The 57,671-nt window shown below is 45.1% G+C and carries 43 protein-coding genes and 2 pseudogenes (2 of these 45 cut by a window edge); 34 read left to right on the top strand and 11 right to left on the bottom strand.

Annotation, left to right across the window (positions count from 1 at the left end):
* The 5 genes in view from yycF to AC58UX_RS21625 are tightly spaced (at most 48 nt apart) and all read left to right on the top strand, a layout consistent with a single transcriptional unit that may run on beyond the window.
* A protein-coding gene (yycF, locus tag AC58UX_RS21645) for a response regulator YycF (RefSeq protein ID WP_056622616.1) crosses the window boundary here: on the top strand, window positions 1-496 show its 3' portion. The gene continues 224 nt to the left of window position 1, outside the view; the window shows 496 of its 720 coding nt (coding positions 225-720); its start codon lies beyond the left edge, outside the window; it ends in the stop codon at window positions 494-496.
* Window positions 497-498: 2 nt separating this feature from the next.
* Entirely contained in the window at window positions 499-2,334 is a 1,836-nt protein-coding gene (gene walK / locus AC58UX_RS21640; RefSeq protein WP_497256511.1) for a cell wall metabolism sensor histidine kinase WalK, read from the top strand.
* A complete protein-coding gene (locus tag AC58UX_RS21635) occupies window positions 2,331-3,620 on the top strand; it encodes a YycH family regulatory protein (protein WP_497256509.1) in 1,290 nt (429 codons plus the stop codon). The genes walK and AC58UX_RS21635 overlap by 4 nt, the downstream gene beginning before the upstream one ends.
* Window positions 3,621-3,650: 30 nt before the next feature.
* On the top strand, window positions 3,651-4,472 hold the full coding sequence (yycI, locus tag AC58UX_RS21630; protein WP_497256507.1) for a two-component system regulatory protein YycI: 822 nt from the start codon (window positions 3,651-3,653) through the stop codon (window positions 4,470-4,472).
* Between the two features lie 48 nt (window positions 4,473-4,520).
* Window positions 4,521-5,333: an MBL fold metallo-hydrolase gene (locus AC58UX_RS21625; RefSeq protein ID WP_497256505.1), complete on the top strand. Its 813-nt coding sequence runs from the start codon at window positions 4,521-4,523 to the stop codon at window positions 5,331-5,333.
* Here the strand turns inward: AC58UX_RS21625 and AC58UX_RS21620 are convergent.
* A complete protein-coding gene (locus AC58UX_RS21620; RefSeq protein WP_497256503.1) occupies window positions 5,290-5,511 on the bottom strand; it encodes a hypothetical protein in 222 nt (73 codons plus the stop codon). The genes AC58UX_RS21625 and AC58UX_RS21620 overlap by 44 nt on opposite strands.
* Before the next feature lie 236 nt (window positions 5,512-5,747).
* On the opposite strand from AC58UX_RS21620, the gene AC58UX_RS21615 reads away from it, so the two are divergent.
* The 5 genes from AC58UX_RS21615 (at window position 5,748) to AC58UX_RS21595 (ending at window position 10,828) form a co-directional block, all read left to right on the top strand.
* Entirely contained in the window at window positions 5,748-6,977 is a 1,230-nt protein-coding gene (locus AC58UX_RS21615) for a S1C family serine protease (RefSeq protein WP_497256501.1), read from the top strand.
* Window positions 6,978-7,046: 69 nt separating this feature from the next.
* Window positions 7,047-7,214: a CxxH/CxxC protein gene (locus tag AC58UX_RS21610; protein WP_063795715.1), complete on the top strand. Its 168-nt coding sequence runs from the start codon at window positions 7,047-7,049 to the stop codon at window positions 7,212-7,214.
* Window positions 7,215-7,297: 83 nt separating this feature from the next.
* Entirely contained in the window at window positions 7,298-7,777 is a 480-nt protein-coding gene (gene rlmH / locus AC58UX_RS21605) for a 23S rRNA (pseudouridine(1915)-N(3))-methyltransferase RlmH (protein WP_497256499.1), read from the top strand.
* A 164-nt stretch (window positions 7,778-7,941) separates the two neighbouring features.
* Window positions 7,942-9,681: an ABC-F family ATP-binding cassette domain-containing protein gene (locus AC58UX_RS21600; RefSeq protein ID WP_497256497.1), complete on the top strand. Its 1,740-nt coding sequence runs from the start codon at window positions 7,942-7,944 to the stop codon at window positions 9,679-9,681.
* Window positions 9,682-9,994: 313 nt separating this feature from the next.
* On the top strand, window positions 9,995-10,828 hold the full coding sequence (locus AC58UX_RS21595) for a LamG-like jellyroll fold domain-containing protein (RefSeq protein WP_497256495.1): 834 nt from the start codon (window positions 9,995-9,997) through the stop codon (window positions 10,826-10,828).
* Window positions 10,829-10,904: 76 nt separating this feature from the next.
* Here AC58UX_RS21595 and AC58UX_RS21590 read toward each other — a convergent pair whose 3' ends face one another.
* Window positions 10,905-13,172, bottom strand: coding sequence for a helix-turn-helix domain-containing protein (locus tag AC58UX_RS21590; RefSeq protein WP_497256493.1), 2,268 nt, complete (start codon window positions 13,170-13,172; stop codon window positions 10,905-10,907).
* A 374-nt stretch (window positions 13,173-13,546) separates the two neighbouring features.
* Between AC58UX_RS21590 and AC58UX_RS21585 the strand changes: the two genes are divergently transcribed.
* The 4 genes from AC58UX_RS21585 to AC58UX_RS21570 all read left to right on the top strand — a co-directional run bounded on the left by AC58UX_RS21585 (window position 13,547) and on the right by AC58UX_RS21570 (window position 17,771).
* The gene (locus AC58UX_RS21585; RefSeq protein WP_497256605.1) at window positions 13,547-14,398 is read left to right on the top strand and encodes an ABC transporter permease; all 852 of its coding nucleotides are present in this window, start codon (window positions 13,547-13,549) and stop codon (window positions 14,396-14,398) included.
* Between the two features lie 16 nt (window positions 14,399-14,414).
* Window positions 14,415-15,281, top strand: coding sequence for a carbohydrate ABC transporter permease (locus tag AC58UX_RS21580; protein ID WP_497256491.1), 867 nt, complete (start codon window positions 14,415-14,417; stop codon window positions 15,279-15,281).
* A 58-nt stretch (window positions 15,282-15,339) separates the two neighbouring features.
* A complete protein-coding gene (locus AC58UX_RS21575) occupies window positions 15,340-16,884 on the top strand; it encodes an extracellular solute-binding protein (protein ID WP_497256489.1) in 1,545 nt (514 codons plus the stop codon).
* Between the two features lie 425 nt (window positions 16,885-17,309).
* Window positions 17,310-17,771: a DUF8821 family protein gene (locus tag AC58UX_RS21570; protein WP_497256487.1), complete on the top strand. Its 462-nt coding sequence runs from the start codon at window positions 17,310-17,312 to the stop codon at window positions 17,769-17,771.
* A 60-nt stretch (window positions 17,772-17,831) separates the two neighbouring features.
* Here the strand turns inward: AC58UX_RS21570 and AC58UX_RS21565 are convergent, their stop codons facing one another.
* Window positions 17,832-18,740 (bottom strand): LysR family transcriptional regulator, encoded by a 909-nt coding sequence (locus AC58UX_RS21565; protein WP_497256485.1) that lies wholly within the window; start codon window positions 18,738-18,740, stop codon window positions 17,832-17,834.
* Window positions 18,741-18,865: 125 nt separating this feature from the next.
* Here AC58UX_RS21565 and AC58UX_RS21560 point away from each other — a divergent pair, with 125 nt between their 5' ends.
* The 8 genes from AC58UX_RS21560 (at window position 18,866) to AC58UX_RS21525 (ending at window position 30,283) form a co-directional block, all read left to right on the top strand.
* Window positions 18,866-19,618: an SDR family NAD(P)-dependent oxidoreductase gene (locus AC58UX_RS21560; RefSeq protein WP_497256483.1), complete on the top strand. Its 753-nt coding sequence runs from the start codon at window positions 18,866-18,868 to the stop codon at window positions 19,616-19,618.
* Between the two features lie 27 nt (window positions 19,619-19,645).
* Window positions 19,646-20,392, top strand: a complete 747-nt coding sequence (locus AC58UX_RS21555) for an SDR family NAD(P)-dependent oxidoreductase (RefSeq protein WP_497256481.1) — start codon at window positions 19,646-19,648, stop codon at window positions 20,390-20,392.
* A gap of 245 nt (window positions 20,393-20,637) precedes the next feature.
* Window positions 20,638-23,232, top strand: coding sequence for a phosphoenolpyruvate synthase (gene ppsA, locus AC58UX_RS21550; RefSeq protein ID WP_497256479.1), 2,595 nt, complete (start codon window positions 20,638-20,640; stop codon window positions 23,230-23,232).
* A 66-nt stretch (window positions 23,233-23,298) separates the two neighbouring features.
* Window positions 23,299-23,655 carry a VOC family protein gene (locus AC58UX_RS21545; protein WP_497256477.1) on the top strand — a complete coding sequence of 119 codons (357 nt, stop codon included), beginning with the start codon at window positions 23,299-23,301 and terminating at the stop codon, window positions 23,653-23,655.
* 29 nt (window positions 23,656-23,684) lie between these two features.
* Window positions 23,685-24,278 (top strand): YdeI/OmpD-associated family protein, encoded by a 594-nt coding sequence (locus tag AC58UX_RS21540; RefSeq protein ID WP_497256475.1) that lies wholly within the window; start codon window positions 23,685-23,687, stop codon window positions 24,276-24,278.
* Window positions 24,279-24,424: 146 nt separating this feature from the next.
* Complete coding sequence (locus AC58UX_RS21535) at window positions 24,425-26,005, top strand: CotH kinase family protein (protein ID WP_497256473.1); 1,581 nt, start codon at window positions 24,425-24,427, stop codon at window positions 26,003-26,005.
* Window positions 26,006-26,334: 329 nt separating this feature from the next.
* Window positions 26,335-29,499 (top strand): ATP-binding cassette domain-containing protein, encoded by a 3,165-nt coding sequence (locus AC58UX_RS21530; protein ID WP_497256471.1) that lies wholly within the window; start codon window positions 26,335-26,337, stop codon window positions 29,497-29,499.
* A 19-nt stretch (window positions 29,500-29,518) separates the two neighbouring features.
* Window positions 29,519-30,283: an AAC(3) family N-acetyltransferase gene (locus AC58UX_RS21525; RefSeq protein WP_497256469.1), complete on the top strand. Its 765-nt coding sequence runs from the start codon at window positions 29,519-29,521 to the stop codon at window positions 30,281-30,283.
* A 52-nt stretch (window positions 30,284-30,335) separates the two neighbouring features.
* Here the strand turns inward: AC58UX_RS21525 and AC58UX_RS21520 are convergent, their stop codons facing one another.
* The 6 genes from AC58UX_RS21520 to AC58UX_RS21495 form a co-directional block, all read right to left on the bottom strand.
* Window positions 30,336-31,166, bottom strand: coding sequence for an ABC transporter ATP-binding protein (locus AC58UX_RS21520; protein ID WP_497256467.1), 831 nt, complete (start codon window positions 31,164-31,166; stop codon window positions 30,336-30,338).
* Window positions 31,166-32,197: a FecCD family ABC transporter permease gene (locus AC58UX_RS21515; protein ID WP_497256465.1), complete on the bottom strand. Its 1,032-nt coding sequence runs from the start codon at window positions 32,195-32,197 to the stop codon at window positions 31,166-31,168. Before AC58UX_RS21515 ends, AC58UX_RS21520 begins: the two co-directional genes overlap by 1 nt.
* Window positions 32,194-33,234: a FecCD family ABC transporter permease gene (locus AC58UX_RS21510; protein ID WP_497256463.1), complete on the bottom strand. Its 1,041-nt coding sequence runs from the start codon at window positions 33,232-33,234 to the stop codon at window positions 32,194-32,196. The genes AC58UX_RS21515 and AC58UX_RS21510 overlap by 4 nt, the downstream gene beginning before the upstream one ends.
* Before the next feature lie 4 nt (window positions 33,235-33,238).
* Complete coding sequence (locus AC58UX_RS21505) at window positions 33,239-34,318, bottom strand: iron-siderophore ABC transporter substrate-binding protein (protein WP_497256461.1); 1,080 nt, start codon at window positions 34,316-34,318, stop codon at window positions 33,239-33,241.
* A 386-nt stretch (window positions 34,319-34,704) separates the two neighbouring features.
* Window positions 34,705-35,715: a glycosyltransferase gene (locus AC58UX_RS21500; RefSeq protein WP_497256459.1), complete on the bottom strand. Its 1,011-nt coding sequence runs from the start codon at window positions 35,713-35,715 to the stop codon at window positions 34,705-34,707.
* Between the two features lie 17 nt (window positions 35,716-35,732).
* Window positions 35,733-36,692, bottom strand: a complete 960-nt coding sequence (locus AC58UX_RS21495; RefSeq protein WP_497256457.1) for a phosphodiester glycosidase family protein — start codon at window positions 36,690-36,692, stop codon at window positions 35,733-35,735.
* A 209-nt stretch (window positions 36,693-36,901) separates the two neighbouring features.
* Here AC58UX_RS21495 and AC58UX_RS21490 point away from each other — a divergent pair, with 209 nt between their 5' ends.
* From AC58UX_RS21490 to AC58UX_RS21470, 5 genes are all read left to right on the top strand, one after another.
* Complete coding sequence (locus AC58UX_RS21490) at window positions 36,902-38,098, top strand: Alp7A family actin-like protein (protein ID WP_497256455.1); 1,197 nt, start codon at window positions 36,902-36,904, stop codon at window positions 38,096-38,098.
* Complete coding sequence (locus AC58UX_RS21485; RefSeq protein ID WP_497256453.1) at window positions 38,095-38,457, top strand: hypothetical protein; 363 nt, start codon at window positions 38,095-38,097, stop codon at window positions 38,455-38,457. The genes AC58UX_RS21490 and AC58UX_RS21485 overlap by 4 nt, the downstream gene beginning before the upstream one ends.
* A gap of 52 nt (window positions 38,458-38,509) precedes the next feature.
* Complete coding sequence (locus AC58UX_RS21480; RefSeq protein ID WP_497256451.1) at window positions 38,510-38,968, top strand: hypothetical protein; 459 nt, start codon at window positions 38,510-38,512, stop codon at window positions 38,966-38,968.
* Window positions 38,969-39,064: 96 nt separating this feature from the next.
* Window positions 39,065-39,217, top strand: coding sequence for a hypothetical protein (locus tag AC58UX_RS21475; protein WP_497256449.1), 153 nt, complete (start codon window positions 39,065-39,067; stop codon window positions 39,215-39,217).
* Window positions 39,218-39,666: 449 nt separating this feature from the next.
* Window positions 39,667-44,046, top strand: coding sequence for an AAA family ATPase (locus AC58UX_RS21470; protein WP_497256447.1), 4,380 nt, complete (start codon window positions 39,667-39,669; stop codon window positions 44,044-44,046).
* Here the strand turns inward: AC58UX_RS21470 and AC58UX_RS21465 are convergent.
* Window positions 44,035-44,208, bottom strand: a complete 174-nt coding sequence (locus tag AC58UX_RS21465; protein WP_497256445.1) for a carbon storage regulator — start codon at window positions 44,206-44,208, stop codon at window positions 44,035-44,037. The genes AC58UX_RS21470 and AC58UX_RS21465 overlap by 12 nt on opposite strands.
* A gap of 605 nt (window positions 44,209-44,813) precedes the next feature.
* Between AC58UX_RS21465 and AC58UX_RS21460 the strand changes: the two genes are divergently transcribed.
* From AC58UX_RS21460 to AC58UX_RS21430, 7 genes and pseudogenes are all read left to right on the top strand, one after another.
* The gene (locus tag AC58UX_RS21460; protein ID WP_497256443.1) at window positions 44,814-44,996 is read left to right on the top strand and encodes a carbon storage regulator; all 183 of its coding nucleotides are present in this window, start codon (window positions 44,814-44,816) and stop codon (window positions 44,994-44,996) included.
* 177 nt (window positions 44,997-45,173) lie between these two features.
* Window positions 45,174-45,609, top strand: a pseudogene (locus AC58UX_RS21455) (flagellin N-terminal helical domain-containing protein); the annotation flags it as partial.
* Between the two features lie 2,675 nt (window positions 45,610-48,284).
* Window positions 48,285-48,563, top strand: a pseudogene (locus AC58UX_RS21450) (flagellin); the annotation flags it as partial.
* Window positions 48,564-48,771: 208 nt separating this feature from the next.
* Window positions 48,772-50,709, top strand: coding sequence for a methyl-accepting chemotaxis protein (locus AC58UX_RS21445; protein WP_497256441.1), 1,938 nt, complete (start codon window positions 48,772-48,774; stop codon window positions 50,707-50,709).
* A gap of 122 nt (window positions 50,710-50,831) precedes the next feature.
* A complete protein-coding gene (locus AC58UX_RS21440) occupies window positions 50,832-52,670 on the top strand; it encodes a diguanylate cyclase domain-containing protein (RefSeq protein ID WP_497256439.1) in 1,839 nt (612 codons plus the stop codon).
* A 166-nt stretch (window positions 52,671-52,836) separates the two neighbouring features.
* Window positions 52,837-56,019: a hypothetical protein gene (locus AC58UX_RS21435; RefSeq protein WP_497256437.1), complete on the top strand. Its 3,183-nt coding sequence runs from the start codon at window positions 52,837-52,839 to the stop codon at window positions 56,017-56,019.
* A 47-nt stretch (window positions 56,020-56,066) separates the two neighbouring features.
* A complete protein-coding gene (locus tag AC58UX_RS21430; RefSeq protein WP_497256435.1) occupies window positions 56,067-56,996 on the top strand; it encodes a YbjN domain-containing protein in 930 nt (309 codons plus the stop codon).
* A gap of 234 nt (window positions 56,997-57,230) precedes the next feature.
* On the opposite strand, the gene AC58UX_RS21425 is transcribed toward AC58UX_RS21430, so the two are convergent.
* Window positions 57,231-57,671 carry the final stretch of a methyl-accepting chemotaxis protein gene (locus tag AC58UX_RS21425; RefSeq protein ID WP_497256433.1) on the bottom strand. 1,026 nt of this gene lie beyond the right edge of the window, so only the last 441 of its 1,467 coding nucleotides appear in the window; its start codon lies beyond the right edge, outside the window; the stop codon is at window positions 57,231-57,233.

Here is a 57,671-nt window from a genome sequence, read left to right as displayed (position 1 = left end):
GATTATTATGCTGACAGCGAAGGATACGGAGCTGGACAAGGTCTTGGGCTTAGAGATGGGCGCAGACGACTATGTGACGAAGCCATTCGGCACCAGGGAGCTGCTGGCCCGTGTGAAGGCGCATCTGCGCAGACAGACGAAGGTGCAAACAGCACCGAACGAGCCGGAAGCACAGCGGAATGGGATGCGCATTCATGCGCTTTTTATCGATAACGACATGTACATGGTGTACAAGGATGGGACCCCCCTTGATCTGACACATCGGGAGTTTGAGCTCATTCAATATTTGGCCAAAAATTCAGGCAAAGTAATGACCCGTGAGCACCTGCTGCAAGCGGTGTGGGGGTTTGAATATTTCGGCGACGTACGGACCGTCGATGTGACGATTAGACGCCTGCGCGAGAAGCTGGAGACGGATCCAAGCCGTCCAGAGTATATCATGACGCGCAGGGGCCTCGGTTATTTGATGCGCAGTCCGAAAGCCGGAGGCTTCTAAACATGAAGGGCATCCGCTTCTTTCAATCGATTCAAGCGAAGCTAATTATTATTTATGTCCTGCTGATCCTGATTGCGATGCAGTTGATTGGCGTGTATTTCTATAAGACGGTAGAGACATATTTTAAAAATGATTTCTTAGCATCCCGCAATAGTCAGGTTACGCTGCTTGCTGGCTTCGTTGAATCGTATTTGACGGGGGATCAGGAGAGCAAGAATGCAACTGAGGGTAAGAAAACGTATGCGGATTTAAATGAATTTGTTAGCAATCTTTTCTCTATTAATAATGCTGAGATTCAAATCATTGATGCGAACGGGAACGTCATCAGTACTTCGGTTCCGAGCCATTTGAAGCAAAAGAATACACAACCGGAAGTCATTCGGGCTTTGCAAGGGATTAAGGATAATCAGCGGATTTTTACCGATGAGGACGGGTATCGGAAGGTTATTATTGCGAAGCCGGTCGGCAGCGGGGCACGTGTTTTAGGGGCGGTATACATTATTGCCTCGATGGAGGACGTCTATAAGACGATCCGCTCGATCAACCGTATCCTCATTTCGGCGACGTTGATTGCCTTGGGATTGACTGCCTTATTAGGTGTCCTCTTAACGAGTACTATTACGAACCCGATTAAAGAGATTACGAAGCAAGCGACGGCTGTAGCTGAGGGAAATTTCGATCAACAGGTCGTCATTCAAGGGACCGATGAGATCGGGCAGCTGGGACAGACGTTTAATTTTATGATGAATCGGCTGAAAGAGGCGCTCTCCCTCAACGAAGAGGAGAAGGAGAAGCTGGCTTCGATTCTGACGAACATGAATGACGGGGTTATCGCGACGGACGATAGAGGTCAGGTTATCGTTTTGAATCGCCGTGCGAAACAGATTTTGCAAGTGGAAGAGGAAACGACATTAGGTTTGGATATTTCCGATGTCATCGGCATTCCCATAGATACGATACGTGGTTTAGTGACAGGGCAAGTGAACACGACGCTGCTGGACATTCAACTGCCTGACGATGAGGACGAGCAGTTGTCCGTTCGGATCACCTTCACACCGATTCACCGTCGGGGTGAAGGCCAGCATGGGATTATCGCCGTGCTGCAGGACGTCACGGATCAAGAGAAGCTGGAGCAAGCGAGACGAGAGTTCGTAGCGAACGTCTCTCATGAGCTGCGCACGCCGCTGACGACGATCAAGAGCTATCTCGAAGCGCTTGATGATGGCGCGATCGAAGAGCCGCAGCTTGCCTCGCGCTTCATCAGCGTGACGCGCAGTGAAACCGAGCGGATGATCCGCTTGGTAACGGATCTGCTGCATCTATCGCGGCTGGACTCGAAGCAGTCCATGATGAGCAAGTCCTCGACCCTCGTCAGCGAGATGCTGGAGGAGGTAGCGGACCGGTTTTCTTTTCAGCTGCAGCAACGGAAAATTCAAATAATGTTACACGTGGAACATGGCGTAACGAGTCTTATGCTGGATCGAGACAAAATCGATCAGGTTCTCGACAACTTAGTATCTAATGCGATTAAATATACCGGTGATGAGGGCACAATTCGGTTGGAAGCACGCAAGATTGACAAAGAGATGCTGGAAATTACCGTGCAGGATAACGGAATGGGGATTCCGAAGAAGGATCTTTCCCGCATTTTTGATCGCTTCTATCGGGTAGATAAAGCACGCTCGCGCAATATGGGAGGCACAGGTCTTGGTCTGTCCATTGCCCGGGAAATAGTGAAAGCGCATGGTGGAACGATTGCGTTAGAGTCTGAACTGGGTCAAGGAACACGCGTCCTATTTACATTGCCAATCGTGCAAGAAGAGGAGGGGGAAGTATGATTGAGAGCTTGAAATCGATCCTGCTAGTTCTGTTGATTGGAACGAGCTTGTATCAGAGCTTTATCCTTGCTTCCTATAGCCCTCCGAAGATTGAACCTATTCAACAAAGCAATTATGTGCAGACCGAGACACTGGGTAAGCAATCAGAGCTGGCGGATATGCTTTTTCCAGATCAGCTCATTATTCATTTGGGAAATCAGCAGCATTCTGTGCTATATCCGAACAATTATTACTACACCAGATTGCTGGACAATATTAAGCAGCGCAGCTTCAAAGGTTTCCGCAAGACGTCAATGTATCTCGTCAATGTGAACTGGGAAGATGTTCGAACGAAGCAGCTTGGCGTAGAGATTCGGTTCCGAGAGGGAATTCCTTTCACGATCCTGCAGCAGCTGTTCCGAATTGAAGGGGAAATCCCCGTCGAGAATGACAAAATCACGAAGATTTGGATTTACTCCAAGGGGACTAATGACGAGGTTCGGGCCTTCTTTTTCACGGATTCGCCGGGCGTTGGCTATGAGGTCATTGGGGCGGATTTCACGAGTAAGGACGTTGAGAATTTCGTAGCTTATGGCGAGCCAACCAACTTATATAAGACAACCAACAGCGGTGACTATTACTTACCGTTGAAACCACTGCATCTACCCAGCTATACGTTCACGTATACGCAGCTTACCGCGGACCAGCTGAAGCAAAGCTTATTCGTCGATCCAGGCATTACTCGGTATCTCAGAGAACGTGATGGATCAGAGATTTACACCGACAGTAAGCGCGGCTTTCAGCTCAACCGGGATCAACGGTGGGTTACTTATTCCGATCCCGTTGCGCCTGCGGCAAGCAAAACCGAGGTGTTGGACGATCTGCTAGCAGGCATCAAATTTATCAATCAGCATATTGGTTGGGATGGGAAATACATGGTTGCCAAAACACCTGAGAAGCAACTAATGGACAACCAGACGTTCACATTCCGTGAGTATTATGAATCGCTGCCTATTATAACTGCACAGCCTGAGGGCTTTGGCACGATGAAAATGCAGGTGCAAAAAGGTGTTATCTCCGGCTTCGAGCGATCCATGGTCATTCCTGATCTGAAATCGGCACAGCGCCGCGATAACGAGTTGATGTCGGGTGAGGCGGTGGAGCTGCGATTACAGTATTATCAACGTCGATCCAGCATCGTATCGATATTCCCAGCCTATCGTCCGGTTATCTCCGATAAGACGTTGACCTTAACGAGTGCATGGGCGCTGGAGCTGCGCGATGGTACGTATGATTTTATTGAGTAGGCGGGACGTCAGGGAAAGGTTGGTGAGATTATGAATTGGAGTAGGGCCAAGACGATTTTGATTGCTTCTTTTTTACTGTTGAATATGATTCTCGGCTTCCAGCTGTGGTCCGCCAATCGTTCCAATGATACGGAAATTTCTTTGGATCCATCCAGTACCGTGGAGGACTTGAATCGCGCGCTGCGCAACAAAAATATTCGTCTCACCGACGAGCTGCCGACAGATCCGCCTAAGCTGAAGGTCATCACGGTGAAATATGACGATAGCATCAAGCCAGGCGAGGAGAAAACGCTCAAAACGCCAATTTACATGAGCACGCTGCTCGGTAAAGGGGCTAGCAAAGAAGCTCAGGCGCTGTCCGAAATTCCAAACTTCGCGATGTATCAGCTGGATTCGGTCATGAGCCGAAATGGTATCTATGTATTTTCCCAATTGTATGGGAAGATTCCACTCTTTGATGTGACTGTAGAGCTCAATGAGAAAAATGGAGAAATTACCAGTTACCGTCAAGCTTTCGTTGAAGTAGAATCAGAAGTAGAACAGACGGAACAGAAGTTAATCTCGGCCCAATTAGCGGTTCGCAGCTTGGTAGACAATTACTTAAGCGATGGATCAATCATTACCGAGGTTCGCTTGGGGTATCACGGACAACCTTATAATTCGCAAACACAACCAATGTTTCCACAGTGGCGAATTACGATCGATAACGGCTATGTATATTATGTGCAAGCGTTAAATGGGGCAGTGGAGTCATTGCAAAAAGGCAATGAGCCTGTACCATTTACAACCGATGGAGGCGGAGGAGCTTCGGCTTCTCCAGCATCAGGGGATAAGAGCACGCCTAAGAAATAACAATGAATAACCAACTGGCACACAGGTAGGCATAGAGGAGTAGGGAAGATGGGAATTCGATTTACGGTGTTATCAAGTGGTTCTACGGGGAATGCAACGGTCGTCGACAACGGTGAGGTGAAGCTGCTGATCGATGTAGGCTTTAGTGCGAAGAAGATGGAGCTATTAATGAAGGAGCGGGAGCTCGCGGCGAGCAGCATTGATGGCATTCTGGTCACACACGAGCATTCCGATCATATCAAGGGACTAGGCGCGTTCGCCCGGAAGTATGATGTGCCCATTTATGCGAATGAGAAGACCTGGGTCGAGTTGGATCGCCAAATTGGCGTCATCGCCGAAGGCAACAAGCGTGTGATGGACACAGGCGGCGTAGAGGAGTTTGGAACGCTAAAAGTGGAATCCTTCGGGATTTCGCATGATGCGGCGGAGCCGGTGGGTTACGTTTTTTATGAAGGGGAACAGAAGTTAAGTGTCGTGACAGATCTCGGGTACATGAGCGAAAAGGTGAAGGAAAAGATCTCGGACTCCGACGCCTTGGTCTTGGAAACGAACCATGATGTCGACATGCTGCGCGTAGGCCATTATCCGTGGAGCATTAAGCGACGCATTCTCGGAGACAAAGGGCATTTATCCAACGAAGCCGCAGGGGAAGCGCTCTGTGATATCATGACGAATAAGACGAAATCTGTCTATATGGCGCACTTGAGCCGTGATCATAACTTAATGGATTTGGCCAGGCTGACCGTGAATAATATAGTACAAGAGCGAGCGCCAGAGTCGAAACAGCTGCGGCTGATGGATACGTATTTTGATCGTTCTACGAAATGGGATGTATTGGATTCGAATTCGGATTCGGAGTAAGCGCAGCGTCGAGTTCCTGTGACTTGAGCTGAATTTCTTGTGCGGTAATGAGACCTTTATCAATAAGGACCTGAATGAGAGATGAGAGGACGAGCGACTGATGATAGTGGCTTTCCTTAAGGTCAGCGAGCTTACCGATCATATTAATTTCTTCAAAATGGGAAGGAATACGGTTCATCGTGGCATTCTCCTTTAAATTAGGTCTATTAAGTTTTCTAAAACTCTAGTAATTCGGTAAGAGATTTGGTTTACTATTATTGTAGGCAAGAAGCGAGCGAAACATTCCTAATTTTTGCAAATAAACAATGCAGGATGACTTGAACATGAACGTATGACTTGACTTGATCACATCCATGGATTGAAATAAAGCAAGGCGAGTGCAGCGTAAGCCCTGTCAGCGAGGAGGTACCCGAAATGAGTTTGTTTGATGATGATTTTTATTCGACCAAAAGGTCCAGAAGGCGCGAGCCGGTCTGGCGTCCCAAAGGGACAGGAAATTTCACAAGTTTCACGAGTTTTGCTGGTCGGAGACGGTATGTTGCTCTTATCGCAGGGATCATTGGGGCTTTAGGCATGCTCATCGTGGTAGGGATTGTTCAAGCGATTGGGGGAAGTGACTCGTCAGCGAACGCCCTTGCCATTCCTGTCGTAGCCAAGGCGGATGTGCATCCGATGAATGGTAATGACTCAGTTGTTGCGGCAACGGACAAAATAAAACCAGCCGTAGTCAGTGTCATCTCCTCGAAAAAGGACGAAGCTGGCCAAGAATCGGGCATTGGTATCGGATCAGGCGTTATCTTCGCGAAGAACGGGGATAAAGTTCGCATTGTAACGAATAGTCATGTCGTGGAAAATGGGAATCAATTCGAAATCGTGAATTTCGAAGGCGAGCATCGCAAAGCTACATTGGTAGGCCGCGATCGGATTACCGATTTGGCTGTCTTAGAAGCCGATGGCAAGGACATTAAAGTACTTGCGGAGTTCGGAGACTCCGATACGCTGCGGGCAGGTGAAATGGCCATTGCCGTGGGCAATCCGCTAGGACTGGGCTTCTCACCGACGGTGACACAAGGTATCGTTTCTTCACCGAAGCGCACGATCCCGGTCTCACTTTCCCGTGAAGGCACCGACTATGATTGGGAAATGGACGTCATCCAAACGGATGCCGCGATTAACCAAGGCAACAGCGGCGGACCGCTGGTTAATATCGAGGGCAAAGTGATCGGCATTAATTCGATGAAGATTTCGGACGCTGGAGTTGAAGGCTTAGGCTTTGCGATCCCGATTAACAGTGCAAAACCCGTTATTGATAGTCTTATCAAAGATCACAAGGTCAAACGACCGTTGATTGGTGTGTCGACGCAGGAGCTGCAAGCTTTTAAAGGGACGGATGTATTAAAGCTGCCTGCAGATGTGAAAACTGGAGTTATCGTCTTCGACGTTTCGGGACCAGCGAAGGAAGCGGGTCTGAAAGCGCAGGATGTTATCGTACAGTTGGATGATCGCAAGATTGAGAGTACGATAGGGTTGCGGAAGTATTTGTACAACGAGAAGAAAATCGGCGATAAGATTAACGTGGTGTACTATCGCGGCGGGAAGAAGCTGACGACGGTGCTGACGTTGGTTGAGGCGACGGATAAGTAAAAAGGAACAAGATCAAGAACGAGTGAAAAAAGAAATCTACAGAACCGTTGCGGATGAGAGGTACTAAACATGCATGTCGTTTGTAAAGATCATGTGGAAATAGCCATAGATGAATTTGTTGATGAGTACGAGGAAGCTCCAGACGTTGTGGATTTGCAGAAAACCCACTTCGCCCACTGGGCACCTCCTGAGCATTGCGAGCATTGCCAGTCATTATCACGTTTTCTCATTGTTTAAGGAGGCCTTGGGGCCTCTTTTTTCTTTGAAAGTGGAAAATAGGAAAAGAGATTAAAAGATAAAAGATAAGGATTGGGGTCACTATGCAGATACAGATATTGAGTGTTGGAAAATTGAAAGAGCGCTACCTCGTGGATGGGATTGCGGAGTACGTGAAGCGTCTTGGCCCGTATGCCAAGATGCAAATGATTGAGGTGCCGGATGAGAAGGCACCCGAGAACATGAGCCCTGCTGAGGAGCAGCAGGTGCGCGATCGTGAGGGCGCGCGGCTGTTGGCTGCGCTGCGCCAGGATGTATACGTCGTGGCGTTGGCCATCGACGGCGAGATGTGGACGAGCGAGCAGCTGGCGAGCTCGCTCGATAAGTTGGCCACCTATGGGCGGAGCCAGGTGGCTTTTGTTATTGGCGGCTCGCTCGGGCTGTCGAGCGAGCTGCTGCGCCGTGCGGATATGCGGCTGAGTTTTGGCCGCATGACGCTGCCGCACCAGCTGATGCGGCTGGTGCTGGTGGAGCAGATTTATCGCGCGATGCGGATAAATCGGGGGGAACCTTATCATAAGTAGTGGTAGCGAGGTAGCACGGAACTTTGACCCTCAAGCGATGGAAATACTATTAGATTGTAGTTGTTTGTAAACAGTGTTACTCTTACAACGGTAAACTCAAAATCTATATTCTGCAATACATCTAAATAATAGTCACCATCTTAGTTATACAGAAAGGTAATACTATGATAAAAGTTGATAACTTATCCTTCTCATTTCCGCAAAAAGAACTATATACAAACGTTTCATTTACGCTTGAAGAGGGGCAGCATTGCGCTTTTATAGGAACAAGCGGCAGTGGGAAAAGTACATTGATCGATATACTGATGGATTCAGAAAGATATTTGTTCGAGGGCAAGTTAGAAATAGACCCGACTTGCAAAATTAGGCATGTAAGCCAATTCCCACAATTCGACAAAACGAAAGAAACAACCGTTTTTGAATATATAGGGGAAGAATTTATCAAGATACAAAATGAAATAACAGCTATTTGTACGGAAATGGAAACGTCATCGGATATGGATGCGTTATTAGAAAAGTATCAATTAGCTTTAGACACATTTGATTCAATCGGTGGGGCTGATTTTGAAAGCAACATTAATAAGAAACTAAATCTAGCAAACCTCATGAAGTTAAAAGATCTTAGGGTATCCGACCTGAGTGGCGGGGAATTCAAACTTATTCAAGTAATGAAGGAAATGCTTAGTAGTCCAGATTTAATGATTATGGATGAACCCGATGTATTTTTAGACTTTGAAAATCTAAATGCGCTTAAAAATCTGATTAATTCTCACAAAGGAATGCTGCTAGTCGTTACGCACAACCGATATCTATTGAATCATTGTTTCAACAAAATTCTACACCTTGAAAACATGGAGATTCAAGAGTTTGATGGGCGTTATATTGAATACAACTTCTCATTACTTCAGACAAAAATTGAGTTGCAAGAAATCGCAGTCGCTGAACAAGAAGAAATTGAGAGATACGATAGCATTATTGATAATCTTAGAGCTATCGCAACGTATAATTCAGAAGCATCTAGAGGGAGAGCATTAAAAGCTAGAGTTAGGTTTCAAGAAAGATTGGAAGCGCGTAGAATTAAAGCGCCTTTTGTTGATATTAAGCAACCGAATATTAGTTTTGGTATTGATAATGAGATTGAAGACACCATTGTTGTAAATGTTAATAACTATCGTGTTACGTTTGATGAGTTGTTATTAGACAATGTTAACTTTGAGATAAAATCTACGGATAAAGTAGCCATTATTGGTCCAAACGGTACCGGGAAAACGACTTTACTCCGAGATATTTTTATAAATAATCATACTTCTATTGAAATAAATGCTGATGTGAAAGTGGCTTATTTATCTCAGATTCAAGGCGAAGTGCTAAAGGATTCTAATACAATTCTAGAAGAATTCATCGATGCTGGGTTTAAAACGTATGATGAGGTTAGATCGTATATCTCAAACTATGGCTTTGAAGGAGAAATCGTTAATCAAAAGATAGCATCTTTATCTGGTGGAGAAAAGAACATGCTTCAATTAGCTAAGGTTTCTGCCAGTAAAGCAAACGTATTGCTTCTTGATGAACCGACAAGCCATTTAGACACCTACACACAAATAGCACTTGAGAAAGCCATTGAAGACTATAAAGGTGCGATTCTCATGATTTCTCATGATTTCTATTCTGTCGTAAATGGTATGGATTATGTTTTAATCATTGACGATAAGACGATTAGAAAAATGAGTATGCGAAAATTCAGACAGATGATTTATGCTAGTCATTTTGATAGAGACTATTTAGAAACGGAACAAAACAAAAAATCGCTGGAAATGAAAATAGAATTGGCTTTAAAAAATACTGATTTTGAACTTGCAAAAGTATTAGTTGATGAGCTAGAAGAGCTGATTAAATTGCTTTAAATTTCAAAAAGTCTGAATGAACTCCCACAGCTGTATTGCGGAGATTCAATCAGACTTTTTTCTTTATGTTTAGACTAGAGCATCCATGCTTCGCATTTTTATCGATTATGACGAATTGTTTGGCTGGATTAAGATTTCATCATCATCCCAAAACGAAGCCATTTTGAAGTAAGTCCCTTCCCGATAAGATGAAAATAACGAGGGTGAAGGGAGGGAAGTGGAACGGTTGACGACCGAGTTAAGCGAAACGGGTATAACTAGCGCAAGTGCAACCGTGCAAGTGAATTGCCAATAGGAGAGGAGACGATTGACAATGAGTAACGCTTTTTCAATTCGTATGTCCAAGCTTGGGATTTCTTTAATGACAGCTTTCCTACTTTCTGCCTGTTTCAATTTATCTTCATTCGTACATGCAACCTCCACCTACGACACGGCAGTACTGGCTAACAACCCCGTTGGATATTGGCCTTTATCCTCCGCGGTAACGGCAGATCAATCCGGTAATGGTATGAACGGCACGTTCACCGGAAGTCCGACGAACACGACGATGCCAAATGGGGATGCAGCTCCGGTATTCAATGGAACGAATCAATATTTTACAATTCCTGATAACGACTATCTGGAGGTTACGCGCACAGGAGTCTTGACCGTCGAAGCCTGGATGCGGCCAGATACATTGCAATTTACGAATTATGAGAGCAGCGGCTATGTGCATTGGATGGGCAAAGGGACGTCTGGACAGCATTCTTGGGTGGCGAGAATGTATAATCAAACAAATACCGAAAACCGTCCAAATCGTATCAGTGGCTATTCGTTTAATTTAAGCGGCGGCTTAGGCGCAGGCTCCTACTTCCAGGATACGGTGACCGCCGGTCAATGGATAAACTATACATTGGTTATCAACACCGTGAATACTAGCACGACGTACCCGACAGGCTACACGAAGGTGTTTAAAAACGGTGTCTTGCGTGACCAAGACACATTATCCGATTACAGCATCGTACCCGGAAACGGAACGGCTCCGATGCGAATTGCGACGCGAGATCTTGCATCGTACTTCCAAGGCGCAATAGGCAAAGTTGCCGTGTACGATTATGAGCTGACGCCTACCCAGCTGGCTGTGCATTACAGTGCAATGACCAATTAAGTGATAGATGCGCACAGGACAGCTTAACAGCCCAAAGGACGATCCTCCGAAGCAGCTCGGTAGGATCGTCCTTTTTTTAGTTGAAGCGGGCTCGTCTGAACTCGCTCGGCGTAATGCCTGTATGCTTTTTAAACATGCGGTTGAAGGAAGCAATCGTGTAATAGCCGACAAGCGTAGAGACGTCCTGAATTTTGAGATCCGTCTTCTCCAGCAGCTCCATCGCTTTATTCATGCGCACCGTATTGACGTAATCGCTGAAATTGGTATCTGTTTTTTCTTTGAAATAGGTTGATAAGTAAGCGCCTGTAATGTTCAATTTATCGGCTAGCAAGTCCAGTGACAAATCGCTGCCGAAATGCTCATTGACGTAGTTCGTTACGAATCTAGTAATGTGGTCGGTCGCTTCTTTCTTCTGACGAATATCGGAGGCGGACTGTGTCAGGATTTCCTTGAAGAACTGCTGAAATTGTTCAAGTGTGCGGCAATTCTTGAGAATATCCACCGGGCTCCTCTTGTCATCCAACAAAGAGATCGGATTATGGCTGGAATAGAGCGTTTTAATAATCAAGTTGACAATTTCTTTCGCAAGGTCATGGACTTGCGCGTAGGAAGCGCCTCGTTTGACGGCAAGCTCTAACGTTTTTGAAACGATAGGAATTGTGATCGCCGGGTTACCGGAAGTCAAATTGGCCGTAAATTCTTTCATATTGGCTGGTGTGAACCAGAGATCCGGAGGTAGCGTTTCCTTTTCCCGAATGATTTGGACACCTTCCCCAAGCTTCCGTTGTTTGGCTAGCAGCAGCGTGTTTTCAAAAGCTTCGTTGAAAATGAACGCATTGTCATGGACAGGGCTCACGGCAATGGTGACGGAACAATAGGAAGCATCCAGCTCAAATATTTTTTTAATATCGATCAATAGATTGTCTAATACAGAAAGCTCGGAATCATTCGTAAAAATAATCGTCAGAATTTGATCTTTCTCAATTTGGAAGGTCAAGGCATCTTTATAGGCCTGAATAAACTGCGATTGAACGAATTCCTTGATGTAATACGAAGCGCGGTTAGGATCCATGTCCATGGCGGCTAACTGGCTGTCGATGTACATGAGCTGGTATAGAACGATAACATAGGGTTTTTCGGAATCAATGGATATTTTCGCGTCCTCAATATCCGTATGAATCATTTTCACCTTATTTAAGTAGGCGTAATGCTTGAGCAGGGAATTTTTACTTAGTAAGTCTCGGTTAATCGTTTCATTGGTCAGAAATAAATCATGCAGCTTCTGGCTAATGACGTTGAACTCACGAATCGGACTTACAAAGGGAGCGCTTTGGTGACGATCCATCTGTTGAATGGAACTGATGATGGTAGTGAGTGGGTTGTTAAACCGTTTAGCAAAGAGAATCGAAATGCCGACTCCGAGGATAATGGAAACGAGTATCAGTCCAACCATAAATACATTCAGCTTAAAGAACTGTTCGGAAATCGTAGCGAACGGAACGATCAGCACATAGGTGTTCCCGGTCACTGCACCTTGCTTGTAGAAATAATAATTAGTGCCTTCCAAATAGTAGCCGGAGCTGCCGGTATGCGGCTTCAAATGCAGTGGATCCTTTCGACTGGTTACCGCGTACGTTTCACCCCCAGTGTCATCCAGAATGTAGAAGTTGGAATCTGCTTGAAAATGGCTAAAGGCCTCGAACATCTGATTACTGTCTAGCAGGGCTATAATGGCGAAGCCATCCGTTGCGGCGCTTTTGAAAAGAACGGGATTAAACTTCCCAAAGCTTCTAGTAGAGAAGCTTGTACTTTCCTGAAATTCCGCAGTAGGGTACACCCGGAAGGAGAGCGAAGATTTTCCGGTTTCCGTTGACCAGAACTGCTCTGGATAAGTGGGGGACGTGTAAAATTTGCTGAACATCATTTGCGCATCTCGGGACCCATCTTTATCAATAACAAAGTCGCGGTTCGGAAAGTAATAGATGATGTTATATAAATATAGCTGATTGTTCGCTAGCACATTTTGCAGCTCGCGTTGAACCTGACTTGAAACAATAAAGTCGAGCTTCTCCGGATTATTTTTGAGCGCTTCGGTATGAGTGTTGAAGTATAGGCTGACCAGCAGGCTTTTAATTAACGAAATGTTTTTCTCATAGCTGGCTACGGTGGTCTCGAGATTCAGACTGCTGTTCTTAATAATTTCTTCGCGAATGCTGCTTCGGAAGAATGTAAAGGAGGCTACATTAAAGGATACGAGCAGCAAAATGATGATAATGAAACTGATCAATAGTCGGTAGAACAAGGAACTGCTGTATCTTTTTCTAGGGACATAAGTGGTTTGCATTGTCGTCTCCTTTCGCTAGCCAGTAGTATGTGGAAATTATAGCATGGTGAAATTTATGGTGTAAGAAAAATTTTACAATTCCTTATATGAATTTTTACGATTCTTATTATAATTCTCGATTTTGAGAAATTTGCGAATGAGTCGATGAGGAAGTGGATAGTCGGCATGGCATTTTTCAGATACGATGGGCTTGTCGATACAGAACCTCAGTAAGCATAGGGGCAACGCACATTGAGAAAAAGGAGAGATGACTATTGCGTACGAACCCATCGGCCGCCACGACACAGACGTCTGTTTCGCAAGCGAATCTCCGGTCGAAAAGAAGTACCTATTTAAAGCAATGGAAACGAGGGAGATACTTATTTCTTCTCTTTCTGCCTACCTTGCTGTTTTATTTACTTTTCAAGTACGTTCCTATGTTCGGCTTGGTCATTTCATTTAAAAATTACAATTTGTTTAAGGGTGTCTGGGCAAGTGAATGGGTCGGATTCAAGTATTATAAGCTGTTTTGGGAAAATCCCGATTTCTTTAAGCTTATCTACAATACGTTTATGCTCGGAATCTACAGGTTAATCTTTGGCTTTCTTGCACCGATTCTACTGGCGTTGCTTCTAAATGAAGCGAGGCACGCGTTCTTTAAACGATTCGTACAAACGGTCAGTTATTTGCCCCATTTTATATCCAATGTGGTCGCGGCGAGCATGGTGCTCATGTTCCTTTCGCCTTCCAGCGGTATCGTCAACCATCTGATTCAAGTCTTTGGCTTTGAACCGATTAACTTCATGGTGATGCCTGGGATGTTCCGTTCGGTCTATGTCATTTCGGAAATCTGGCAGCATGTGGGCTGGGAGACGATCATTTATCTTGCGGCATTGACGTCGATTGATCCTCAACTGTATGAGGCGGCGGAAATGGATGGTGCGAGCAGATGGAGGAAAATAGCGAATGTCACACTCCCGGGTATTGCGCCGGCCATCGTTATCGTCTTTATTCTGAATGTTGGGCATGTCCTCGATATTGGTTTTGAAAAAGTGTTTCTGCTCTATAATCCCGCCATTTATGAAACGGCCGATATTATTAGCACCTATGTGTACCGCACAGGGATCGGACAGGGCAATTACAGCTATGCGACGGCCATTGATTTGTTTACAGGGATCGTCAGTTTAGTGTTTATATACTCGGCCAACTGGATCAGCCGTCGAGTCGGCGAGACCAGTTTGTGGTAGAAAGGAGGTACGCTTTATGAAAACCAGATTTGGTGTGTCTGACCTACTGATCATCCTTGTGCTGCTAGGTGTTGTCGCCGCAACGTTGTACCCCTTTGTTTATATGATGGCGGTCTCGTTCAGTGATAGCACGCACATTTTAAAAGGCGAGGTTACGCTTTGGCCCAAAGGATTTAACGTGGAAATGTATAAAATTGTCTTACACGATCCGCGTATTTCTTCCGCCTATATCAATACCATTCAATATGTGCTAGTCGGCACCTTGGTCTCGCTCATTATGACAGCCATGGGTGCGTTCGCGATCTCCAAGAAAGAGCTGCCGCATCACAAGCTGTTTACACTGCTTATTGTGTTTACGATGTTTTTCAGCGGTGGTATGATTCCGACCTTTCTGGTCGTCAAAAGCTACGGCTTGGTAGATAGCCTATGGTCTATGGTGCTGCCTACGGCCGTCAGTACGTGGAATCTCATCGTGATGCGAACTTTTTTCTCTGCAATGCCCAAAGAACTGGAGGAATCGGGTAAAATTGACGGGTTGACTGATCTCGGTATTTTCTTTCGGCTCGTGCTGCCGCTTTCAAAAGCGGTGCTTGCTACCATCGGACTTTTCTATGCCGTTGGCATCTGGAATAACTTTTATTCCGCATTACTCTACCTGAGAAACCAGGATATGTTCCCACTGCAAGTTGTTCTACGCAATATCGTCTTGCAAGGGCAGATCAACTCAGCTAACGTATCCAGCGTAGGCGGCGATAATTTAGTCGTTGATGATGCTTTGAAATTTACAACGATCCTTGTTTCCACCGTACCTATCCTCCTTGTATATCCGTTTCTGCAGAAATACTTCGTCAAGGGGGTGATGATCGGTTCGGTGAAAGGTTAGTTCATGTTCAGTAATAAAAAGCTGCGGGTCTAAACAAATGAAAAGGGAGATGGGTTCTATGAATAAAACAGTAAAAGGGTTGTCAATTTGTTTAGCTTTGGGACTATCTATGACGGCAATCGCCGGTTGTTCGACGAGTACGAACGAGACATCAACTGCAGCGCCCTCTGCCAGCGCGGGGACAACAACTTCAGCTCCTGCGCAAGTAGTCAAACAAACCTTTAATGTGCTCAATTATTCGAATCCAAGCTGGCCTTACAATAAAGATAATATTTCCTGGAAATTAATCGAAGAGAAAACAGGTGTCTCCCTGAATGTGCAGCTGCCGTCTGGGAAGCTGGATGACGCGCTAAGTGTTACAATTGCCTCGGGTAATTTGCCGGATATGATGATGACGCAGGACAAAAAGCTGGCAGATAAGTACGGACAGCAAGGTGCGCTGATTAATATTTTGGATTATGTAAACGAGATGCCGAACTTGAAAAAATGGATGGAAAAGTATCCGGTTGATACGCAAAACACGATTTCGTCGGATGGCAAAATGTATATGTTCCCGAATGCGGGAATCGGTGAAACGAATCGCATGATTTGGATGTATCGCGATGATATATTTAAGAAGCTAGGGCTTTCTGAGCCGAAAACGTGGGATGAATTGTATGCAGCACTTAAGAAAATAAAAGAAGCTTACCCGAAGAGCTATCCGCTTTCCTTCCGTAACGGCTTGCAGCGTCTCTTGAATTTTGCTCCAGCCTTTGGCACCGGTTCTGATGTGTACTATGATTTTGATAAAAAAGAATGGCGCTATGGTCCACTAGAAGATAATTACAAGCAAATGATTGTGTATTTAAATAAATTTTATAAAGAAGGACTCATTCCTCCTGATTTCTTGTCTGCAGATACGAAGCTATGGCAGGACCTGATGTCTACGGAGCGAGGGTTTGTTACAGTCGATTACATCGGACGGATTGATTTCTTCAATTCGGCTTTGCGCAAGGATAAAGCGGACTTTAATCTGGCTTTCATGGGAGCGCCGACCGGATTTGCAGGTGCGCCTGCCAAAAATGCGTACACACAATATTTGGACGAAGGCTTCATGATCGCGACATCTTCGAAAAAAATCAAAGAGATTATGAAGTTCATGGATTTCTTCTACAGTGAGGAAGGTAAAACACTGGCCAGCTGGGGAAAAGAAGGCGTCACGTATAAAATGGAAAATGGCAAGAAGCAGTTCATTGAGAAATTTGCGGATGTAGCGGACATGAGAAAGAAAACCGGTATTTCTACGGATGGCACCTATGCGTGGTTTGATTATGATGCTCATCTTTCCCTCTCATCGCCTGAGCTGCAGAAGGCTTATCAGGAAGCGCCAAAATATGATAGTCAGCAGCAGCCTCGCCCCGCGTTCACAAGCGCTGAGATGGAAACCCTCTCTCTGAGCGGGGATACGATTATGAAGAAGCGCGATGAGAATATTTCCAAGTTCATTGTTGGTGAACGCAGTCTAGAAGATTGGCCGAAATATGTGAGCGACATGAAAGCGTTAGGCGTTGATAAAATTGTGGACATTTACAAAAAAGCGTATGATCGTGCTTTGAAAAAATAATGTTGGAGTTCATAAACGCCCTTCATTCGGTCAAATAAGACCGGGTGAAAGGCGCTTTTTTATGTTGGGGACCCCCTATAATGGAAAATAGGGGCTGTTTATAGCCGCAACTTTGGGTTGCGAGAGGACGCAACTAATGCGTTCTTTTCATTTACATAGGGTTAGACTAATATTGGTCTTATATCGTGCAGGAAGGCTGGGCTGCTATGACCTTTAGTGAGAAGTATTGGTAATGGTCGTCGCGGGAATGGGATCGGGTATACTTAAGGAAAAATATAAAGAAGACTAGGCACACTAAGCTGACTGAGCATTTTCTTAATTCATCATTGAAATACACCTTACGGTGTCCTATAATGACACCAAAGGGTAACCTATTACGGATTAGAAATTTGCCATTAAACTAAGATTTTAAAGGAGAAATAGACATGTCCTATATCGTTGATTTTAAAAATGTATCTACAGTTGGTCTAGAGTCTTCGCCTGTGGTAGATGCGCTTGCTGGTTTACGCGCGAATGAAGCTCGTTATTTTATGACAAAATACAATCATGAATTTACGGTTGTACCTGCTAGCGAAAGTCAGGAGAACCTGGATTATGTGAACCGAATTTTGCAAGAGCGTAATATTGAGTTTGCGGCTAAACCGTTAGAGACATCGCGTTTTCAAGTGGAAAATATTCAATTTACCTATGTTTTTTATGAGGACGGGCTTTCGGTAAATGTGATGTATACGGTGGATGATGCTAAGAAGCGGGCTGTTGGTTTTAAGCTTTCTGAGGGGATGGAGATACCCAAGGAGCTAGCAGAGAAGTTTAAGTTTGCTAGGCAGAAGTCGAAATTAGCTGGAACGATTCGGGGTTCGTTTTTTGTAATTAAAGGACAATACTAAATTTCTGTAAATGAGCGTATGTAAGCTAAGGCCATCCTACAAAGGATGGCCTTTCCTATATTACAAAGAACCCGCCTGCATTTCATATAGAAAACGGTTGATAAAGTGTTTGGACAGCAGCGATGCTTTCGTATTTTCTGACCGAACCCATCCTAGTGTAATCGACTTTTGCTCCAAACGCTCAATTTCGATCATAACAAGATCACCGCTCTGAACATGAGGATTATCGATAAAAGTAAAATTATATCCAATCGAGATTGCTAGCTCTTCTTTTAGAGCATTTGCAATCGCTACTACATTGTTGCTTGAAAATAAAATGTTCAAGGGTCCGATTTCTTTCGTAAATTGATCTATAAACTCATGTAAGTTTTCTTCTTCATATAAAACAAAAGAATGCTTTAACAACTCCTCGGGTGTCACGGTTTTCTTGGCGGCCAGAGGAGAATGCTTCCACACGCCAACCACGATTTTTCCCTTCCACAAGGGGTCGAAATGCAAGCCTATTTCTTGATCCCCCATATCTGGCTTTATACTAATCAAACCAATATCCACTTTGTTTTGTCTGATTTGGGTCATAATTTCCTCGGACCCCTTTTCGAGCATGATAAAATGAACGTCGGGGTAATCTTTTTTGAGGCTGGATACCGTCTTCACTAGGGAGCTCATGACACCGGGGATTGCCGCGACACACAGTTTCCCGCCTGAAATGATCGCATGCTGCTTCGCTTCGTCCCTGATTTCCTGCAGCAAGTTTTCGACACTCAAAGCTTTCTTGATAATGCGTTTACCTTCGGGTGTGGGAATGGTCCCCATTCGTGAGCGGTTAAATAAGGTGATACCTAATTCCGTCTCTAGGTTGGATATGGACTGGCTAAGCGCGGACTGGGTCACATGTAGATTTTTTGCAGCCGCTAATAGCGATTTCGATTTGGCAACCTCAATGATATATTGCAGTTGTTCCAGATTCATTATTCACCTCATTACTATTAATTCATCTAATACAACCTTAAATAATGTTAAATATATTTTAACATAATGAGATGCTACAATGTAATGGCATTAAGGTTATGACTGTTCAGAAAGGATTGAAATAGATGAGACTTAATGGGAAAACTGCTATTGTCACAGGCGGAGCGAGCGGAATTGGAAAATGTACAGTTCAAATGTTCTTAGAGCAAGGTGCAAATGTAGTATTCACTGACATAAATGAAGAGATTGGCAACCGAACGTTGGAAGAGATGAAAAAGGTTAGCAGCAACGTTGCTTTTATGAAACATGACGTACAGCAAGAAGAAGAGTGGGCAAGTGTCGTTAATGAAACGAAAGATACATTTGGACGCGTCGATATTTTGCTCAATAATGCCGGAATTTATAGTTCTAAACGGATCGGTGACTATTCCATAGAGGAATGGAACCGTCTAATGGGAATTAACGTGACGAGTGTTTTCATCGGCATGAAACACGTTATTCCAGTTATGCGCGCGCAAAAAGGCGGCTCCATCATCAATGTGTCATCAATTGCCGGCTTAAAAGGTACTGCCAATATAGCCCTGTATGGCACTAGCAAAGGGGCTGTCCGCATGATGACGAAACATACCGCGATGGAAGTTGCACCTGATCAAATTCGGATCAATTCTATTCACCCAGGCGTCATTCAAACGTCGATGGGGGATGATCTTGCAGCAGGCTTTAAGGTAACTACGGAGCAATTGGCTAGTTCCGTCCCAATGAAGAGATTAGGGACACCTGAGGATGTGGCTAACCTAGTTGTTTTCCTTGCTTCCGATGAGTCGAGCTTTATTACAGGAACTGAAATCAGTGTCGATGGCGGATCAGCGGCGCGATAAATTTTGATCTCATAGGAGGGCATGACGATGAAACTTGTAGGAAAAGTTGCCATGATTACTGGCGGAGCTACGGGTCTTGGGAAAGCGACAGCCGAACTCTTCATCCAGCACGGGGCTAAAGTTGTGATTGCCGATGTTTCCAATCAAGCGGAGGGAACCGTTAAAGAACTAATCGACGCTGGTGGAGAAGCGATGTTCGTGAGAATGGATGTATCCAATGAAGAAAATGTTCGGAATGCTGTGGAAGAAGCGGTTCGCCATTTCGGTAAGTTGGATATTATGATTGCCAATGCAGGAATTGGACATAAGGGCGCTCCCATTACTGAAGTTACGCTTGATCGTTGGCAGCAAATGATCGATATTAACTTAACCGGTGTGTTCCTAAGCAACAAATATGCAATTATGCAAATGCAACAACAGGGTGTCGGCGGAGTTATCGTCAATATGGCATCGATCATGGGCCATATCGGGTCACCTGGGCTAGCATCTTATAACGCGGCCAAAGCAGGTGTCGTTAATTTAACTAGATCGCTGGGCGTAACTTATGCTAAAGCGGGAATTCGCGTCAATGCCATATGCCCAGGCTTCGTAGATACGCCTATTTTGAACGGTGTAGATGAGGAAGTTAAGCAAAAGTTAGTTTCGCTTCATCCGATCGGTCGCCTTGGCCGCGTTGAGGAAATTGCGAATGGCATTTTGTTCTTGGCTAGTGAGGATTCTTCCTTTATGGTTGGGGCTAGTCTAGTCGTAGACGGTGGATATACCGCACAATAGAACTAATTAATCAGTGGATGAGCAGAGTGGATCACTCTTGTTCATCCTTTTTTTATTAGGCGAAAATCAAAAAAGAACCCGGCAGCTTGGCCAGGTTCTTGCGCATAAATAGGCATGATGATATAATCAGATCACGACTATTAATATTTATATGGACATATGTATTACATCTTACAATTTAATTGTATCATGCCGGTGATTGTCTTGTCAAATGCTTTTATTTTATGGGTAGGGGAGATGTTTTCATGCACTCGTTAGTTCTCGGCTTACAGGAAATCGAAACAACACAGCTTGGACTGGTTGGCGGAAAAGGGTTAAATATAGGGGAATTATCAAAAGTTAAAGGCATACAAGTACCAGATGGATTTTGTGTTACAACAGTGGGATATCATAATGCGATTGAACAAAACGATACGTATCATGCTTTGTTGGACCGACTAACCATGCTGAAAGTAGAAGATCGAGATCAAATTAGTGAACTCAGCGAGCAGATTCGACAAATCATTAGGGACGTAGAGATTCCTTCTGATGTTGTGGAAGCAGTCACTCACTATCTCACTCAGTTCGGCGAAGAACACGCTTATGCAGTGCGTTCTAGTGCGACTGCTGAAGATTTACCGCATGCCTCTTTTGCAGGTCAACAAGACACGTATTTAAATATCATCGGCCTCGATGCCATCCTGGAGCATATCAGCCTATGTTGGGCTTCCCTATTCACGGATCGCGCGGTCATCTACCGTATGCAAAATGGATTCGACCACAGCCAGGTGCAAATATCCGTTATCGTTCAAAGGATGGTTTTCCCGCAGGCTTCAGGGATTTTGTTTACCGCGGATCCGATTACGTCGAATCGAAAGCTGCTATCCATCGATGCTAGCTTTGGTCTTGGAGAAGCGTTGGTCTCTGGCTTGGTCTCTGCCGATAATTACACCGTACACGAAGGGGAAATCGTAAATAAGCGAGTAGCAACCAAAAAAATAGCAATCTATGGGCGAAAAGAAGGCGGAACGGAGACCCTGCAGCTCAATCCTGATCAGCAAAAGGCGCAAACCCTGACGGATCAACAAATTATTGATTTGGCTCGTATCGGGAGGCAGATTGAGGCTTATTTTGGTTGCCCGCAAGATATCGAATGGTGTTTAGCCAACGACAGCTTTTACATTGTCCAGAGCCGTCCGATTACGACGTTATTCCCGATCCCGGAAGCAAATGATCAAGAAAATCACGTTTACTTATCTGTTGGTCATCAACAAATGATGACAGATCCCATAAAACCATTGGGATTGTCTTTTTACCTGTTAATTACTCCTGCTCCCATGCGAAAAGCCGGTGGAAGGTTGTTTATTGATGTTGCACCTAGGTTGGCTAAACCTGTCGACCGGGAAGCTTTATTAAATACCATCGGATCCGATCCGCTCATAAAAGGTGCACTCTTGAACATCATAGAGCGAGATTATATAAAATTGGTACCAAATGAGCAAACAGCACCGACTCCGAGCAGAAATAATACAGATATGCTGGAACAAATTGAAAGCAATCCGAACATCGTTGCTGATTTGATTCAGAGTAATCGCGCATCGGTAGAAGAGCTGCAACGAAACATCCAGACGAAATCAGGATTGGATGTATTAGATTTTATTTTGGAAGATATCCAGCAATTAAAGAAGATGTTGTTTGACCCACGAAGTACGGCTGTGTTTATGACGGCCATAAATGCTTCATTATGGATCAATGAAAAAATGAACGAGTGGTTAGGTGAAAAAAACGCAGCAGATACGCTTTCTCAATCGGTACCCTACAATATTACTTCAGAAATGGGTCTGGCATTAATGGGTGTCGCAGATAGGATTCGCCCTTATCCGAAAGTCATTGATTATTTACAACAAGTAAAAGATGATATCTTTTTGGATGAACTGGTTAAGTTCGAGGGTGGACAGGAAGCTCACGACGCAATCTATGCTTATCTCCATAAATACGGAATGCGATGCGCCGGAGAAATCGATATTTCTAAAACGCGTTGGAGTGAAAAACCAATTACACTGGTTCCCATGATTCTGGGTAACATTAAAGCCTTTGAGCCTAATGAAGGCCATCGAAAATTTGAGCAAGGGCGCCAAGAAGCTTTGGAAAAGGAACAAGAGTTATTAGCTCGATTAATCCAATTGCCAGACGGTGAACAAAAAGCTGAAGAGACAAAACGAATGATCCGTCGAATTCGGAATTTCATCGGTTATCGTGAATATCCAAAATACGGTTGGATTAGTCGATATTTCGTGTATAAGCAGGCTATGCTGAAAGAGGCCGAACAGCTCGTTCAAGCTGGCGTTATCCAAGAAAAAGAAGATATCTTCTATCTCTCTTTTGAAGAGCTGCACGAAGTCGTACGCACAAATACATTGGATAATCAGATGATTAACAAACGGAGAGAGGATTACAAATTTTTCAAAAAGCTAACTCCCCCGCGTGTCATCACGTCTGATGGTGAAATCATCACAGGTGCGTACAACCGAGAAAATCTACCTGCCGAAGCGATTGTAGGTCTGCCAGTTTCTTCTGGCGTCATAGAAGGGCGTGCACGTGTCATTTTAAATATGGAAAAGGCGAATCTGGAAGAGGGAGATATCTTAGTCACCTCCTTTACAGACCCTGGTTGGACACCATTGTTTGTATCTATAAAAGGTCTAGTCACCGAAGTCGGTGGACTGATGACCCATGGAGCCGTTATCGCGCGTGAATATGGCTTGCCAGCCGTAGTTGGCGTGGAAAATGCTACGAAACTGATCAAAGACGGGCAACGCATTCGCGTGAATGGCACAGAAGGGTTTATCGAAATATTGTAAAAATGATAATGACGTTGTCGATAATAAAGATATAAAACCTCGTTAAAAAGGAAGTGTTGAAAACACATGATCAACGCAGCACACATCATTCTATACAGTACCAACGCGGAGGCAGACCGCGTTTTCATCCGAGACGTGCTCGGATTCGCAGGTGTTGATGCAGGCCAGGGCTGGCTCATATTCAAATTGCCTCCAGCCGAGATCGCTGTGCATCCCACAGAAGGACCAGATAAGCACGAATTTTGTTTTATGTGTAATGACATCGAGAAAACTCTTGGGGAATTAGCCGCGAAGGGTGTAACGATATCAAAGCCAGTCAGCAACCAAGGTTGGGGGCTAATCGCTTCCATCAAGCTTCCGAGTGGAGCTGATCTTTCGATCTATCAGCCGCTGCATCCTACAGCCTATGATTTAGAGGGCTGAGCCGAATAATTGAAGAGGAGTGTGCCGGGATGACAACGAGTAAAACGAATCCTAAGGTAGATGGTTTTTTAAATAAGGCTAAGAAATGGAAGGAAGAGTTCGAGGAGTTAAGAAAAATCGTGCTCGACTGCGAGCTGACCGAAGATTTTAAGTGGATGCATCCTTGTTACACGTCTGAAGGTAAAAACATCGTGTTAATCCATGGGTTTAAAGAGTACTGTGCACTTTTGTTCCACAAAGGTGCCCTGTTGAAGGATGTCCACGGTATCCTAATCCAACAAACGGAGAATGTACAGGCGGCGCGCCAACTGCGGTTCACCAATGTTCAACAAATTGAAGAGCTGCAGCTGATCATAAAAGATTATATTGAAGAGGCTATTGCCGTTGAAAAAGCAGGTTTGGAAGTAGAGTACAAAAAGAATACGGAATACACCGTGCCTGAAGAATTAGAAAACAAATTCGTTGAAATCCCTGATTTGAAGACGGCTTTCGAAGGGTTAACGCCAGGACGGCAACGAGCGTACCTGCTTTATTTTTCCCAACCGAAACAATCCAAAACGCGCGATTCAAGAATTGAAAAGTATTTGCCGCATATTCTGGGTGGAAAAGGGTTAGATGATTGAGTTTAAGATTCATTAAAGGTTGCACCTCTAAGATACTGATATAGGCCGGCGACATCGGAGCTAACGATAAGCACGATGGCGTCGAAATTCTAAAGTGAGGTGCAGCAATGATGAATATAAAGAAATTGGCAAAACCAATAGGCCTTATGGCATTGTGCGGGGTTCTGATGACAGGATGCCTTGCAAAAGAAGCAGAAAACGTCACCCCTTCGGAATCAGGAAGTGTAGCAACGACGGCAACGACTGGCACTAACGCTAACGCTGCCACGGTCGCATACGCTCAGGAAATGGACAAAGAAAAAATAATGTCCATATCGATCGACGCGGACGAGGCGGAATGGCAGAAGATGCTGGATAACGCATCAGAAGAACAATATATTTCGGCTAATGTTACGATCAACGGTACAACTATTTCGAATGTAGGCATTCGTCCAAAGGGAAATTCCAGCTTGAGTCAGATCGTGAATGACGAAACAAGCGATCGGTTCAGCTTTAAAATTAAATTTGACGAGTACGTTGAGGATCAAACTTGGGAGGGACTTGATACGCTCGTCGTCAACAATATGATTTCGGACAACAGTTATATGAAGGAATACTTGAGTTATGACATCATGAGTGAGATTGGTGTTGATACGCCACTGTTTGCTTTTGCCAATATCAAGGTGAATGGGAACGCATGGGGCTTCTACTTGGCTGTTGAAGACATCGATAGCGGATACCTGGCGCGGACGAAGGAAGACGAGGGCGAACTCTACAAACCGAATAACGACGATAAGCAAATGATGGGCGGCGGCATGGGCAAACCAGAAGGAGATCAGCAGACTGGTGAAGCCCCTAAAATGGAGATGCCGCCAGTTGAGCAAGGTCAAGGCAATGGCGGTGAGGGCATGAATGGTGGAGGTCGCGGTGGTATGAGGAATGGAGCCAATAATGGCGTATCCTTGCAGTATACTGACGATGAAATCAGCAGCTACTCAGCTATTTTTGATAATGCTGAAACCAAGACAACGGATGAGGATTACCAAAGGGTCATTACAGCGTTGAAGAATCTGAATGCGGGAACAGATTTAAGCAAATACGTGGATGTTGATGCTGTTTTAAAATATTTCGCCGCGCATACTGTGGTCGTAAATATGGATAGCTATACGTCCAACATGGGACACAATTATTACCTCTATGAAAATAATGGGCAGATAAGTATGGTGCCTTGGGATTATAATATGGCATTTGGCGGCTTCCAAGCAGGCACTGCATCTGATGTCGTCAATCTGGCAATCGACACACCGTTGTCTGGTGTTACACTTGAAGAACGACCTATTTTAGGCAAGCTCTTGGAAGTTCCAGAATATAAGGAAAAATATCATGCGTATTTGCAGGAAATCGTGGATAACTATTTTGCAAACGGGAAATTTGCACAAAAAGTAGCGAGTCTTAACCAGCTGATCTCTGCTGAAGTACAAAACGATCCTACCGCATTCGCTACCTACGAGGCGTTTCAAACAGCTGTTGCAGAACTAACGAAGCTGGGAACGCTTAGAGCGGAAAGCATTCAAGGGCAGCTCAGCGGCGAAATTCCTTCCACGACAGATGGACAAAAAGCGGATGCAAGCCATCTCGTAGACGCTTCATCCGTGGATATGTCGAAGCTAGGCAAGAATGGACCAGGAGGGAAAGGCATGTCGGGTGAAGGTGGCTTCGGCGGCGGAATGTCACAAAGGCAGAAATAATCATAGCAAAGGCACCCTTTACGGGTGCCTTTTTTTGACGAACGTATGACCTGGATTTATTCAGTGTGCCGACAGTGGATTTAGTTGGGTATTTTCGGACTAATGGGAGTTGGGGAGAGAAAACTAGGCAACCTCCTGACTACTTTTTCGTACTCCTTTAAAGGTATAATAGCGGTAGGAATTCATTCACGGAAATAAGCACTTTATCTAAACATAGCAAATGAAAAGTAACCTAAGAAAGGAAAGTAGAGGCTGATCGCACGGGAAATGAATCCAAGTGAACAATTTGGAAATAATAGATCTATCAGAATAAGAGAGAGGAAGTATATATGAAGATAAATCAATTAATTTCGAACAATATTAACCTATTAGATGCAGAGGTGCCCTTAGATAAATCGCTAGGGATTGCGGGTTTGTCTGGATCGGGTAAAACGACGTTTTGTCAGACCATTGGGGAAGAGTCCAAGAAGCGTCTCGTTTCCTTACTGCCAAAGGCTGAATATCAATATTTATTTCCTGAGATTATGGAAACGAATTTCAGTGCCATCAAGATGGAAGAAATGCCGCTAGTCCTTTTTCTCGGAAAATCATCGATTTCATCCAATCCTCGCTCCACCATTGGTACACATACGGGCGTGTTTAAAGAGATTCGTGTGCGCATGGCTGAACAATTTGATCTATCTCCCGAAGTTTTCTCCTTTAATAATGCCCTAGGCTGGTGTCCAGATTGTAAGGGGCGCAGCACGACCCAAAATGTCGAATGTCCGTCGTGTGAGGGCAAGCGCTATAATCCTGAAGTTGAGCAGTATAAGCTAGAATTAAGGAGTAAACCCCATAGTATTTCGGATATCAACAACTTAAGCATTGAGACGATTCTTTCTCTCTCAGAGGAATTACAAATAAGTGAAGCGAAACAGCATATTCTCCAAAATATTATCAATATGAATATGGGTTACTTGTCCTTGAATCGGATTATGGGGACATTGTCAGGCGGGGAAATAACACGGCTTTACTTGGCAGAATTCATGGCCACAAGTGAAAATACGGTCATTATTATTGATGAAATCTCCGTGGGTCTCGATCACGAAACATTGTTGAAAATTTTAGAACAAATCAAACAATTAGGGGATAAGAATCAAATCTGGCTTATCGATCATTCGGATACAGTGCTGGATACGACAGATGAGCAATTGTTCTTTGGTCCTGGCAGTGGGAAATACGGCGGGAAAATTGTGGAGGAGTCACCACGTCCCAAACCAGTCCATTGTGAGCTAAAGAAGGAGCAGCCAACAGACTACTATCAATTCCAAGAGCTATACTGTCGTAATATTCAAATGGCTGAAATTGAGATTCCGAAAAATAGACTTGTCACCTTTACAGGTGAGTCAGGCTGCGGTAAATCAACACTCGTTAATGAGTGTATGGTAAAAGATTTTCAGAAGCGGTATCCCAAAGATAAATTGGTCGTGGTTGGGCAAGATCGAAATCAATCGATTTCCAGTCGATCGACCGTAGCGACGTTTCTTGATATTAAAAAGAAGCTCACGAAATATAGTGAGGATATTGATGATATTTTTCAGCGTACGATTGAAGATATTATTGAGGAACTACCCGGCGAAGACATCGCTCATAAACGTTTGAGCTTATTGATCAAGCTTGGACTTGGCTATCTGACTTTGGAAAGAAAAACGCAGTCCCTATCGACGGGCGAATTTCAATGTGTTCATTTAGTCTCGGAGCTATTTACGAATGCAAGAAACCCGCACACGCTGTTTATTTTTGACGAGCCTTCCAAAGGTTTATCTCAAAATATTTTAAATCAATTTATTGATAGTATTAGGGACATTCTGCAGGATGAGTCTGTCTCGATTCTGATGATTGAACATAATGCTTACATGATGGAAAGCTCTGATTTTATTATTGATTTCGGTAAAAGACAGATAGAACCCGTGAAGCATCTGGATGTTGTTAGTCATCATGATTATTATCGTCAGAAGGATAAGGAAGATGGCAAGGCCCCTATGCATATTTCTTCCAAGCTCAAGTCCCAGAAAGGGATTCAATACTTACAAGAAAACAATTTAGACTATTTTAAAAAGGCAGAGAACGTGTATAAGGGCGGCATTTTAAAAAGCTTATCGCCAATAGCCCGTGTCATTTATGGGGAATATGAGTCGGATACGATTGCACCTGTCATCGCGATTGATCTAGAACGACACCTGTATAGTCAATATAGTTTTCTCTATGAAATAGGTGGACTGATCAACCATATCGTGGCTGCGCATCCGACGAATAAGGATACTAGAAGCTTCGATTTCTACTATCAGGACAATCATTGTCCGAGTTGCTCGGGTCGTCGTGCCATTGAACAATTTGATATGAAAGTGCTCATTCAAGATCTTACAGTGCCATTCTGGGACGGGATGTTACTGCCAGAAGTGATGGATGTCTTGAAATATTATCAACATGCGAAGTTGCACTTCCTTTTTGAAGAGATTAAGAATGAACTTGGCCACGATTTAAGTAAAAGCTACAACGAGATGTCAGATGCAGAAAAGCATACGTTCTTATATGGGTATTGGGAAAAGTCATTTTATGATAAAGCAGGGAAAGCTTCGCGAACCTGGGAGGGCTTCAATCTCATCCTTGGGCGTTATATGGTCATTTCGAAGAACTTGCCTCTGAAAGAGCAAATGAAAGCTTCTAGAGAGACGATTACATGCCCAGTCTGTCAAGGAACCGTCTTAAACCATGCTAAAAAGCTGAAGTTTGGCGGCACGGATATTCGTGAGATTATTCAGCAGCCGATTGATCAGGTTATCAAGACCGTAGGGAAATTGCCTGAGCTCGAAAAATTGAAAGCTATTGTTGGCGGCGAGCTTGCGCTTTCCGAAGAAGTCTCTTTACTGCCGAGGGAAACACAAGTTGCGCTCAAAATGCTTGAACTGGAGCTTGCATCTTTTGTGGGCTATGAAGTAGTTCTACAAAATGCAGTGCCATTCTGGGACAAAATTAAAGGCAACCTTGAGGCGATCAGCAGCAAGAACGTGATTACGATCTGTGATTTCCCTGACATTAAGGAAACGAGAGAAACGATCATAGATAAGTATTTCACCAATGGGAAATATAAAAAATTAACCTACGTGTATGAGGCGTTTGGTTACAATAAAATCGTTACGCAAATTAATAAAATCAAAGCAAGTCACCCATGCCCGTTCTGCGGCGGTAAGAAAGTCATTTCAGAAGATGGGCTCCATGATGGCGTTCAGAAACTATCGGTACCTTGTGTGAGCTGTTATGTAAGTGGTATCAATGATGAAGGACGCAAGGAAGTCGTAGATGGCGTAGATGTACAAACATGGCTGACTGGCAAGGTAAGCGATGTTGTTGCGGAAAGCGCACGTACGGAGGAAGTGGCTGATATTCCTATTTTCAATCGGATTCGTGAGTTAAATAAGCGAGATATGATGGCGGTTTATCATTCTCTGAAGTAGCTAAACTTGGGGGAAAAACATGCATACGAAAGTAAGCTTAATGGAGCAATTAGAACAATTGGGCATTGATAAAGATGGGACGCTGTTAGTTCATTCTTCGATGAAAAGTATGGGGGAGGTCGAGGGTGGCGCGGACACTGTTTTGGATGCGTTGATCGCGTACATGAAGAACGGTCTGCTGGTGTTGCCTACCCATACGTGGTCTTACATTAAGGCGGATAATCCAAAGTTCTATGTGGATCAATCCCCTTCCTGTGTGGGCATCTTGCCTGAACTTTTTCGCAAACGGCCCGGCGTTGTGCGTTCCTTGCACCCAACGCATTCGGTGGCAGCTTTAGGTAAGGATGCAACTGCCTTCACAGGCGATGATCACCTGTTCGATACGCCATGTGCGAGAGGTTCTTCCTGGGGGAAGCTGCTCGACCGAAAGGCGACGATCTTGTTAATTGGGGTTGATCTAAAGCGCAATACTTTTATTCATGGCATAGAAGAGTGGGTGGACATTCCAGGCCGGTTAACGGATGACCATGAGCATCTTTATACGGTTTTACCTGATGGAACTGAAATTGCTGTGCCTTCCCGAAGACATTGCGGGTTGTCATGGTCGCATCATTTCTGGAAAGTGGATGAGGTGCTAGAAAGAGCAGGTGCGATGCATAAAGAGCTGCTCGGAGATGCCGTTGTAAGAGTTTGTGATGCGGCTGCGGTAGCAAAGGTCATCACGGACATGCTTCTGGATAATCCGGATTTATTTTCGGATAATCTTCCCTTGGATCAAATATAGAAAAAGGCAAGATCCCCAAGAACATTTGTGGATCTTGCCTTTTTATGTTGCCTTACACGAGCACGGTTTGGTTGTCATGGTGAGCATGGACATGATGCCGCCCTTTAGGCACCACCATCGGAGAGCCCGAGACGGGGTCATCGATAACGGTGCAATCAAGACCGAAGATGTCCTTGATCAACGTGCTGGAAATCACCTTGGAGGGCTGACCCTCCGCCACTAGATTTCCTTGATGAAGCGCAAAGATATGATCTGCATACCGCGCGGACAGGTTGATGTCATGAAGAACCATGACAATCGTGGTCCCGCGCTTTCGATTGAGATCTGTGAGCAAATCAAGAATTTCAACCTGATAGGTAATATCCAAGAAGGTGGTCGGTTCATCCAGAAATAAAATGTCGGTTTGCTGCGCCAGCGCCATGGCAATCCAAACGCGCTGTCTTTGACCGCCGGACAGTTCGTCTATCGGATAATTCGCAAGCTCTGTAATCTTCATGATTTCCATCGCTTCAGCAACAGCCTCGTAATCTTTCTTGGTCCATCCGCTGAAGAGGGATTGATGTGGAAACCTTCCTCGACCAACCAAATCCGCAACCGAAATACCTTCTGGTACGATGGGTGATTGCGGCAGTAATCCTAATACGCGTGCTAGCTGTTTAGGTGGAATTTTATCGATTGGCTTTCCATCAAGCGTGACTTTACCCGAGGTTGGCTTTATGAGCCTCGCGAGCGTCTTCAGAAGCGTGGACTTCCCGCAGGCATTGGCGCCAATAATCACACTGATTTGATTTGTGGGAATCACAAGGCTTACGCCGTGGATCACCGTTTTGTGATCATAGCCGGCAACGATGTGTTCGGCTTGAAAATGATGTGTCGGCTTCATTATAATTCTCCCCTTCGATTCATTCGGATGAGCAAGAAGATCAGATACGGCGCTCCGAGTATTCCGGTTATGATGCCTACGGGGAATCTGGTTACAAAAGCAAATTGTCCGATGAGATCTGCGGCTAATACGAGATTAACGCCAACGAGACCTGCCGGAATTAAGCTCGAGAAGCCGGCGCCGACCATCCTTTTTGCAATGGGTCCCGAAAGAAAAGCAACGAAGGCAATTGGACCCGTTGTAGCGGTAGCAAGAGCAACCAGAATGACGGAGCTTATAATAAGGGCAATTCGCGTCCTGTCTGTACTTACTCCAAGAGAAGTAGCGGATTGTTCCCCAAGCTCCAATATACTGAGATGCTTGGCAAGCATGATAAGAATGGGTGCAAAAATGAGCACCGTGATCACCAGAGGCGGAAGTTCACGCAGCTGAACACCATTAAGGCTGCCGGTAAGCCATCTGAGCGCGGCAGGGATATCTTGCTGCGCGCCAACGAGCAGAAGATAGGAAATAATCGAATCCAGCATGGCTTGGATGCCGATGCCGATTAGAATTAATCGCCCGATAGAAAAGACTTTTCCTCTGGATAGTAGATAAATAATAAGCACCGTAGCAAGACCGGCTATCACGGATGCAAAGGCAATGTAAGGTCCGTTGGCATGAAGAATCAATATGCAAAAAACAGCAGCAACGCTGGAGCCAGAGGTAATGCCGATGACATTCGGGTTGGCTAGGGGGTTGCGCAGCATCGTCTGGAACGTGCTTCCGGCAATACCGAAGGCAAATCCGGCAAAGAGACCAGCCAGCATTCTCGGTAGACGTACCGTGTTAATCGCAAAAGACACACCTTGGAGCTGTTCGCCCAGCAGTGCTCGAACGACATCTTTTACTGGATACAGGGTCGTTCCCAGTAAAAGCATGGCAGAGCAAAGCATACAGGCGAGTACCGCAAGCAGGCTGGTCACAAGTATCCATCGGCGGCGTCTTTGACGTCTTCCCGCCATAATAAAGGCAATCGATGTATTTGTCATAATGTACGCACTTTCGATTTCATTGCTAATATAATCAGTACCGGAGCTCCAATAAATGCTGTGACGACACCGACTTCAAGCTCTCCAGGGCTGCCAATCATTCTGCCGAGAACATCTGAAATCGTCAGAATGATAGCACCTGTCAGTGCTGACATCGGGATCGTAAAGCGCAAGTCGGGGCCAAGGATCAGGCGAATGACGTGCGTCGAGATCAGTCCGACAAACCCAATAGGTCCTGCCAGCGCAGTCGTCGCACCACACAAAATAACACCGGCAAAAGCTGCAATAAGCCGCAGTATGCCCGTTCGAACACCTAGCCCGGTCGCAAGCTCATCTCCAAGTGCCAACGCATTAAGCGCTGGACCAGAAAGAATGCCCACCAATATGCCGACGATCAGAAATGGCGTGAAGGTCGCAATCGCGTCCCAATTGCCCGAGCCGACGCTTCCGACTTGCCAAAACCTGAATTGATCCATGACATAAGAGCGCGGCACCATAATGGCGCTGACCAGTGAAGTAAGCGCGGCGCTTGTGGCTGCACCTGCCAAAACAAGTTTAATGGGTGTGGCACCACCACGCCCCATTGAACCTATGCTAAATACGAAAACCGCGGTAATTGCAGCACCTGCTAGAGCCAGCCAAATATACTGATTGGCCGTCGTAATGTTCAAGAAGGCAATTCCGCAAACGACAAACAAGGACGCGCCTGTGTTAACCCCGAGTATGCTCGGGTCAGCAATCGGGTTGCGAGTGACGGCTTGCATTAGCGCGCCTGATACACCGAGTGCCGCCCCGCAGCATAAACCGAAAACGGTTCGGGATAGTCGCTTGCGTACGATACTTGCTCCGTAGGAGTCAATGTTCGGATGAAATATACCGTCTAGCACATCTTGAAGTCTCACTAGCCGAGAGCCGAAAACCAAGGATGCAACCACACACAAGCCGAGCAGGACCAGACAAATCAAGAGCACGGTCACAAAGTGCCTCGGCATATGCGTTTTAAGCGGAGTATCGTTTGAAACCGATGAAGGATTCATGGTTCTATTTAATCGCGCCTGCGATTAGTTTCAAGTATTCATCGATTGTATAACCAATCGAAAGTGGATTTGGGTTACCGGAAGCAGCTAGCGGTGTACCGTTACCGATGAAGACGACAGCGCCTTTTTGAACCGCTGGAATTTTGCTAAGAACAGGATCTGCTTTAATAGCTTGCAATAGAGCGTCGTCCCCATAACCAACCAACAGGTCTGCATCGTTAAGGGCGTCAGCATTCTCAGAGCTTAACTTCAAATTATAAGCGAGCGGGTCTGTAATTTTTTTCTTAACACCTTCGGAATAAACCATGCCTAGCTCAAGCAAGAAAGCACCGCGTGGGTCAGCTTCTGTATAGATATTAATTTTGGACAAATCTTTCGCAGAGAAGTTCGCAAATGCTACTTTTTTGCCTTTAATTTGCGGATATTCGCTAGCTTTTTTCTTGATCAGCTCTTCCGTGTCCTTAATCAGTTTTTCGCCTTCGGCTTTCATCCCCATGCCTGTTGCATTAAACAGGACTTGTTCACGCCATGTCGTAACCCAAGGGCTTTTTTCATAAGCAACAGTCGGAGCGATTTTGCTAAGTGTTTCATAGTCTTTTTGTGTGATGCCGGAGTAAGCAGCAAGAATTACATCTGGCTTGGAAGCGGAGATCGCCTCAAAATCTAGGCCGTCCGTATCTTGGAATACGTTAGGCTTATCTACGCCAAGTTCTTTCAGCTTTTTAGCTGTCCAAGGCAATAGGCCGCTCTTATCTTGAACGCCGTAGTTTGCTGCTGAGAAGCCAACAGGAACAACGCCAAGCGCGAGTGCAACGTCATGATTGGCCCATTGAATCGTAGCCACGCGTTTAGGCTTGCTTGGAATGACAGCTTCGCCAAGCGCATGCTTGATTGTAAGCGGGTATTTGGTAGCTGTATCTGGGGCAGCCGTTGCCGCCGCAGTCGCAGCTGGACTAGCACTTGCCGCCGTAGTTGCAGCAGGTGCTGAGCTTTTTTGCTCACCTGAAGCACAACCAACGAGTGCGATCATAAGCGCAGCCGAAACTGCTAAAGTTTTTAATGGAACAGTACGTTTTGATTTCATCTCTAAACCCATCCTTATCCTAAAGCTATATTTTTTAATATTTGATAATGATTATCAGTATCAGTAACTAATTTATCTCCTAATTTACAGGTTGTCAATGAAAAATTTGCAGAACTAATTTGCGATGTACGTATGGCAGTTTGTTTACCGGCGGTCAATTTGACGATGGAAAATGTCGAAAATCCAGCGAAGTGTTGCAAGCGGCGTTACTTCAATTTCTTTTGTCCTTCGTCAGAAGGTGCATATCAAGGGGTTCTTATTTGAGAAGAAGAATGAGGCTTTTTGCATGCAATTTCGCTGCGGAGTGCGACTGCGTTTATGGGGAGGGATTGGGGCCATAGAAAAAGAGGGTATCCCATCAACTTTGGGAAACCCTCTTTCTGCTTTTAATATACGAATTTTCGCTGTGCCCAATAGCTGAACGAAAATAAGAAGGCTTCCGTCATGAGCTTTGCAGCTATGAGCGGTATGCCGATGCTTTCGTGAAAAAGGTACATAATACCGTAATTCAACAACATGATCATGATAACGAGAGAGAAATACCGGGGCAACGATTTGCTGATAGCCGCTCCGCTCCTTTTGGCAAAAACAAATTTGCGATTCATGCTGTAATTGAACGTGGAACTGAATAGTCGTGATCCAATGACGGATACGAGCAAGTTTGAGGTCATTCCTTGCAGCAAGAGCAGCAGCATGAAATCCAAGATCGCGGAGAATCCCGAAGACGCACAGAACTTCAGGAAAGGAAAGTAAACTCTGGCAGAGTCGGCGAGTGGGCGAAAGTGCGAAGATTTATTGTCGTCCAGATAGATGGTGTCGATCGGCACCTCGACCAAGTCATATCCCACACGGGGAGCCTCGAGAAGCATGTTCATTTCATATTCAAAACGATTGCCTGGAATTTGGCATAGCCAATCCAACATCTCGGAGGAATAGCCCCGCAGACCAGTTTGCGTATCTTGTATGGGTTTGCCCGTCGCAAAAGCGTACACCATCCTCGTTGCCGAATTCCCAAAGCGGCTGCGCATAGGGACTTTACCCGTGAATTGTCTGCAACCCAGTACAATATAATTGCGATGCTCGCGAACAGCTTCGGTGAGCCGTAGAATATCTTCTGGCAGATGCTGTCCATCGCTGTCGGCGCAGACAACGCCATCGCTTCCGCCGTGCTGTCTCACATAATCAAAGCCCGTTTTCAAGGCACAGCCCTTGCCTTGGTTAATCGGGTGCGTTAGCACAGTACAGCCTGCTTGCTTTGCGGAATCGAAAATAAAGCGGTATTCTTCACCGCTGCCATCGTCAACGACGAGGATCGAAGCGTCGCTAACTTCTTTTAGCTTATGGATAAGAGAAAGTAACCTTTCGTCCGGCTCGTAGGAGGGGATGAGGATAGTCATGGTATCAGTCCTCCTTGTTAGGATTTAGGAATGTAGATAATGTCGCTTACGCCTCGTTCGTTGCCTTTACCAAGCGGATTGTTAACGACTCTGCCCATGAAATACATCGTGGACGAGCCGCCGCCATCGAGATTATAAGCTTCGGTAGCACCAAGTTCATGGAATAGATTTGCGAACTCGTTTAACGTCATGCCTCGGCTATAATTGGCTTTTCGTCCGTCGACCACGACAAACAGAAAGTGATTCGGCGAGATCATCCCAATGCCGGTTCGCGGATTAGCATCTTGAATCGATCGGTTTCCGAAGTTTTTGTCAATTTGCACGGCGCTGAAATCCCCGGCAACTTCGCCATTCGTCACAAGCGTAGGGCCGAAGGAAAAGGTATTCGTGGTTCCCTCAGCAAGCAACTCTTTCGAGGATAGCTCCTCTTCGTTATATGCTTGCAAAGTGCCATTGCTGAGTAGTGCCAATCCGTCACGCGCAGGTTCATCGCGGTACACAGTACCGCCTCGGATGATGACGCCGTCGTTACGAAAGCCGTAATAGTCGCCGTTAATGGCGAATAAGGCGTTGTTACTAGCGGCAATCGTCGAAGTATTTTCGATAATGTTCGTGCCGAAGGCGTTTTTAGCGAATGCTGTGAGCAGGTTGGTGGTAGTGTTGAAAGTCACATCAGCGACGAAATAGGTGATTGTATCGGCTCCGGAGCCCGTTTGAACCTTTTTGATACGAATGGTTTCATTGTCGTCTTTATAATTCCAATCATCGAATTGGGCTTGTGCTGCTACTTGTTTCACAGGCAAATCTTGTGCGACGACGTTGTTCGGGGTGACGACAACTTCGACATGCTCAAATAAATAACGATTGGCGAGCCAATATAAAATCGCAGCGATGATGATCAGAAATATAGCGATGATACTAATAATTTTGGTTTTTTTTCGCTGACGGAAAATGATGATCACTCCTCTCCAGTTCATAAAACCATCTTAGTGCGGCAACCTTTAATGAATCTTAAATGTCACAATTTAAGCTCTAAAGTTCAAACTCTAAACGTTAAAGTTTAAACTTTAAACGTTGTTTCCTCTCTCAATCAAATCTGTTAAAAACTACTAACAACCCTCCCAAATGCTGGACGCAATGCGAATCTTTTATACTATCTTCAATAAGGTTGGGAGAGGAAATAGACATGGCCAAACAGGATATTCTTACCACAACCATTCACTTGTCCATCGATAATGGCAGCAGCCATATTAAAGGCATCTATGACGATTTGAGCAACTGCTTTATTTTTCCTAATGTTGTCGCACAACCGTTTGGGGAGCGCTTTTTATTGATGGAGCATGGAGATCCCTTGGATTTTTTAGATGTACAGATCACATCACCTGCGATTGATACAGAGCAATACCGTCATGTCTACGTTGGCAACCTAGCTATCGGTGACGAAGGCATTGTTCATGAGATTGTTGGAGATAAAGCTGTTCAAAAGAAGGCCCAGCGGCCTGAAACGATGGTTACTCTTTTAACCGCTGCCGCTTATGCGGTTGCTATGAAGAATGAGGATGCCATTAAGCGCGGTAAGAAGCGTATTAAGGCTGAGGTTCTCTTAGGAACTGGACTTCCCATCAGAGAGATTACGAAATTTAGCGAAGAATTTGCACATAAAATAACAGGTGGCACCCATGCCATCACATTTGTTACGACCCCCATTTTTAAAGGCGTGACCGTAGAGATGGAGTTTACGCTGCCATCGGATATTAGCATTGATGATGTGTCAGGGGTTTATGACATGGAGGCAACCTCTAAGTCACAGCTGTCACATAAAGGCTTCGGGATCGCCGATGTTGGCGGTGTCGATATGGATATTGCCTTTTTCCGACTAGGGCTGGATCTAGATCAACGGCATTCCACGGGTGCCAAAATCTACTTAAACGACGCATTGGAAAGCATACGTAATGAGATCAACGCCCAAGGCGAGGAATTAATCTCCAGCACAGCGGAACTGACACTCATGCTCGTTAACAAGGAGTATGAGATTTACGCGGAAGGTAAAGTCGCCTTCGACATGACGCATCTCGTCAACCGTCACATGCGCATTTTAGCTGAAAAAGTGTTGAAATACGCCCGGAATGCCTGGAAGCATGTTCGGTATGCCAACGAGTTTTGGTTTATCGGCGGCGGAGCGATCGTTCTTCAACCGTGGATTGAGAAATTAAATGCAGAGCTAGGCTTGCCGATTCGTTTTGATAAGTCAGAGTATAGTCAGTTCCGTAATGCTCGCGGTACTTTCTTTTTGCTGGAACATGCCTTGAAGCACATGAATGAGGAAGCAGCGGCAAGCACGGAATCCGAGAAGGGATCTGAGGCTGGGAGCGGGTCGGCTTGAAGAAACGGAGATCAACTGTTTTGGTGAGTCCAGGCAAGGATGTTACGCTGTATATTCCGACAGAAACACCGCCAGAGGTCATTGCTTATATGAATCAGCTAAAAGCGGAAGGTATGTTCAGTCATGGCATTATGGACATTTTAACCAAACATATTCTTAACGAACAATCGCAATCGACGTTAGTTAGCGAAGACGATTCACATCATGTTCTCGCATCATTTGTAGATGAAGATAATTACTTCACAGCACCTATGGAAGACCAGGCATCTAAGGAGGTCTCGGTTGCTAACAGTCAGAAAACCTTCAGTCTGGAAGATATATTTCGGCAAGCTGGGCGGAATGCTGGCAAGCTTATGTAAGTGGCAACTGGGTGGGGTGAACTCCGATCATTCATGAAAAGGGGGACATCATATGTCTAACGTACAAGCACAGGAAGGTACGCGTACTTTTACACTTTCGGATGATATTTTCCGTCAACCAGGCTTAGATTTATGTTCTCAAATGGTTTATATTATCTTAAAAAGCTTAGGTGCGGATTCGAATTTTCCAGCGTTATCAGAGATTGCCAAGCTGGGTCGTATGACTGACAAACAGGCAATGAAGGCGCTGCAAGACCTTGTTGATCTGAAAATTCTTCCGCACAAATTATTTCGCCGGATGGTGGGCGATTTCCAAGATGACCGCCTCTCTTGGGCGGCGAAGGGTCTGCTTATTTTTTGCAAAGAGAATCCGCATATTCACTTGCATGACTTGCTGGAATTATCCAGCCAATCGGGCGAGGACGAGCTTAGCATACGCAATTCGCTGCGGGAATTAAGCCAACACGGCTATCTGGATGATTACCCGCAATGGCAGCAAATCGCGAACTGAGCCGAGCGAGGATGGTTTGAGGCCAAGTGAGACACACTAAGGCTTATGCCAAGGCAGTGGTCTGGCAATTCAACCATTAACGTAAGAGGTGATCATGTGAGCGGAAGAAACAATAAGCCGGACAATGACGGCCCAGCAGGGAAGCCGGGCAGACTTGATCAGTATGGCGACAAGCTGGGTTCGAGCAATGAGGCGGAGTTTGAAGCTGCAGCCAATCAGGCATGCGATCAGGAGCAAACGCACGAATAATGTTTAAAGAGCAGACCATCCTTTGGATGGTCTGTTTTGCTGCGGTATGCTTAGGCCTTATTCCGATCAGACGAAAAGGGACAGATAGAGGACTTCGTATAAAGATAACGCAGCACCCTAAAGAATTTATGGGTATTTTTCACTAATTTTTGGACGATTTATATGGAAAAACACTACGAAAGTCCTACTTTTTCGACAAAATTCGTGTTATACTTTTTTGTAAAGTAAGGGGGGAAATCATACTAGTAATTACTGTCTATCACGGATTTAGGCTTATATTTACATGGAAATTTAATGAATGAATTCACCGGTATGTCTCCTCCGACGTTAGACCACTCCTCCACACATAGTTAGTTTTCCCGCATTTGCAAGAAATTCACACCATTGATTTGCTTCAACGAATGTATCTACGCATATAGAACAGGTTTATCCGCAGGGGGGATAGAGCGATGGAAGAATATAACGAGATGACATTAAACTCGTATATACATAAGAACACATCTGACCTTTGGTTCTTTCTATTTGTATCTTTGGAATTAGTGGAGTGGATTGGCCAGTTGCATTTAAACGGTGTTGTTTTGCACAATTTGAATCCTGATCATATTTCCGTTAAATCCCGAGATGGGCGATTGAAGTTTAAGCTAAATTACGATTCGAGTTCCAAGCGAATCGAGCTGTTAACCTTGAAACAACAAGAGGAACTCACTCAAGTCTTTGCCTACATCTCACCGGAGCAGACTGGTCGCATGAAGTGGAAGATCGATCAGCGCAGCGATTTGTATGCTTTAGGTGTGCTTTTCTATGAATTGTTAACAGGGGAGCTTCCGTTTAAGGGTAACACAGCAAACGAATGGATTTATGCTCATATGGCATCGCTTCCGATTACTCCGAGTGTAGTTAAACAGGGAGTTCCACAAATAATTAGTGATATCGTGATGAAATTACTTTCAAAAACAGTGGGGAGGCGCTATCAAAGCGCTTATGGTCTTCAGGATGATCTGCGGAAATGCTCTGATCAGTTAAAGCAGTATGGAATGATCGAGCCCTTTCCACTAGGTATCATTGATAAACAAAGCCTATTTCATCTACCAGATAAGCTTTACAGCCGAGAAAAAGAGTTACAGGAGTTGCTAGACGCTTATGAACGCACCTGCTCGGGCTCCACGGAGATCTTGTTCATTGGTGGTCATGCTGGAAGTGGTAAAACAACGTTAGTCCAAGCCTTCGAAACGTCTATTATGCATAATAAGGGGTATTTTATTTCAGGAAAATTTGACCAGATACATGTATCCATCCCTTACGCGTCACTTATTGAAGCGTTTCGCAACCTGATAAGGAAGATACTTACAGAGGACGAAGATAACATTTTCTTATGGCGAACAAGGATTTTAAAGGGGATAGGACATTGCGGAATTATACTCACTGAAGTGATTCCCGAGCTAGCCTTAATCATAGGAGAACAACCCCAGGTCGAGGCATTGCCCCCAGTAGAATCGACAAACCGATTTCAAACACTTTTTTGTAATTTTATGAAGGTCTTTGCAAATAAGAAGCATCCATTAGTGATATGGTTGGATAATTTGCAATGGGCCGATTCAGCCTCGCTTGATTTGCTTCGGGTGTTAATGAATGACCCTTCAAATAAGTATCTTTTCCTCATCGGAACGTTTCGAGATAATGAAGTCGATGCAAGCCATGAGTTATCCAGAATGTTTTTTGACCTCTCGCCTATATGCTATATTGGCTCCATCGATCTTGAAGCGCTAGACTACCATAGCGTAATTCAATATGTTGGGGATGCGCTTTATGCCGACCAAAGCAGGATTATGCCGTTGGCAAAAATTTTGTACCAAAAAACAGCGGGTAATCCCTTTTACTTAGAGCAAATGCTGCAAATTTTTTATGAGAAAAAGCTAATTTATTATGATTGGGACCAGAAGCGTTGGGAATGGCATATCCAAGAGATAAGAGAATGCGACGGCTTTCAGGATGTTATTAGCCTGATCCTGGGAAGGTTTGACTCACTTCCAGCTGAAACTCGCGAAATACTACGTTTAGCGAGCTTTATTGGAAACTCATTTGATATTCACATGTTGTCTATGATATGCGGGCAGGATGCAGAGCAAACGGAACAAGATTTATTGCCCGCGTTGAGTGTTGGCCTGGTTTTGATTGAGAAGGATCGCTATGTATTCCTGCATGATCAAGTACAGAGGGCCGCCTATGATCTCATACCGAAAGAAGAGAAGAAGAAAATCCATTTGACAATGGGCCGATTCATGCTTTGTTATTTCCAATCGGATTCATCGGACGAGCATCTGTTTGAGGTCGTGCACCATCTCAATTTAGGCAGCGAACTTATGACAGACCAGACGGAAATGGAAGAGTTAGCTAAGCTTTGCTTGCGAGTAGGAAGAAAGGCTAAAGCCTCAGCAGCCTATGTCCAGGCGTTGGAACTATTGGAGAAGGGGGCCCAATTAATTGTATCCGAGGGTTGGTCTCGACACTTCGAATTATATGCCCAACTCTTGATTGAAAGCTCGGAGTGCCAGTATTACTGCGGTTACTTTGACCAGGCGGAAAGAGTTCTCGAGCAGTTATTGCTCAACGTAAAAGATGTTGCCGATAGATCTAAGATCTATGTTATCCAGATTTCGATGTACGCATTTCAAAAAAAGGTAGGGCAAGCGAGCGATATTGCTCTGCAAGCAATGGCTGAATTTGGGCTTCATATTCCTTCTAAATCTTCGAGAATATCCGTTATGGGAGAGATTGTCTATACACAATTGATGCTCGCGGGAAAACGAAGGCATTTGAAGGACTTACCGCTAAGCCAAGAGCCCTTGCATAAAGCGTTAGCGGACATTGTTATGGCCTCATCGTCGATCTTATTTGTTGTCAATGAGGAACTAGCTGTGATTGTCTTTGCCAGATACGTACGAATGTCTTTGAAACAGGGTCACTCCGAGGCGTTGGCGATCGCGCTTGGTTCATATGCCATTACGCTAGCATTCGGATTAAAAAGTTACAGAACGGCGTTACGTCTAGCTGAGATCGCACTTCATTATTCTGAGAAAACTGATAGCTGCCTCCTAAAGGGGAAAATTCAAGTTATTGTAGGACTGATTATCCAATTTGTACGTCCACAGGAATCAGGTTCTTACTTTCAGAAAGCGGGACAGCTAAGCTTGGAAGGCGGTGATTTGCTTTATGCTGGTCATGCCCTGTCCTGCCAATTAATTACGGGGAGTAAGGATCTGCGGGATTTAAGTCTCATATGTAAAACGAATGCTATAAAAGCTGCACGAGCAATGGATAAATTGACATTGAGAGTGTTGAATCAAACCATGCAATATGTTGATCTCTTACAAAATACGAGGGATCTCAACTATCTGAGTTTCAATCAAGGACATTTTGATGAAGGCGAACTGGAACAGGAAAAATTCTCGGTCACTCAGCAAAAAGTAAATTTATATTATTATTACACCTGTAAGTTAGAGGTCTCTTATTTATATGGCCATTACTCAGAAGCTATGGGGATAGCGGAACAGTTAAATGACCTCGAAGCGGCAGTATTGGTGCCAATTAAACAAAAACATTGTTTCTACTATGCACTTGCGATTATTGCTAGTTTTCCAAGCGCTTCTTATCGTTCGAAATATCACTACCGCAAAATGCTTAATCATTTGCTGGCTCGAATGAAACGGTGGACCAAGCTCGTCCCAGAAAGCACAATGGCTAAATACTGGACGATGCTGGCGGAAGTAGCTGTTTTGGATCAAAAATATGTTAAAGCAGCTACGCTTTATGATCAAGCTATTCAATGGGCGCAAGTCAATGAGTACCCACAAGATGAAGCGATTATGAATGAACGGGCTGCACTCTTTTACCTCCAGATGGAAAGTAATAAGAGAGGAGAAGCTTACCTCCAAGATGCCTGCAGAGCCTACTATAAATGGGGGGCGTTCGGGAAAATGAAGAGGTTGCAGGAGCATTATCCAATACTGACGACCCTAATCTTCAATGAGCCGAACGAATTCGAAGAACGAGATGGACATGCAGTGAAAGGGGCCGCGGTAGTTGATAAAAGGCTAAATAATGGCCTTAATAGCGAATTAGATATGGAAACGCTCCGACAGGCTTCCAAAATTGTATCCAAAGGTAGGGCGGAGAAGGAGTTGCTGAAGGATCTTCTGGATTTGGCCATGAGGAATGCTGGCGCTGAAAGGGGCTGTATCCTACTAGGGAGCGAGGGGGAATGGGGGGTAGAGGCAGAGAAGGACATTAATACGAGAGAGAGCCCTGGGGATACCAGAACCCGCTTTTCAACTTCTGTGACGCAATACGTGATGCGAACACGGGAATCCATCATTCTTGGCAATGCGCTCCAAAGTATATTTGTATCAGATCCCTATATTCAACTGAATCGACCCAAATCGATTTTATGCTTGCCTTTTCGATATCCGGATCACCGAGAGGGCATGTTGTACTTGGAAAATAATTTAACATCCGATGCATTTACTGCAGATCGTTTGGAAGTACTTGAAATGGTATTTTCGCGAATGGCCTATATAAAAATCAAGTCCGTCGACGTTGTAAAAGGTGTTGAATTCAAAGTGTTGCCTACTTTGATTGAATCGCTTTCGGATCGAGAAATTGAAATCCTTCGTCTAATGGCAGATGGCTTATCCAATAAGGAAGTCGCTCTGCAGTTAGAGATAACGGAAGGAACGGTAAAAAGCCACGCTTTCAACATTTATGGTAAGCTGCAAGTCAATCGAAGGGTACAGGCCATCTCCAAAGCGAGAGAGCTTCAATTATTGGACTAGTTCCGTTAATTCCTTTTTACACAATTCTCCACGAACAATGGAGATCTCTTGAGGCGCTTCAATTGCAAGGCGCAAGTGCCCCTCATCACTTTTAATCACTCTTACAATGATCTTCTCGTCAATCACGATGTATTGACCCGGCTTTCTTCCAACAACCAGCATCTTATGCACTCCTTAGATTGTATTTTTCTATGAGACCAGCAGGCCTCGGTGATGAGTATTATCTTAATTTGTTCCCATGAAAAAGTGATCCGACGAAAGTTAGAGTGGGCTAAAAATCTTTAATAGCGCAGTAAAAGAAGGCGGAAATCCCTTGTTTTCGTTAGAAAATGAGAGGGTTGCATTTCATCCATCTAGAAAGTAAAAGGATGATTAATCGGAGGCGTATAACGAAAGTTATATTCGATTGTATTCGACATAAACCAGCGAAATAGAAGTTTAACGGGCAATTGGTGTCAAATTATAGAATTAATTTTAAAAAAGGTATTAACATTTTAACAAGTACCGCCGATATATGTGATAATGAACATCATATCCACTCAAGGACGAGTGAATGAGCATGGCATTTTTTCATTTTGCATGAAAAAATACTTATGCGAATTTACTCGTCTTTTTGTGTTTTTTGGATAGAATTTTGAGTCATAAACAATTTCATAGAGACTTACGGATGAGCAAACAGCTCGATTGTCAATCTTCAGGATGAAGACGGACGTCGAGTCGTTTGCTCATCTTTTTTTTTCATACTAACTCATAGGGAGATGAGATGGATGTTGGTTTTAGGAAGAAGACCAGGAGAATATGTGTTGATTGACGGCAAAATTATGGTGAAAGTCATCAAAAGTGAAGAGGGGCATTTACGTCTGGCGATTGATGCACCGCGGGACATTTCTATTGTTCGTGGTGAATTGTTTGAAGAGGAAATGAAAAATAAAACTGTAGATAGCGAATAAATTTACCTTCCATTCATGGCCGAGTGGTGTGGATCAGGGATGAGCGGGATTACGGATCTTACGATTCATGTTGGATAAGCGCGCGATCCAACGAGCAATTGTCGGGAAGTATCCCAAATCTTTATGAATGCAAACGGATGTGTATTCATTTAAAAACCCACATGGAGGTAGTGAATTATGAGAATTAATCACAACATTACAGCAACAAACACGCACCGTCAGTTGAGCACGAACACAGCAAACCAAAGCAAATCTATCGAGAAATTGTCTTCCGGTCTTCGCATCAACCGTGCAGGTGATGACGCAGCAGGTCTAGCAATCTCCGAAAAAATGCGCGGTCAAATCCGCGGTTTAGATCAAGCTTCCCGTAACGCGCAAGATGGTATCTCTTTGATTCAAACAGCTGAGGGTGCATTGAGCGAAACTCACGACATTCTTCAACGTATGCGTGAGCTATCTGTTCAAGCAGCTAACGGTACGAACACAGCGAATGACCGTGATGCGATTCAGTCAGAAGTAAACCAATTGACTTCTGAAATTAACCGTATCGGTAACACAACTGAGTTCAATAATCTTAAATTGCTTAACGGAAAAATCAACGTAACTCCAGCAGTTACAGCAAATGTTAAAGGCGGACAGCTTTCCGGCGCTAACATTGAGATTCTAGCTGCTGCTACGAAAGCTACAGCAAAAGGTAGTGCTCTTTCTAGCACTTCAACACAAATTTCCGCAGTAGGCGGACCAACAGTTACGGGTACGAAAGCATTCACTACGCCAGGAACGAACAACTCCGGTCCTAACGTTGGCGAAACGAAAGCTGTTCTTACGGGTGCAGCTCTGACTGCACAAAACGTTGGTGCATTCCCTCCTTCAGTTACAGGTACGAATGACTATGCAACAGCAGTAGGACCAAACCTTGCTACAACTGGAGCAACGGCAGTAGGCGGAATGGTTCTTAATACGAACGCGGCTTTTAAAGTCTCATCTTCTGCGCATCAAGAAGCGATCGGAACAAATACTTATGCAACAGCAGTAGGTCCGGATGTAACGGCGCTGGACAATGAATTGCAGTTCACGGTTGGCGGATCAACATACACTGCAACAATGACAGTTAAAGACTATGATGGTACTGCTGGTAATACGATTACTGATTTTGCCGCTGATCTTCAAACTGCAATGCGAACTGCTGCGGGTGGAGATACCAATATCAGTGTAAGCCTTAACGCTACAACCAATAAAATAGAGATTGGTTATGCAGGAACAAGTACTGCATTCAGCGTTGATGGTGGTGGATTAGCTACATCACACTTAGGTGGAGCTTTAGCGACAACTACTGTTGCACAGAATGATACATTGTCCTTGACTGTTAATGGTACAACTAAAAACATCACGTTAGCATCTGCTACTTACGATTTGACAGGCGCTGGAGCAACTGCGTTCTTGGCTGATCTTAACTCGAAACTGGACGCTCAATTCGGAGCGGGTAGCGTTGTTGGATCATTTGATGGAGCTGGCAAGTTGAAGTTGACGGATGGTGCGACAGGTTCAGGAAGCACAATTACAAGCATTACGGGTAACGGATCAACATCACTTGGGTTGGATACTGCCACACTTACACAAGGTACTGAGAACAACTCCTTAACATTAACGTATGGTGGCGTACAAAAGACCATCACAATGGCAGTTAAGGATTATGATGGTACTGCTGGTAATACAACAGCAGACTTCCTAACGGATCTCAACGCTAAACTGACAACGGCTTATGGTGCTGGTAAAGTTACTGCTTCTCTGGATGGAAGCAATAATATTAAATTTACAACACAAAATGCTGGTGACACGCTGACGCTTGATAATGGCGGTTTGCTTGATAAAGTGGTAAAAAACAGCGCGGCTGACACTTTGACTGCTAGCACACCAGCTGCTAACAACACGCTGTCCCTGTCCGTGAACGGCACGAACAAAACAATCACATTGTCAGGGAACTACACGGACCTTACAAATGCTGGTCAACAAGCTAGCTTCATTACAGACATCAATGCTAAGTTAGATACTGCATTTGGCGCAGGCAATGTCGCTGCTTCCTTCGCAAGTGGTAAACTAGTATTAACTGACAACACAACGGGTACTGCGAGCACAATCGATACTATCGGTGGTACAGCAGCAACAGCTCTAGGCTTGAGCGGTAGTGCACAAGGCACAGAGTCCAACAAGTTGGATGTAACGTACAACGGTGTATCCAAAACAGTAACGCTTGCTACTGCTGATTACAGTGCTGGCGGAGACGACAGCGCGACTGATTTCCTAGCTGATGTTCAGTCCAAATTGGATACAGCTTTCGGTGCAGGCAATATCAGTGCAAGCTTTGATGCAAGCAATAAAGTGGTCTTCACAGCGAAGAACGCAGCTGACACGTTGTCAATCGATGGCGGTGGAGCAGCAGCTCTATTGAAAACAGCTCCAGCTGACTCCTTTACAACAGCGATTTCAGGAAATGGCAACAACTCACTGAATATTACTGCAAATGGGGTTAGCAAAAGCATTACGTTGGCTAATGCAACGTATGATTTCACTAACTCCGGTGACAAAGCTAGCTTGCTGGCTGATCTGAATGTCAAATTGGATACAGCGTTTGGAGCTGGAAATGTTGTAGCTTCCTTTGATGCCGACAACAAATTGACATTTACAAATGGCTTGTCCGGCTCTGGAAGCAGCATTACTTCAGTTACAGGAACTGCAGCTAACGCATTAGGTTTAACTTCCACAACGAACACGCAAGGCAGTAATGCTAACAACACAGGGACAATCACAATTGATGGAACTGCTGTTAACATCACACTTGCAGCTCAAAATTACACAACAGGTGGTCTAGCATCTGATCTTCAATCACAAATTCGTGCAACGGCAGGTCTTGAGAATGCATCTGTTAGCTTTACAGATGGAGCATTCCAAATTACTTCTGGTACGAATGGAGCTGGCGGAAGTGTAAGTATCTCAGCTGGCGACTTGGCAAAAACATTGAAATTGGATGTAACCAATGCAACTAGTACTGCTGGCGCTGCTACGGTAGATAAAGGTTTGCGTTTCCAAGTAGGAGCTAACGCTGAACAAACAATTGCTGTTGGTGTATCTGATATGCGAAGCCAAGCACTAAACATCAGTGATTCTGCTACAGGAACGATCACAGCTAGCGATGGCAAAGTGGCATCCTTCACTGCAGCTTCAACTGTAACTGATGGAACAAGCAATACAAACACTGAATTTGCATTGGATATTTCCTCCACAGAAAAAGCAACCGCTGCAATCAGTGTGATCAATGATGCGATTAATTCAGTATCAACACAACGTGCAAGCCTAGGTGCTTACCAAAACCGTTTGGAACATACAATTAACAACTTGAATACGTCTTCCGAAAACTTGACAGCTGCTGAATCTCGTATTCGTGACGTAGACATGGCGAAAGAAATGATGAACCAATCCAAAGCTAGTATCCTTGCACAAGCTGCACAAGCTATGCTTGCTCAAGCAAATCAACAGCCTCAAGGCGTTCTTCAATTACTTCGTGGTTAATCTTAACTTTATCCAAAGGGACTCTAGATTTTATAGAGTCCTTTTTTTTGTTGTTCCCAGATGCACGCATCATTTAGTTGGTGTAAGTCCAACCAAGGGTGGGATTCTTAATACTTTTCAAACAGTCATTAGATAACTCTGCTAACATCTTTTCTGTAAAATCGTGTAAGTAGAGTAAAAACTATTATACGATTAAGGAGATTATCATATGTCGTTACGGAGCAAGCTTATTTTATCTTTTACTATGATTCTACTTATTCCGTGTTTGACTGTAGGCTGGTTTGCTTACCAGACCTCTAAAGATAAGGTTGAAGAACAAATCATGCATGCGACTGAGGAAAATGTGAAGTCGTTAGACAAGCTTATCGACGGGTATATCAAGCCCATCCAGAAGGATGTCGACTATTTGGCGCAAACGATGCCAAGTCAGTCCGCGGCAATGAAGAGTGCCATTGGCACGTTTCAATCTGTTCATCCTGAGCTGAAAACGACATTCGTAGGAATGTCAGATGGCTCCATGCTTCTGAATCCGGAGGAAAAGCTGCCGGCAGATTTTGATCCACGAAAGAGACCTTGGTACATCAACGCAATGGCGAACAAAGGTGTAACGATCATTACGGAGCCTTATGTGGATGCCACGAAAGGGGAAATTGTCATTACGTTAGCAAGGGCATCAGCGGATGGCTCCAAGGTTGTCGGGGTAGATCTCAACATGACGCAGCTGGCAGGCGAAGTGATGAAGGTGAAAATTGGCGAACAAGGTTACATGTCCATTGTCGACAAGTCGAAGGCCTATCTGGTCCACCCTAGCGTAAAAGCAGGAACTACTGTACCTGATGACCAGATTTCATCCATTTTCTCTGATACCGAGAGTTCATTCGAGTTCTCACAAGCTGGAGAAGCTATGAGATCAGTTGTCGTAACGAACGGCTTAACAGGCTGGAAGCTAGTTGGAACACTATCTCTTGCAGAAATTAAGGAGGAAGCTTCGGTCATCCTGATGAATACGCTATATGTTATTTTGATTGCCATGATCGTTGGGGCTGCGTTGATTTACTTCATTATCCGCTCGATTATCGTGCCTGTCCGCGGCTTAATTACGGTTTCAGAGAAAGTCAGTGAAGGGAATTTAACGGTTCGCGTCGAGGAGACGGTGACTAATGACGAAATAGCCCAACTTGGCAAAAGCTTCAATCGCATGATTGACTCGCTAAGAGGGGTTCTCATTGAAGTAAGTCAAACGTCAAGCATGCTTGCGGCATCTTCCGAGCAGCTGACGGCAAGCTCGGAGCAGACGTCGACGGCCACCCAGTTCATTGCCGAGAATATTCAAGAGATGGCGGAGGGCGCGGAGAGACAAGTAGTGAGCGTGAAAGAAGGCTCGAAAATTGTGAACGAAATGTCCAAGGATGTAATGGGCATCGCCTCGAGCGCCCAAGCGGTGTCGGAGAAAGCGACGCATGCTACGCATATCTCGATGGAAGGCAACGAAACGATCCAGACGGCAGTTAAGCAGATGAACTCGATACAGCAAACCGTCGAAAGTCTATCTAAAGTTATTCAAAATTTAACGAAACAATCCAATAAAATTGGTGAAATTGTTTCACTTATTAGCGAAATATCGACGCAAACGAATTTACTTTCACTGAATGCCTCTATTGAGGCGGCAAGGGCAGGAGAGCATGGACGAGGGTTCGATGTGGTAGCCAAAGAAGTCAAGAAGCTGTCTGAGCAAACAGCGAAGTCGTCCAACCAGATTATCGGGATGATTCAGATTATACAGAGCGAAGCTCAGCATGCCGTGAAATCGATGGATGCCACGTATATGGAAGTGGCGGGAGGGATTAACGTCATGAATCGAGCAGGAGAGCTATTCCGTCAGATTCAGAATTCCGTCGTCGACTTAGAATCACAGATTCAAGAAGTGTCCGTGTCATCGCAGCAAATTTCAAACGGTGCTGAGCAGACGATCAAGGCGATGGATGCGATCTATCAGGTGGTGGAGAATAGCGCGTCGGCAACGCAGAATGTATCAGCGGCGGCACAGGAGCAGCTTGCCTCCATGGAGGAAATCGCGGCTTCATCGGAAACGTTAGCCAAGATGGCGCTTGAACTTCAAGAGATGAACGAAAAGTTCAGGATTTAAAAAATGAAGGGGAGAGCACCTTTACAGGTGCCCTTCTTTTTTCGTTCATGGCCTTGTGATACAAGGAGTTCGAAGGGTTTTGTCGAATGATGTAGAACGACATTTTTGAGGAGGCCCTGATGATGAAATCTCAAGCGTCTAGCATCGCAGTACATAACTTATTAACGATGCCAGCAAATCGTTCGCAACGGAGATTTGTGTTTCTTATTGGCGCTTTGGTTTGTTTCATCTCTTTGCTTTCTATTCCGTTTGCCCGAATCAAATTATCGGAAATGCAAGCGTATCAACCGGCGATCTTCTCGACGGTTATTTGTTTTGAGTTAATTACCGCTTATGTGTTGTACAGTCAGTTCCGAGTGAATAAATCGCCATCTGTGCTCGTGCTTGCGGCGGGATATCTGTTCTCGGGCAGTATGAGTTTAATGTATTTGCTGACCTTCCCGGGAATTTTTGCTCCGACTGGATTGTTTCACGCGGGCATTCAGACAGCGCCATGGATTTATTTGTTCTGGCATGCTGGCTTTCCAATAGCGATTTTCATCTATATGCTGTTCGAAAATAAATATAAAGATGTGCAACTAAGCTCAAAGACCGCCCGGAATGTATCAGTATTGACGATGTCAGGCGTAGTTCTGCTGATTGGCGGGTTAACCTTGCTTACAACCTATTTTCATGATCGGATGCCGATTTTGATATTAAATGGCAGTCTTACACCATTGTTTATATATGGAATTGGCATGCCAATTGCTGTGATTAGCGTCATTGCCTTAGTGTTATTTTACAGGATGACACGGGGAAGCACGGTGACTGCAGCCTGGCTTTGCGTTGCATTACTGGCTTCATTACTTGACGTCGTCATTATTCTTTGCGGCGGGGGCCGATTCAGTGTCGGCTGGTATATGGCAAAGTGGAACACGTTTGTATGTGCCAATGCTGTATTGCTGGGCATGATTTATGAATTTACCAAAATGTATGTGAGCATGTCCGAACTGTACCGAAAAGTAACAGAGAGCGAGAGTAAATATAAGGTTTTGTTCGGTGAAAGCCAACAAGCGGAGCGGGAAATTGCCAAACAGAACGAGATTATCGAACGCATGTTGGAATCAAGCCACGAGGCCATTGTGATGTGCGATGTGGACGGTAAGGTTGTTTTTGCAAATCGACGATTCGAGCAATTATTTGAAAAGCCTCTACTCAACGGTCAGAAGCTGGCTGACTATTGTGTAAGCATGAAAGCTGCCCACGAGACGCTAGCAAGCATTATCCATAGGTATTTCGAAGGGCGGCTGCAACCTTTTCGCGAGCGGGTTTCTATGGTTTCGAGTGAGGAGAAGACGGGGTATTACGAGTGCTATGTCAGTCCGCTCATCGATGAAGGAGATGGAACTCTCCATGGTCATTTGTTCGGCTTTCATAATCGCACCGATGAAGTGCGAATGGTTTATTATGATGAACTGACCGGACTCCCGAACCGCAGATATCTAGGGGAGCGGCTCATGGAAGCGTTGGAGCGAGCGAAGAATAGTGTAGCCTCGTTTTCGGTGTTTTTTATGGATCTGGATGGATTTAAAAAGGTGAATGATACACTCGGGCATGAAATGGGTGACCGGCTGCTGCAAGAAGTGGCGAGTATTCTACAACAGTCTGTAGGAAGTCGCGGCGTATGTGCTAGGTGGGCGGGCGACGAGTTTATCGTTTTGCTGGACATTATTGATGGTGGGCAGGAGCAAGAGGATATTGCTCAAAATATCATTAAGGCGATCCAAGAACTGCGCGAGATTGACGGAATGGAGATCCATGTTACGGCGAGTATCGGTGTAGCCATCTATCCGAATGATGGAGCCGAAGGGAAGACGTTGCTGCAGCGTGCGGACCAAGCCATGTATGAAGCCAAAATGAGTGGCAAGAACAATTGGCGCTTTTTCACGCCTCCTGCTGATCATCAAGCAAGTAACGACTAGGAAAATAAGACGCATAGAGCTGCCCTGAAAAGGGTGGCTTTTTTCAAAAGAAATAGGTCTTAAATACTATCCGTATATATACGGCTTCTCGCTGAAGATGCTACAATAAAAGCAATAGAAATAGCTAGCATCGTGATCTAAAAAGCAGTTACTAGGGGGCTTCGTCGTGAGTGAACATGCATCGGCACAGCGGACAACAAATAACCAGACATCGGTCCAATCGCCAACGAGTACTTCTACCGAGACGGCAGTTCCTAGTGCATTGGATGCACGTCAATTAACGTCAGCAAGAATTATTCAAATGCAGAGAACGATGGGCAATCGAGCTGTGCAGGGTATGATTCAAAGGATGGGAATTGGGCCATCCGTTATCCAAAGGAACGGTGGGCAAAGTGCGACACCATCGCCTAGAGCGGCTTCAACACCTGCAACGACACCAGTGAAAACCCCAGCACAGCAGCAGAAAGAGAAAATGGATGTAGAACGTGACTTGAAGGTAAAAGACCTTGTAGATACAACATATACCGATACAAAAGAAAAGCTGACGAAAAGTCTCGAGAAGTATTTGACTACGGATTCGAAAGCGACGGCTATTCGTAAAAATGTAAAAGATAAAGTCGTATCTGAAATCAAGACGAGTATGACGGCAGGGACAACAGAGCAACAAGAAGATGCCCTGAAGTATGCGCAAGCGAGCGCAGAAGGCATTATGATAGAAAAGTTGAAATCGTACGCAACCGAAGTTGCGCTCAGTGCATTTCCGGATACGAAAAAGGCCGTCATGAAGACAGAGGCTAATACGGCATACGATACGGTTACACCTAGTCTGAATGAGGCTGCTTTTGCCAAGCAAAAGACGAAGTCTGCCACTGAAGCGCAGAAGAAGTTGAATACCCAGGCCAAAACATTAATAACCAGTGCGACAACTACCGCACAAGCGGCTATTACAGCCAAATTCGCAACTCCGACTGTACAAGGCGCCGTTGCTGGGTTTGATCGTATTGATGTAGGAACGGTCGGGACGGATGAGTTGACGAAGCGAATCGATTTAGACGATAAATTAGTTGACCAAACCGTGCTTAGAACGGAAACCGTTGACGGCAGTCCTAAAGAGATTAGAGATATGGAAAATATCTATTTAAATAAGCTGTATGAACCGTTGAAAAAGGCGATTCTATTGAAATTAGGTGTAGGTCGAGGGGAATTCAGAAGATCCAAAGAGCTGAACATCTATCGCGAAGGACTTAAGAAAGCAGCACGGGAAAAAGTGAATGCGCAAATTGATAATGAGATTGCCAACGCTGGGCCAACAGCTAGTACGGCTTCTACGGGGGGCGCGCCTTCAAGCACACCAACAAGTCAATCGCCTGCGAGTACCATCGCTTCAAGCGGTACCAATAAAGCTGAGTACATGAAAATGGCGACGAAGGCGATCGCTCATAAGGATGCTAAGCAGTTAGTAGACGATGTCATGGCGGTAGAAGCAGGGAAAATCATCGCGAGTCTTCTGCCGAAAGACGCAACCATTGCACAACTGACGAATGCTGGTAAAAGCGCGGCCTATGATCTAGCACGTAATTCCGGAACGCCGAAAGCCAAAATTCAAACTGCGAGTCTTGTAGGAGCCAATGCCCTGGCAGATAAATTATTCAACGCGAATAAGGATAATGCTGTAGCAGAAGCGAGAAAGTTGAGCAAGGGCACGAAGAAAACCGCAACGACTGCGGCTATTGCGCCAGATCAGACGAAAGCCGCTGAAGTTAAAGCTGCGGTCCAAGATGATACGAAGACCAAAGCGCTTGCAAAAGAGGTCATCAAAAAGTCAGTCGAAGCACCTGATTTAAATACTGGATTTAACAAAATAGGTAAACTAATTGATGTATCGACTCCGAATGTCGGTGATTCCAGTTCCCTGGAGTTTGAGTTGAAAATCCCGATGGCATCCCTATCTGGCGCGGCACAGGTGTACTTTCTATTCGGCTTTGGTGGCGAGGCGGAACGTGAAGCGGATGGCCTAACGGTGAATACGCAACTGACGTTTGGAGCAGGGTTTTCAACCTTTGGCTTTGACACCAATGCGCGTTTTGGTCTCTTTTTAGAAGGAAAAGGGAAAGATACAGATAGTGTCATGAACTTGCTCTCCTACGGTCTGTACAGAGAAATGAACAGCATTAAGCCTGCGGCTGCTGCGCACTTCTGGGGCATGGGCGGGAAATCCGGAGATTCCAAGTTGGTCGAAGCTGAGAAATGGGCGATGATGATCGAAGCGCAAAATATGGTCGATGATGCGGAGGTTAATGTCGGTGGACTTGTAAAGCTGGCGATGGAAGCCAATGTCGGCGTGGCTGAGTTCTCCGCAGAGCTTGCGATCAAGCGTCTAAGTAAGTACAACAAGGAGATTATCGAGAATAAAGGTAAAAACGCTACGACCGGTGCTGCCATGTCAGCAAGCGAGCGTTTAGCGAATAATAAAAATGCGATCGGCAAGGGTGAAGTGAATACAACTGTCGAGGCAGGAACAGAAATTGAAGTCGGATTCGGCAAAGACAAAGTCGCCTTTGGGCTGGAAGGTTCGATGACAAAAGCGAAAGATGAAGCAACGAATGAATGGCTGCTCAAAGAATTGAGTTTGCAGCTATCCGCTAGCATTCCTTCGCAATTCGGTGAAGAAAGCGACGATTTCACGAAATATGTATCTAAAATCGTGACAGCTGCTATCGGCGGTGGTAAAAATCTTACTGCCCTGTTCAAGAAAGCATTCGGCAGTGAGCAGGAGTCCGATAAGAAGAAAAGAGCACTGGGAACTACTCTGGATGCGGGAAGTGATGCGCTGTTCACAGGCAATTACTTTGACGATATTGGCGCCAGCTTTGCAGAGAAGATCAAAGGTGATGAAACAGTGAATGACACGATGCGTTCGTGGCTTCCAGGGCAAGACGATAGTGCATCTGCTATTGAGCAGGTCAATAAAATTGCGTTAGCCAATGCGCTGCAGTTATCTGTCGGATTCAAGAAAGAATACGATGGATGGGGCAATCCGGGGGATTGGGAAATATCCCTTGAAGCTAGCCAAGTCAAATCGCTGGAAGTTGATGCTGAAATTGCCAAAGTAGCGATCGAGAAATCGAAACGACTTGGAAAGCTCGAATTTGCCAAAGGTAAGAAGGTAAAAGGAGAGTTCATTGGGTTTAGCGGTGGCGGTCAAGACCGTCCAGCACCAGCACCAGCACCAGCGTCAACGTCAACGTCATCGCAAGCCCCGTCAAGCACAGCAACTACGGCTACTACTGCAACGGCAACACCAACGGCAACTGCAACGGGAAGTCAGGTTGTCGTGCCAACACCATAACCATTACGTAGGTTTACATAGGATACATTTGTACAGGAGGCTAGCACATGGTTGATAGAGGAACTGGCGGTAATGCGGGTCAGTCACGGATTGATTTGGACCACCCGATCTCGTTCATTACGTTAACTGGGGATAGCCTTGAGGCGTCTGTGAAACGAATCAGTTTGTCCATAACAGAAGAGACAACGCTATGCGTGCTCACGCTTGCAGTGGAGTGGCATGTGTATCAAGAGATGCTCACGGGAGAATGGATGGGGCTGCTAGCTTCGGCACGTGAGTCTGAAGTCGATTTCGTGGAAGAACACTTGATCGAGCTTCGCGTTCGTTTACGGCAAAGCCTTGTGAAAGCAGCCCTCCATCAGGGGGCAGAGGCGGAACAAGTGCTGCAAACGTTGCTGCAGGACTCCGAAGAAGGGCGCAAGCTGCGGCTGAGCGAAAGCTGGCTGGTAACCGAAGTGAAGCAGCAGATGGAGCTTCCGGATGAGTTCGAGGCGGGTACGTTGAAAAGAGGCTATAAAACGCTATGGGCCGAGTCTAAGGGGCTTCCCGTGACCGCTTATGCAGAAACCAAGCCTACCTTGTATGAGGTCGTGGAAGGTTATTTGAATCGCCTGGAGATGCCTTACGAGCGGGTACAAGACTGGATTCTTCGCTTCGAATATACGGGAGAGCAAGGCGAATGGATTGTTTTGGTTCGCGTGGAGGAAGAGCAGCAGGTCTGCGTCGTTTATTCCATCTATCCGCAGGCTGTGCCTGAGGAGCACCGGGCTGATATGGCCGTGTTCCTGACCGAGGAGAACTACGATCTAGCCGTTGGCAACTTCGAGTTGGATACAGAGGATGGCGAGCTGCGATATCGGACAAGTATCGATGTAGAGAACGCTCAGTTGACCACAGAGCTGTTCTCTCGTATGCTCGCGACGAACGTAGAGATGATGGATTATTACTTTCATGTGCTTGGTGACCGAATGGAATAGTGGGTATCAAATTCAGCTAATTGCTTATAATAAGCTCGCACTATCTAAACCTACATTTCAAGGAGTGTGAGCAACATGTCAGGTCACAAACAACAAGGACAATCCAGAAAAAACACAACCACGCGGACACAGGACCAGAGCAGCAATAAGGGTGGAAAATAACGAACATACCCCGGAATAAACAAAAGTCCATGCCTCATTGTGAGAGGTATGGACTTTTTGCGTAAACACGATTTACCCCTTCGTCATCCGGTTCAAATCGGAAGTGAGCTTATCCAACTGCAGGAAGCTCTCTAGGATGTCGCTGATGCGGCTGTCTTGTGTCGTCATGCTGGCAGACATTTCTTGGATGGAGGCCATGTTCTCTTCGGTGATGCCCGCAATCGTGACGATCTGATCCGTAATGCGGGTGTACTGCTGGTGCAGCTGCTCGGCCGATTGTTCCACGTGTGCGGATTGGCTTTCCAAGTGACTGGCGTCCGTTGCCAGCGCGTGCATGGCTTGTACGACTTTTTGGGCGGCGTCATTGCCGTTGGCGACGGATTGCTGGCCCTGTAATACCTGTGCAGCGGCTAAGGTTGTTTTCGTACGGATATCCTCGAGAATGTTTTCGATCTGCTCGGTCGATTGCTGCGACATTTCAGCCAATTTCCGAATTTCTTGAGAGACGACCCC

Source organism: Paenibacillus sp. J22P90, assembly GCF_059692195.1.
The sequence above is the reverse complement of the archived record's forward strand: the minus strand, read 5'-3'. Positions and strand labels throughout refer to the sequence as shown.

Bases quoted from the DNA above. Each gene is read 5' to 3' on its own strand.
- AC58UX_RS21490 (WP_497256455.1), top strand. From the start codon at position 36,902: ATGGCCAAACAGGATATTCTTACCACAACCATTCACTTGTCCATCGAT.
- AC58UX_RS21470 (WP_497256447.1), top strand. From the start codon at position 39,667: ATGGAAGAATATAACGAGATGACATTAAACTCGTATATACATAAGAAC.
- AC58UX_RS21570 (WP_497256487.1), top strand. From the start codon at position 17,310: ATGTCCTATATCGTTGATTTTAAAAATGTATCTACAGTTGGTCTAGAG.
- AC58UX_RS21620 (WP_497256503.1), bottom strand. From the start codon at position 5,511: ATGAACCGTATTCCTTCCCATTTTGAAGAAATTAATATGATCGGTAAG.
- ppsA (WP_497256479.1), top strand. From the start codon at position 20,638: ATGCACTCGTTAGTTCTCGGCTTACAGGAAATCGAAACAACACAGCTT.
- AC58UX_RS21535 (WP_497256473.1), top strand. From the start codon at position 24,425: ATGGCATTGTGCGGGGTTCTGATGACAGGATGCCTTGCAAAAGAAGCA.
- AC58UX_RS21540 (WP_497256475.1), top strand. From the start codon at position 23,685: ATGACAACGAGTAAAACGAATCCTAAGGTAGATGGTTTTTTAAATAAG.
- rlmH (WP_497256499.1), top strand. From the start codon at position 7,298: ATGCAGATACAGATATTGAGTGTTGGAAAATTGAAAGAGCGCTACCTC.
- AC58UX_RS21635 (WP_497256509.1), top strand. From the start codon at position 2,331: ATGATTGAGAGCTTGAAATCGATCCTGCTAGTTCTGTTGATTGGAACG.
- AC58UX_RS21480 (WP_497256451.1), top strand. From the start codon at position 38,510: ATGTCTAACGTACAAGCACAGGAAGGTACGCGTACTTTTACACTTTCG.
- AC58UX_RS21590 (WP_497256493.1), bottom strand. From the start codon at position 13,172: ATGCAAACCACTTATGTCCCTAGAAAAAGATACAGCAGTTCCTTGTTC.
- AC58UX_RS21530 (WP_497256471.1), top strand. From the start codon at position 26,335: ATGAAGATAAATCAATTAATTTCGAACAATATTAACCTATTAGATGCA.
- AC58UX_RS21580 (WP_497256491.1), top strand. From the start codon at position 14,415: ATGAAAACCAGATTTGGTGTGTCTGACCTACTGATCATCCTTGTGCTG.
- AC58UX_RS21575 (WP_497256489.1), top strand. From the start codon at position 15,340: ATGAATAAAACAGTAAAAGGGTTGTCAATTTGTTTAGCTTTGGGACTA.
- AC58UX_RS21430 (WP_497256435.1), top strand. From the start codon at position 56,067: ATGGTTGATAGAGGAACTGGCGGTAATGCGGGTCAGTCACGGATTGAT.
- AC58UX_RS21465 (WP_497256445.1), bottom strand. From the start codon at position 44,208: ATGCTGGTTGTTGGAAGAAAGCCGGGTCAATACATCGTGATTGACGAG.
- AC58UX_RS21615 (WP_497256501.1), top strand. From the start codon at position 5,748: ATGAGTTTGTTTGATGATGATTTTTATTCGACCAAAAGGTCCAGAAGG.
- AC58UX_RS21445 (WP_497256441.1), top strand. From the start codon at position 48,772: ATGTCGTTACGGAGCAAGCTTATTTTATCTTTTACTATGATTCTACTT.
- AC58UX_RS21625 (WP_497256505.1), top strand. From the start codon at position 4,521: ATGGGAATTCGATTTACGGTGTTATCAAGTGGTTCTACGGGGAATGCA.
- AC58UX_RS21500 (WP_497256459.1), bottom strand. From the start codon at position 35,715: ATGACTATCCTCATCCCCTCCTACGAGCCGGACGAAAGGTTACTTTCT.
- AC58UX_RS21460 (WP_497256443.1), top strand. From the start codon at position 44,814: ATGTTGGTTTTAGGAAGAAGACCAGGAGAATATGTGTTGATTGACGGC.
- AC58UX_RS21560 (WP_497256483.1), top strand. From the start codon at position 18,866: ATGAGACTTAATGGGAAAACTGCTATTGTCACAGGCGGAGCGAGCGGA.
- AC58UX_RS21510 (WP_497256463.1), bottom strand. From the start codon at position 33,234: ATGAATCCTTCATCGGTTTCAAACGATACTCCGCTTAAAACGCATATG.
- AC58UX_RS21545 (WP_497256477.1), top strand. From the start codon at position 23,299: ATGATCAACGCAGCACACATCATTCTATACAGTACCAACGCGGAGGCA.
- AC58UX_RS21555 (WP_497256481.1), top strand. From the start codon at position 19,646: ATGAAACTTGTAGGAAAAGTTGCCATGATTACTGGCGGAGCTACGGGT.
- AC58UX_RS21600 (WP_497256497.1), top strand. From the start codon at position 7,942: ATGATAAAAGTTGATAACTTATCCTTCTCATTTCCGCAAAAAGAACTA.
- AC58UX_RS21495 (WP_497256457.1), bottom strand. From the start codon at position 36,692: ATGAACTGGAGAGGAGTGATCATCATTTTCCGTCAGCGAAAAAAAACC.
- AC58UX_RS21505 (WP_497256461.1), bottom strand. From the start codon at position 34,318: ATGAAATCAAAACGTACTGTTCCATTAAAAACTTTAGCAGTTTCGGCT.
- walK (WP_497256511.1), top strand. From the start codon at position 499: ATGAAGGGCATCCGCTTCTTTCAATCGATTCAAGCGAAGCTAATTATT.
- AC58UX_RS21440 (WP_497256439.1), top strand. From the start codon at position 50,832: ATGAAATCTCAAGCGTCTAGCATCGCAGTACATAACTTATTAACGATG.
- AC58UX_RS21520 (WP_497256467.1), bottom strand. From the start codon at position 31,166: ATGAAGCCGACACATCATTTTCAAGCCGAACACATCGTTGCCGGCTAT.
- AC58UX_RS21515 (WP_497256465.1), bottom strand. From the start codon at position 32,197: ATGACAAATACATCGATTGCCTTTATTATGGCGGGAAGACGTCAAAGA.
- AC58UX_RS21525 (WP_497256469.1), top strand. From the start codon at position 29,519: ATGCATACGAAAGTAAGCTTAATGGAGCAATTAGAACAATTGGGCATT.
- AC58UX_RS21565 (WP_497256485.1), bottom strand. From the start codon at position 18,740: ATGAATCTGGAACAACTGCAATATATCATTGAGGTTGCCAAATCGAAA.
- yycI (WP_497256507.1), top strand. From the start codon at position 3,651: ATGAATTGGAGTAGGGCCAAGACGATTTTGATTGCTTCTTTTTTACTG.
- AC58UX_RS21610 (WP_063795715.1), top strand. From the start codon at position 7,047: ATGCATGTCGTTTGTAAAGATCATGTGGAAATAGCCATAGATGAATTT.
- AC58UX_RS21595 (WP_497256495.1), top strand. From the start codon at position 9,995: ATGAGTAACGCTTTTTCAATTCGTATGTCCAAGCTTGGGATTTCTTTA.